Annotated in this window: 52 protein-coding genes and 2 tRNA genes (2 of these 54 only partly in view); 31 read left to right on the top strand and 23 right to left on the bottom strand. The window is 63.5% G+C overall.

Annotated features, from left to right (window positions below; translation table 11 throughout):
• Nucleotides 1-890: the 3' portion of an esterase-like activity of phytase family protein gene (locus RGQ15_RS01565; protein ID WP_311158454.1), read on the top strand. Its footprint begins 451 nt before the window's first position; the window shows 890 of its 1,341 coding nt (coding positions 452-1,341); the start codon falls outside the window, past its left edge; it ends in the stop codon at nt 888-890.
• Nucleotides 891-952: 62 nt separating this feature from the next.
• On the opposite strand, the gene RGQ15_RS01560 is transcribed toward RGQ15_RS01565, so the two are convergent.
• Nucleotides 953-1,399 carry a hypothetical protein gene (locus RGQ15_RS01560; RefSeq protein ID WP_311158453.1) on the bottom strand — a complete coding sequence of 149 codons (447 nt, stop codon included), beginning with the start codon at nt 1,397-1,399 and terminating at the stop codon, nt 953-955.
• A gap of 133 nt (nt 1,400-1,532) precedes the next feature.
• On the opposite strand from RGQ15_RS01560, the gene rimO reads away from it, so the two are divergent.
• The 4 genes from rimO to RGQ15_RS01540 all read left to right on the top strand — a co-directional run bounded on the left by rimO (nt 1,533) and on the right by RGQ15_RS01540 (nt 7,638).
• Entirely contained in the window at nt 1,533-2,900 is a 1,368-nt protein-coding gene (rimO, locus tag RGQ15_RS01555; RefSeq protein ID WP_311158451.1) for a 30S ribosomal protein S12 methylthiotransferase RimO, read from the top strand.
• A gap of 89 nt (nt 2,901-2,989) precedes the next feature.
• Nucleotides 2,990-3,847, top strand: a complete 858-nt coding sequence (locus tag RGQ15_RS01550) for a sulfotransferase family protein (RefSeq protein WP_311158450.1) — start codon at nt 2,990-2,992, stop codon at nt 3,845-3,847.
• 79 nt (nt 3,848-3,926) lie between these two features.
• A complete protein-coding gene (gene ettA, locus RGQ15_RS01545) occupies nt 3,927-5,582 on the top strand; it encodes an energy-dependent translational throttle protein EttA (protein WP_311158449.1) in 1,656 nt (551 codons plus the stop codon).
• A 298-nt stretch (nt 5,583-5,880) separates the two neighbouring features.
• Nucleotides 5,881-7,638 (top strand): hypothetical protein, encoded by a 1,758-nt coding sequence (locus RGQ15_RS01540; protein ID WP_311158448.1) that lies wholly within the window; start codon nt 5,881-5,883, stop codon nt 7,636-7,638.
• 16 nt (nt 7,639-7,654) lie between these two features.
• Here the strand turns inward: RGQ15_RS01540 and RGQ15_RS01535 are convergent, their stop codons facing one another.
• The 3 genes from RGQ15_RS01535 to RGQ15_RS01525 all read right to left on the bottom strand — a co-directional run bounded on the left by RGQ15_RS01535 (nt 7,655) and on the right by RGQ15_RS01525 (nt 11,486).
• The gene (locus RGQ15_RS01535) at nt 7,655-8,788 is read right to left on the bottom strand and encodes a hypothetical protein (RefSeq protein WP_311158447.1); all 1,134 of its coding nucleotides are present in this window, start codon (nt 8,786-8,788) and stop codon (nt 7,655-7,657) included.
• Between the two features lie 84 nt (nt 8,789-8,872).
• A complete protein-coding gene (locus tag RGQ15_RS01530) occupies nt 8,873-10,759 on the bottom strand; it encodes an acyl-CoA synthetase (RefSeq protein WP_311158446.1) in 1,887 nt (628 codons plus the stop codon).
• Nucleotides 10,760-10,883: 124 nt separating this feature from the next.
• The gene (locus tag RGQ15_RS01525) at nt 10,884-11,486 is read right to left on the bottom strand and encodes a LysM and BON domain-containing protein (protein ID WP_311158445.1); all 603 of its coding nucleotides are present in this window, start codon (nt 11,484-11,486) and stop codon (nt 10,884-10,886) included.
• 102 nt (nt 11,487-11,588) lie between these two features.
• Between RGQ15_RS01525 and RGQ15_RS01520 the strand changes: the two genes are divergently transcribed.
• Nucleotides 11,589-12,101 carry a CAP domain-containing protein gene (locus tag RGQ15_RS01520; RefSeq protein WP_311158444.1) on the top strand — a complete coding sequence of 171 codons (513 nt, stop codon included), beginning with the start codon at nt 11,589-11,591 and terminating at the stop codon, nt 12,099-12,101.
• Here RGQ15_RS01520 and RGQ15_RS01515 read toward each other — a convergent pair.
• The 5 genes from RGQ15_RS01515 to tsaD are packed head-to-tail and all read right to left on the bottom strand — an operon-like array spanning nt 12,098 to nt 16,652.
• Nucleotides 12,098-13,894, bottom strand: a complete 1,797-nt coding sequence (locus tag RGQ15_RS01515; protein WP_311158443.1) for an ABC transporter transmembrane domain-containing protein — start codon at nt 13,892-13,894, stop codon at nt 12,098-12,100. The two genes, RGQ15_RS01520 and RGQ15_RS01515, sit on opposite strands and share 4 nt — an antisense overlap.
• A gap of 49 nt (nt 13,895-13,943) precedes the next feature.
• Complete coding sequence (locus RGQ15_RS01510; RefSeq protein ID WP_311158442.1) at nt 13,944-14,369, bottom strand: EVE domain-containing protein; 426 nt, start codon at nt 14,367-14,369, stop codon at nt 13,944-13,946.
• The gene (locus RGQ15_RS01505; RefSeq protein WP_311158441.1) at nt 14,369-14,644 is read right to left on the bottom strand and encodes a YciI family protein; all 276 of its coding nucleotides are present in this window, start codon (nt 14,642-14,644) and stop codon (nt 14,369-14,371) included. Before RGQ15_RS01505 ends, RGQ15_RS01510 begins: the two co-directional genes overlap by 1 nt.
• Nucleotides 14,641-15,585 carry an NAD(P)H-dependent glycerol-3-phosphate dehydrogenase gene (locus tag RGQ15_RS01500; protein WP_311158440.1) on the bottom strand — a complete coding sequence of 315 codons (945 nt, stop codon included), beginning with the start codon at nt 15,583-15,585 and terminating at the stop codon, nt 14,641-14,643. Before RGQ15_RS01500 ends, RGQ15_RS01505 begins: the two co-directional genes overlap by 4 nt.
• On the bottom strand, nt 15,582-16,652 hold the full coding sequence (gene tsaD / locus RGQ15_RS01495; RefSeq protein ID WP_311158439.1) for a tRNA (adenosine(37)-N6)-threonylcarbamoyltransferase complex transferase subunit TsaD: 1,071 nt from the start codon (nt 16,650-16,652) through the stop codon (nt 15,582-15,584). Before tsaD ends, RGQ15_RS01500 begins: the two co-directional genes overlap by 4 nt.
• A gap of 63 nt (nt 16,653-16,715) precedes the next feature.
• Between tsaD and RGQ15_RS01490 the strand changes: the two genes are divergently transcribed.
• The 4 genes from RGQ15_RS01490 to RGQ15_RS01475 all read left to right on the top strand — a co-directional run bounded on the left by RGQ15_RS01490 (nt 16,716) and on the right by RGQ15_RS01475 (nt 20,847).
• Complete coding sequence (locus RGQ15_RS01490) at nt 16,716-17,411, top strand: uroporphyrinogen-III synthase (protein ID WP_311158438.1); 696 nt, start codon at nt 16,716-16,718, stop codon at nt 17,409-17,411.
• Between the two features lie 131 nt (nt 17,412-17,542).
• Nucleotides 17,543-18,958 carry a hypothetical protein gene (locus RGQ15_RS01485; RefSeq protein ID WP_311158437.1) on the top strand — a complete coding sequence of 472 codons (1,416 nt, stop codon included), beginning with the start codon at nt 17,543-17,545 and terminating at the stop codon, nt 18,956-18,958.
• A 10-nt stretch (nt 18,959-18,968) separates the two neighbouring features.
• Nucleotides 18,969-20,717 (top strand): heme biosynthesis protein HemY, encoded by a 1,749-nt coding sequence (locus tag RGQ15_RS01480; protein ID WP_311158436.1) that lies wholly within the window; start codon nt 18,969-18,971, stop codon nt 20,715-20,717.
• A gap of 54 nt (nt 20,718-20,771) precedes the next feature.
• Nucleotides 20,772-20,847: transfer RNA gene (locus RGQ15_RS01475), tRNA-Thr, on the top strand.
• 320 nt (nt 20,848-21,167) lie between these two features.
• On the opposite strand, the gene RGQ15_RS01470 is transcribed toward RGQ15_RS01475, so the two are convergent.
• Nucleotides 21,168-22,085: a LysR family transcriptional regulator gene (locus RGQ15_RS01470; RefSeq protein WP_311158435.1), complete on the bottom strand. Its 918-nt coding sequence runs from the start codon at nt 22,083-22,085 to the stop codon at nt 21,168-21,170.
• 116 nt (nt 22,086-22,201) lie between these two features.
• Here RGQ15_RS01470 and RGQ15_RS01465 point away from each other — a divergent pair, with 116 nt between their 5' ends.
• Nucleotides 22,202-23,071, top strand: a complete 870-nt coding sequence (locus tag RGQ15_RS01465) for a shikimate dehydrogenase family protein (protein ID WP_311158434.1) — start codon at nt 22,202-22,204, stop codon at nt 23,069-23,071.
• Between the two features lie 45 nt (nt 23,072-23,116).
• Here RGQ15_RS01465 and RGQ15_RS01460 read toward each other — a convergent pair whose 3' ends face one another.
• On the bottom strand, nt 23,117-23,332 hold the full coding sequence (locus RGQ15_RS01460) for a hypothetical protein (RefSeq protein WP_311158432.1): 216 nt from the start codon (nt 23,330-23,332) through the stop codon (nt 23,117-23,119).
• A gap of 74 nt (nt 23,333-23,406) precedes the next feature.
• Complete coding sequence (locus RGQ15_RS01455; protein ID WP_311158431.1) at nt 23,407-23,763, bottom strand: hypothetical protein; 357 nt, start codon at nt 23,761-23,763, stop codon at nt 23,407-23,409.
• Between the two features lie 138 nt (nt 23,764-23,901).
• On the opposite strand from RGQ15_RS01455, the gene RGQ15_RS01450 reads away from it, so the two are divergent.
• Both RGQ15_RS01450 and zapE read left to right on the top strand, forming a co-directional pair.
• Nucleotides 23,902-25,215, top strand: coding sequence for an MFS transporter (locus RGQ15_RS01450; protein WP_311158430.1), 1,314 nt, complete (start codon nt 23,902-23,904; stop codon nt 25,213-25,215).
• A gap of 63 nt (nt 25,216-25,278) precedes the next feature.
• The gene (gene zapE, locus RGQ15_RS01445; RefSeq protein ID WP_311158429.1) at nt 25,279-26,385 is read left to right on the top strand and encodes a cell division protein ZapE; all 1,107 of its coding nucleotides are present in this window, start codon (nt 25,279-25,281) and stop codon (nt 26,383-26,385) included.
• A 9-nt stretch (nt 26,386-26,394) separates the two neighbouring features.
• On the opposite strand, the gene RGQ15_RS01440 is transcribed toward zapE, so the two are convergent.
• On the bottom strand, nt 26,395-27,669 hold the full coding sequence (locus RGQ15_RS01440) for a bifunctional folylpolyglutamate synthase/dihydrofolate synthase (protein ID WP_311158428.1): 1,275 nt from the start codon (nt 27,667-27,669) through the stop codon (nt 26,395-26,397).
• 13 nt (nt 27,670-27,682) lie between these two features.
• Entirely contained in the window at nt 27,683-28,651 is a 969-nt protein-coding gene (accD, locus tag RGQ15_RS01435) for an acetyl-CoA carboxylase, carboxyltransferase subunit beta (RefSeq protein WP_311158427.1), read from the bottom strand.
• Between the two features lie 102 nt (nt 28,652-28,753).
• Here accD and cls point away from each other — a divergent pair, with 102 nt between their 5' ends.
• The 5 genes from cls to RGQ15_RS01410 all read left to right on the top strand — a co-directional run bounded on the left by cls (nt 28,754) and on the right by RGQ15_RS01410 (nt 33,522).
• Nucleotides 28,754-30,169, top strand: coding sequence for a cardiolipin synthase (cls, locus tag RGQ15_RS01430; protein WP_311158426.1), 1,416 nt, complete (start codon nt 28,754-28,756; stop codon nt 30,167-30,169).
• A gap of 12 nt (nt 30,170-30,181) precedes the next feature.
• Nucleotides 30,182-30,505, top strand: a complete 324-nt coding sequence (locus tag RGQ15_RS01425) for a 4a-hydroxytetrahydrobiopterin dehydratase (protein WP_311158425.1) — start codon at nt 30,182-30,184, stop codon at nt 30,503-30,505.
• Nucleotides 30,506-30,596: 91 nt separating this feature from the next.
• Nucleotides 30,597-32,330, top strand: a complete 1,734-nt coding sequence (gene ilvD, locus RGQ15_RS01420) for a dihydroxy-acid dehydratase (protein ID WP_311158424.1) — start codon at nt 30,597-30,599, stop codon at nt 32,328-32,330.
• Nucleotides 32,331-32,342: 12 nt separating this feature from the next.
• Nucleotides 32,343-33,131 (top strand): DUF6478 family protein, encoded by a 789-nt coding sequence (locus RGQ15_RS01415; RefSeq protein WP_311158423.1) that lies wholly within the window; start codon nt 32,343-32,345, stop codon nt 33,129-33,131.
• A 10-nt stretch (nt 33,132-33,141) separates the two neighbouring features.
• Nucleotides 33,142-33,522 carry a hypothetical protein gene (locus RGQ15_RS01410; protein WP_311158422.1) on the top strand — a complete coding sequence of 127 codons (381 nt, stop codon included), beginning with the start codon at nt 33,142-33,144 and terminating at the stop codon, nt 33,520-33,522.
• A 4-nt stretch (nt 33,523-33,526) separates the two neighbouring features.
• Here the strand turns inward: RGQ15_RS01410 and RGQ15_RS01405 are convergent, their stop codons facing one another.
• Both RGQ15_RS01405 and RGQ15_RS01400 read right to left on the bottom strand, forming a co-directional pair.
• Nucleotides 33,527-34,246, bottom strand: a complete 720-nt coding sequence (locus RGQ15_RS01405; RefSeq protein ID WP_311158421.1) for a GNAT family N-acetyltransferase — start codon at nt 34,244-34,246, stop codon at nt 33,527-33,529.
• The gene (locus RGQ15_RS01400) at nt 34,243-34,983 is read right to left on the bottom strand and encodes a competence/damage-inducible protein A (RefSeq protein ID WP_311158420.1); all 741 of its coding nucleotides are present in this window, start codon (nt 34,981-34,983) and stop codon (nt 34,243-34,245) included. The genes RGQ15_RS01405 and RGQ15_RS01400 overlap by 4 nt, the downstream gene beginning before the upstream one ends.
• 111 nt (nt 34,984-35,094) lie before the next feature.
• Here RGQ15_RS01400 and map point away from each other — a divergent pair, with 111 nt between their 5' ends.
• Nucleotides 35,095-35,898: a type I methionyl aminopeptidase gene (map, locus tag RGQ15_RS01395; protein ID WP_311158419.1), complete on the top strand. Its 804-nt coding sequence runs from the start codon at nt 35,095-35,097 to the stop codon at nt 35,896-35,898.
• 59 nt (nt 35,899-35,957) lie between these two features.
• Here map and RGQ15_RS01390 read toward each other — a convergent pair whose 3' ends face one another.
• Nucleotides 35,958-36,977 (bottom strand): LacI family DNA-binding transcriptional regulator, encoded by a 1,020-nt coding sequence (locus tag RGQ15_RS01390; protein ID WP_311158418.1) that lies wholly within the window; start codon nt 36,975-36,977, stop codon nt 35,958-35,960.
• 96 nt (nt 36,978-37,073) lie between these two features.
• Between RGQ15_RS01390 and RGQ15_RS01385 the strand changes: the two genes are divergently transcribed.
• Nucleotides 37,074-37,150: transfer RNA gene (locus tag RGQ15_RS01385), tRNA-Arg, on the top strand.
• 115 nt (nt 37,151-37,265) lie between these two features.
• Here RGQ15_RS01385 and RGQ15_RS01380 read toward each other — a convergent pair.
• From RGQ15_RS01380 to iscR, 6 genes are all read right to left on the bottom strand, one after another.
• Nucleotides 37,266-37,730, bottom strand: a complete 465-nt coding sequence (locus tag RGQ15_RS01380; protein WP_311158417.1) for a hypothetical protein — start codon at nt 37,728-37,730, stop codon at nt 37,266-37,268.
• 131 nt (nt 37,731-37,861) lie between these two features.
• Nucleotides 37,862-38,911, bottom strand: coding sequence for a GlxA family transcriptional regulator (locus RGQ15_RS01375; RefSeq protein WP_409201293.1), 1,050 nt, complete (start codon nt 38,909-38,911; stop codon nt 37,862-37,864).
• Nucleotides 38,912-38,959: 48 nt separating this feature from the next.
• Complete coding sequence (locus RGQ15_RS01370) at nt 38,960-40,300, bottom strand: AI-2E family transporter (RefSeq protein ID WP_311158416.1); 1,341 nt, start codon at nt 40,298-40,300, stop codon at nt 38,960-38,962.
• 134 nt (nt 40,301-40,434) lie between these two features.
• Entirely contained in the window at nt 40,435-41,658 is a 1,224-nt protein-coding gene (locus RGQ15_RS01365) for a saccharopine dehydrogenase family protein (RefSeq protein ID WP_311158414.1), read from the bottom strand.
• A gap of 62 nt (nt 41,659-41,720) precedes the next feature.
• Nucleotides 41,721-42,827 carry a carboxynorspermidine decarboxylase gene (gene nspC, locus RGQ15_RS01360; protein ID WP_311161010.1) on the bottom strand — a complete coding sequence of 369 codons (1,107 nt, stop codon included), beginning with the start codon at nt 42,825-42,827 and terminating at the stop codon, nt 41,721-41,723.
• A 122-nt stretch (nt 42,828-42,949) separates the two neighbouring features.
• Complete coding sequence (iscR, locus tag RGQ15_RS01355; RefSeq protein ID WP_311158413.1) at nt 42,950-43,408, bottom strand: Fe-S cluster assembly transcriptional regulator IscR; 459 nt, start codon at nt 43,406-43,408, stop codon at nt 42,950-42,952.
• A gap of 161 nt (nt 43,409-43,569) precedes the next feature.
• On the opposite strand from iscR, the gene RGQ15_RS01350 reads away from it, so the two are divergent.
• From RGQ15_RS01350 to rpsI, 11 genes are all read left to right on the top strand, one after another.
• The gene (locus tag RGQ15_RS01350) at nt 43,570-44,229 is read left to right on the top strand and encodes an alpha/beta hydrolase (protein WP_311158412.1); all 660 of its coding nucleotides are present in this window, start codon (nt 43,570-43,572) and stop codon (nt 44,227-44,229) included.
• A 100-nt stretch (nt 44,230-44,329) separates the two neighbouring features.
• Nucleotides 44,330-45,454 (top strand): HD domain-containing protein, encoded by a 1,125-nt coding sequence (locus RGQ15_RS01345; RefSeq protein ID WP_311158411.1) that lies wholly within the window; start codon nt 44,330-44,332, stop codon nt 45,452-45,454.
• A 115-nt stretch (nt 45,455-45,569) separates the two neighbouring features.
• Nucleotides 45,570-46,784, top strand: coding sequence for an NADP-dependent isocitrate dehydrogenase (locus RGQ15_RS01340; RefSeq protein ID WP_311158410.1), 1,215 nt, complete (start codon nt 45,570-45,572; stop codon nt 46,782-46,784).
• Nucleotides 46,785-46,935: 151 nt separating this feature from the next.
• Nucleotides 46,936-47,604, top strand: a complete 669-nt coding sequence (gene purQ / locus RGQ15_RS01335) for a phosphoribosylformylglycinamidine synthase subunit PurQ (protein WP_311158409.1) — start codon at nt 46,936-46,938, stop codon at nt 47,602-47,604.
• A gap of 65 nt (nt 47,605-47,669) precedes the next feature.
• A complete protein-coding gene (locus RGQ15_RS01330; RefSeq protein ID WP_409201292.1) occupies nt 47,670-49,466 on the top strand; it encodes a sensor histidine kinase in 1,797 nt (598 codons plus the stop codon).
• Between the two features lie 21 nt (nt 49,467-49,487).
• Nucleotides 49,488-50,813: a sigma-54-dependent transcriptional regulator gene (locus RGQ15_RS01325; protein ID WP_311158408.1), complete on the top strand. Its 1,326-nt coding sequence runs from the start codon at nt 49,488-49,490 to the stop codon at nt 50,811-50,813.
• Between the two features lie 485 nt (nt 50,814-51,298).
• Nucleotides 51,299-53,962 carry an Rne/Rng family ribonuclease gene (locus RGQ15_RS01320; RefSeq protein ID WP_311158407.1) on the top strand — a complete coding sequence of 888 codons (2,664 nt, stop codon included), beginning with the start codon at nt 51,299-51,301 and terminating at the stop codon, nt 53,960-53,962.
• 76 nt (nt 53,963-54,038) lie between these two features.
• Nucleotides 54,039-54,782, top strand: a complete 744-nt coding sequence (locus tag RGQ15_RS01315; RefSeq protein ID WP_311158406.1) for a cytochrome c biogenesis CcdA family protein — start codon at nt 54,039-54,041, stop codon at nt 54,780-54,782.
• Nucleotides 54,783-54,860: 78 nt separating this feature from the next.
• The gene (locus RGQ15_RS01310) at nt 54,861-55,274 is read left to right on the top strand and encodes a PaaI family thioesterase (protein WP_311161008.1); all 414 of its coding nucleotides are present in this window, start codon (nt 54,861-54,863) and stop codon (nt 55,272-55,274) included.
• Nucleotides 55,275-55,419: 145 nt separating this feature from the next.
• On the top strand, nt 55,420-55,884 hold the full coding sequence (rplM, locus tag RGQ15_RS01305; protein WP_311158405.1) for a 50S ribosomal protein L13: 465 nt from the start codon (nt 55,420-55,422) through the stop codon (nt 55,882-55,884).
• 2 nt (nt 55,885-55,886) lie between these two features.
• Nucleotides 55,887-56,214 carry the 5' portion of a 30S ribosomal protein S9 gene (rpsI, locus tag RGQ15_RS01300; protein ID WP_311158404.1) on the top strand. It continues 152 nt past the right edge of the window, so 328 of the gene's 480 nt are visible here — the first part of the coding sequence; its start codon is at nt 55,887-55,889; its stop codon lies beyond the right edge, outside the window.

The following is a 56,214-nucleotide window of genomic DNA, read 5'->3' as shown; positions in this document are numbered from 1 at the left end:
ATCACAAGGTACCATTCCGCATTGCCAATGAGGGCACCGAAAGTCGCTATCTGACGGGCTCGGATTTCGACACGGAAAGCATCCAGTATCTGGATGGCGAAATCTGGATCGGCGACGAATTCGGCCCCTATATCCTGCGTGTTGCACGCGATGGCCGGGTGCTGGACGTGTTCGCGACCCGACTTGACGGCGAAGTTCTGACCGGGCCGGATACCGCGGGAACCATCGTTCCCGCCGCTCCGGGCAAGGATTTCCGCGTTCAACGGTCGGGCGGATATGAAGGGATGGCCTTGCAGCCGGGCTCGAACCTGCTTTGGGCGATGCTTGAAAAGCCCCTGCTGGTCGAAGGCGGCGAGACCGAGGGAGATTTCCTGCGCGTGCTGGTCTTCGATCCGGCCAGGGCGGATTGGACCGGGGACAGCTATCGCTTCAAGCTTTCTGAAGGTGCGACGGCGATCGGGGATTTCAACTTCATCGACGACACCCGCGCGCTGGTGATCGAGCGGGACAATGGCGAGGGCGATGCCGCCAAGGCATGTGCCGAGGGCGCCGACGCGGCAAGCTGCTATCCGCTGCCCGCCAAGGTCAAGAACATCGTTCTGGTCGACACTGCGAGCCGCGACGATCAGGGCTATATCCGCCGCATCGGCCATGTGAACCTGATGGATATCGCCGATCCGGAGGGCAAGGCGCTGGCAGGGCTCAAGCCCGCCGAAGGGAATTTCAGCTTTCCCTTCTTCACGATCGAGAACGTGGCCCGCGTCGACGAGACCCATATCCTTGTCGCCAATGACAACAACCTGCCCTTCTCGGGCGGGCGTGAAATCGGCCGCGCCGCCGAGAACGAATTCATCCTGCTGTCAGTGCCGGAGCTGCTGGCCGCCAAGTAATCAAACGAACAGGCCCGCGCCGCCCTTTGGTGGCGCGGGAATTGCCCGCAGGTGGACAGGGGTCACTTGGGACAGAGCTTCGTCTGCGGGTCCAGCTTGACGTATTGCTTGGCCGAGATCTTGTGCATCGACAGCGACTTTTTCCATTCGGCATTCCATTTCTGCAGAATGCCGTTGCGATAGTAGCGTGCCATGATCTGGTCGACGATCGGCGGAATGATCTGCGTTCCGGGAATGCGCGGGGCATGAAAGCCCACGGTCGCGTTGGGTCCCAGACAGGCATTCGGCATGGTGATGTAGATCGTGCAGGCCGAACGGCAATAGCCCCGGACCTGGACCGGACGGCCGCTCCGCGCAAGCTTCTCGCGCTCATTGACTGCCTGCAACACGTTGCCGCCCTTGTTGTTCAGGATGATGATGGGCTCTGCGCTGGCACGTGCATGGGCTGCGGGGACCGTCGAAAGGGCCAGCGTCAGCGAAAGGGCGAGAAAGCCTGCGATACGGTTCATGGGCAAAGTCATCCTGATCATCATCCCCCTTGATATGCCGAAACGAACGCGAAAGGCGAAATGACGTTCCGGTGTGCGGGCAAAGCGCTGCTTAGCGCTTAACAAGCGCAGCGCGCCGCATTATATGCCCGCCATGAGCCAGAACCCGCCCCTGTTGCGCCCCGATCTAGCCCCCAGCCCGATCTTCGACACCACGCGTCGAGAGGGTCAACCGACGATTGGGATGGTCAGCCTTGGCTGTCCCAAGGCGCTTGTCGACAGCGAACGCATCCTGACGCGCCTGCGCGCCGAAGGTTATGCGATCAGCCCCGACTACAAGGGCGCGGGCGCGGTCATCGTGAACACCTGCGGCTTCCTCGACAGCGCCAAGGCGGAAAGCCTGCAGGCCATCGGCGAGGCGCTGGCCGAGAACGGCAAGGTCATTGTCACCGGCTGCCTTGGCGCAGAGCCCGAATACATCACCGGCGCGCATCCCTCGGTGCTGGCCGTGACCGGCCCGCAGCAATACGAGCAGGTGCTGGACGCGGTGCATGGCGCCGTGCCGCCCTCGCCCCATCCCTTCATCGACCTGCTGCCGGCCTCGGGCGTCAGCCTGACGCCGCGCCATTACAGCTATCTGAAGATCTCGGAAGGCTGCAATCACGCCTGCAAGTTCTGCATCATCCCCGATATGCGCGGCAAGCTGGTCAGCCGCCCGGCCCATGCCGTCATCCGCGAGGCCGAGAAACTGGTCGAGGCCGGGGTGCGCGAGCTGCTGGTCATTTCGCAGGACACCTCGGCCTACGGGCTCGACCGCAAGTTCGCGACCGAGCGCGGCCATCGCGCCCATATCACCGACCTTGCCCGCGATCTGGGCAGCCTCGGCGCTTGGGTGCGGCTGCATTACGTCTATCCCTATCCGCATGTCCGCGACCTCATACCGCTGATGGCCGAGGGGCTGGTGCTGCCCTATCTCGACATCCCCTTCCAGCACGCCCATCCCGATGTGCTGAAGCGCATGGCCCGCCCGGCGGCAGCCGCGAAGACGCTCGACGAGATCCAGGCCTGGCGCTCGGCCTGCCCGGACATCACCCTGCGCTCGACCTTCATCGTCGGCTATCCCGGCGAAACCGAGGACGAGTTCCAGACCCTGCTCGACTGGCTCGACGAGGCGCAACTGGACCGCGTCGGCTGCTTCCAATACGAAAACGTCAAGGGCGCGCGTGCCAATGACCTGCCGGACCATGTCCCCGACGAGGTCAAGCAGGACCGCTGGAACCGCTTCATGGAAAAGGCGCAGGCGATTTCCGAGGCGAAGCTCGCGGCCAAGGTCGGCCAACGCATCGACGTGATCGTGGACAGCGTGGATAATGACGGCGCGACCTGCCGCACCAAGGCCGACGCGCCCGAAATCGACGGCAACCTCTTCATCGACGAGGGTTTCGAGACGCTGAAACCCGGCGATATCGTCAGCGTGACGGTGGATGAGGCAGGTGAATACGATCTTTGGGGCAAGCTCTGAGCAATCGGCCCCTTGGGGCGATTGACGTCTTTCCCCTTTCATGGACCTGTCCTAACACTGTCTCGCAAAAGCGAGACAGAGGCAGGTGCATGAACTGGAACCCGAACGGCAAGCCGCGCAAACCGGATTTCCTGGGTATCGGAGCGCAGAAGGCGGGGACCACCTGGCTGTCGCAGATGCTGTCGCAGCATCCCGAGATATGGACGCCTCCGTTCAAGGAGGTCCAGTTCTTCAACCATCGCTTCGTCGAAGAGCATCGCCAATGGCTACCCTGGCATTACAGGCGCGCCAAGGTGAACATCCAGAAACGCTGGGAATCGAAGGGCGAGGAAGTGCCCGTCGAGGTGCGGCGCTATCTCAACCGCGTCACGCGCGAGCCGATGTTCACGAACCATTGGTACAAGATGGTCTTCTCTCCGGCGCCGGAAAACACGCAGGCGCTGGACATCACGCCCGAATATTCGACCCTGCCGCCGGAAGGCGTCGATTTCATCGCCAAGTTCCTGCCCGAGGCGAAATTCATCTACATCATTCGCCATCCGGTGGACCGCGCGGTTTCCCAGCTCAAGATGAACCTGACTCGTGCCAGACGGAAGCCGGGCTCGCCCGAGGAATGGCTGAAGGAAGTCGAAGACCCGGTCTTGATGGACCGGGGCGACTACATGACCTATGTACCGCGCTGGAATGCGCATTTCGGCCCCGATCGGTTGCTTTACATGCCCTTCGGCATGATCGCGACCGACCCTATGGGTTTCCTGCGCAAGGTCGAAACATTCCTGGGTCTCAGCCCTTTCGACTATCGTGACGCGAGCCGAAAGGTGTTTGCCTCGGATAATTCGCTCTCGGTGCCCGACATGGCGCGCAGGCGGCTGCGCGAGAAGCTGGAGCCGCAATTCGGCTTCCTCGACGAGACCTTCGGCAAGGATTTCACCGCGCAGTTCCGCTAGGCCCGGCCTTCCCCTTTCGCCGCCTCTGCACTAAATAGCGGCCAAGCCCAGACAGATTTCATTTGAACGAGGAAAGATCATGGCCTCCTACCAATATGTCTATCACATGGACGGGGTGTCCAAGACCTATCCCGGTGGCAAGAAGACATTCGAGAACATCCGGCTGAATTTCCTGCCCGGCGTCAAGATCGGCGTCGTCGGCGTGAACGGCGCGGGTAAGTCGACGCTGCTGCGCATCATGGCCGGCATCGACAAGGATTTCTCGGGAGAGGCATGGGCCGCCAAGGGCGCGACCGTCGGCTATCTGCCGCAGGAGCCCCAGCTTGACCCGGCGCTGAACGTGCGCGGCAACGTCATGGAGGGGGTCAAGGCCAAGCAGGCCAAGCTCGACCGCTACAACGAACTTGCCATGAACTACTCGGACGAAACCGCCGAGGAAATGGCAAAGCTTCAGGACGAGATCGACGCCGAGAACCTGTGGGATCTCGACAGCCAGATCGACGTCGCGATGGAAGCCCTGCGCTGTCCGCCGGATGATGCCGATGTCGAAAGCCTTTCGGGTGGCGAGCGTCGCCGCGTGGCTTTGTGCAAGCTGCTGCTCGAAGCGCCCGACATGCTGCTTCTGGACGAACCGACCAACCACCTCGACGCCGAGACGATCGCCTGGCTGCAAAAGCACCTGATCGAATATCCCGGCACCATCCTGTGCGTCACCCACGACCGCTATTTCCTTGACGACATCACCGGCTGGATTCTCGAACTCGACCGTGGTCGGGGCATCCCCTACGAGGGCAACTATTCAGCCTGGCTGGAACAGAAGGCCAAGCGGCTTGAGCAGGAAGCCCGCGAGGACAAGGCCAAGCAGAAGACGCTGGAGCGGGAACTCGAATGGATCCGCGCCGGCGCGAAAGCCCGTCAGGCCAAGCAGAAGGCGCGTATCAACGCCTATAACGAGCTGGCCGGCCAGTCCGAGCGCGAGAAGCTGACGAACGCGCAGATCATCATCCCGAATGGCGAGCGTCTGGGCAACAAGGTCATCGAGATCGAGGGCCTGAAGAAGGCCATGGGCGACAAGCTTCTGGTCGAAGACCTGACCTTCTCGCTGCCGCCGGGCGGCATCGTCGGCGTCATCGGCCCGAACGGCGCGGGCAAGTCGACGCTGTTCCGCATGCTGACCGGCAACGAGCAGCCCGACGAGGGCTCGATCACGCTGGGCGACACCGTGAAGCTTTCCTATGTCGACCAGTCGCGCGACGCGCTCGACCCCAACAAGACCGTCTGGGAAGAGATTTCGGGTGGCGCGGAACAAATCGCGCTGGGTGATGCCACGATGAACAGCCGCGCCTATTGCTCGGCCTTCAACTTCAAGGGCGGTGACCAGCAGAAAAAGGTGGGCTTGCTTTCGGGCGGTGAACGCAACCGCGTCCATATGGCGAAACTGCTGAAATCGGGCGGCAACGTTCTGCTGCTCGACGAACCGACCAACGACCTCGACGTGGAAACGCTGCAGGCTCTGGAAGCGGCGCTTGAAGATTTCGCGGGCTGCGCGGTGATCATCTCGCACGACCGCTTCTTCCTCGACCGTCTGTGCACCCACATCCTCGCCTTCGAGGGCGACGCCCATGTCGAGTGGTTCGAGGGCAACTTCGAGGATTACGAGGCCGACAAGGTTCGCCGGCTTGGCCCGGATTCGATCGAACCGAAGCGCGTGAAATACAAGAAGTTCACCCGCTGACCTGACACGATGGTGGCCTTGTTCCCGTTGGGGGCAGGGCCACATATCCTGGCACTGACGTATGCAAGGCGCCTGCGCCACGGGTTTTCGCCCCTTCTTCGGGATCGGTCAGGAACGGCTGCCAATTGCCCGGTGAATGCGCCGCCGCCCCGCATTTTTTGTTTGCCGCAAGGCTTTCCAATTCCATTCCAAAAATGCGTTTACCAGATTTCCGGGAAAATCTTTGCCCTGGAATGCAACTCAAGGTAGTGTATTCGGTAGTCAACTCTCCCAATGGTCATTTCAGGCAGAGGGCACCGTGAGCGACGACCGTTTCAAGGAAGTGAAGAACGAGATCAAGCTGGTCATCTGGGACCTTGATGAAACCTTCTGGCAGGGGACGCTTTCGGAAGGGGGCGCCACCCCGGTAAAGGCCCATCTCGAGATGATCAGGGTGCTGGTCGACCGGGGGATCATGGTGTCGGTCTGTTCGAAAAACGATCATGCCGCCGCGCGTGCCCGCCTTGTCGAACTGGGAGTCTGGGATCTTTTCGTCTTTCCCCATATCGAGTGGACGCCCAAGGGGGCGGCGATCAAGTCGATGGTCGAGCGCATGGGATTGCGCCCCGCAAACGTGGTTTTTCTGGATGACAATCACCTGAACCTGCAGGAGGTCGCCTTTTTCTGCCCGGACATGGCCTGCATCGATGCCGCCGGTGCGACGGACGGAACCTCGGAAGATCTGACGGCGCTTCTTGACCTGCCCGAATGCCGTGGCAAGGACGACCGGAGCCACAAGCGACTGCAGCAATACAAGGTGATGGAACGGCGCGAGGTCGAGCAGCAGTCGACTGGCCTTTCGAACGAGGATTTCCTGCGCCAGTCGGGGATCGAACTGCGCATCGTCACCGAACTGGATCAGCGGATGGACAGGGTCCATGAGCTGATCAACCGGACCAATCAACTGAACTTCACCAAGCAGCGTGTCCATACCGAGGCCGAGAAGGACGAACTGACCGCATTGTTGCGGGTGCCTGGCGTTCACGCCGGACTGATCGAGGTGCGCGACCGCTACGGCGATTACGGTATCGTCGGCTTTTTCTGCATACGCCGGCGGTTCAGCGGCACGACCGTGCATCATTTTGCCTTCTCTTGCCGCACCCTGAACATGGGGGTCGAGCAATGGGTCTGGCATCATCTCGGCCGCCCCGAGATCGAGATCGTGAAGCCGATCGCGAACGGCTTGCAGGAGCCGGCAATGGTCGACTGGATCACGCAGGTGGAAGATTTCGGTGCCCCCGCCGAGGCGGCCATGACACGCAGCGTCGCGCTGGTCGGCGGCTGCGATCTGCAGCAGGTCTCGTTCTATTGCGGCGCCAGGCGCACCGAATTCGTGAACAGGCAGGACGACCAGGGCGTTATCGTGCGCTATGACGATGCGGGTTTCCTGCTGAACCCGCGCGATGCGTCGCTCGCACAGAACTGGGTCCTGCGTCGGGTTGCAGGGCATTCCCTGGCCGAAATGCAGGCTGCAGATGAAAGCTTCGCGCAATCCGACACGATCATCGTTTCGCTTTTCTTCGCGTTCCGCAGCGACAACCTGTTTGCCCATGAAGGGCAGGGGCAGCCCGATCGCTACCTTGTCACAATCCCCCCCAAGCGGCTTGCGGCGCTGAGCCGCGACCCGCGCATTGCGGTGCGGATGCTCCGATCGCTGCGACATCTGAAACTGCCGGTGGAAAAGCGGCTCGACATCATGCGCGCAGCCCTGTCACGGGTCCACGGCCTGAAGCGCAGCGATGCGCATCTTTTTGTTCTGGGCACATCTCTGAGGGGCGGGCCGGCCGGCCGAATGATGGAAGAACGCAAGGCGTTCAACAGGATGTGCCGCGATTTCTGCGCAACCCACCATGGCGCCGTCTTCATCGATATCGATACCGTCGTCCCCCAGAAGGAATTCGTCGACAGCGATCACTACACCCGCAAGGGCTATCACCGGATTGCCGAAGCGATCAACGCCGCCGCGCCCACCATGCCCCCTGAAGATGAGCCTGAGGCGCTGCAGCCTGCCGTCTGACCCGCTGCAGCCCTTCTCAGATCGAGGGCGCCTGTTTTTCCTGCCAGGGACGTAAAGCTTCGCTGTCGTGACCGCGTTGTTCGACCGGTAGGTCGGCCGCGCGGGATTTTTCTGCATGGATCGGCAGATCGTGCTGGGTCTTCTTTGCCTTGCGCTTCCCCTGTCCCTTGGGCGCTTTCAGAAGGCCGGCATCGGCCGCGCGCTTCTCGATGTTGCGGGCCTGTCCGCGAAGTTCGGCATTGCGGAGCCATTCGATCAGTCTGGCCAGCAGCCGACCATTTCCGCGTTCCATCAACTGCTCCGCCAGGCCATTCACATACCAGGGCAGCTTGCGGCCTTCGCGGCAGGATCGGAAAAAGCTCGTGGGGGTCAGTTCGTCCTGGATGGCCTCGCGCATGATGGTGGACAGGACACCGGCACGGCGCAGGAACAGCGCGGATTTATGCCCGGCATGGCGCGCTGGGAGGCGGATCGTGTTCGCCGCCTTGAACCGGTCGACATGGCTGACATCGGGTTCGAAATGCGGGTCGTAGACCAGCCAGACCTTGCTGGCTGCTGCGCATTCCGAAGGCGCATCGACGAAGCGCCCCGACCAGTCCGCCTTGCGGCCCGAGGAAAAGCGACGCTCCCACGGGACAAGATCCTTCATCAGGGTCGATTGGGGCGAAAAGGCGATCACCCTGCAGCCCGGCACGAGCGATGCGAAGGCACATGCCGCGTAGCCACCCATCGAGGTCCCGGTCAGCGTGACCGAGCGGAAACGCCGAAAGAAGCCGCTTTCGGCAAGGCGGTGCAGCTCGTCGAACAGCGCCTCGTCCCTGAACCATCCGGGAACGAATGCCATGACGCCAAGCTGCGACCAACCGTTCTTCGCGACGAAGCTGTAGCCCCAAGGGTCCCTGCCCAGCGTATCGTCGCGGGCCGAGGACAGGTTGTCGAAGCTGACCAGAAGATGTTCGCTGTCGCGATCGGCGAAAACCAGGGCGTAATCGCCGAGCGAGTGATAGAAACCCTTTCCGTTCGAACCGCGCAGATCGGCCAGCCATCTGGGCGCTGCCCCGACCTCAGCCGTTGCGGGCGGATCGGTGACGTCTATTTCGAGCAGGCTTTCGTCGTCGTCTTCGATGGCTTCGCGAACATCAAGATTCATTTCCAGCACTCCCAGGGTGTCGCCAAAGGCTAACATCCTGGGGTTGTGTAACGCAACTGATGGTTGTCAGGTATGGCTGCGCGCTTACTTCCATTCCCAGGGGCGGGTGAATTGGCCGAGGCAGTCGGCAAGACGCTCTTCGTCCAGATCGCCCTTGCGGGCGAGATGGGCGACAAGGCCGCGCTTCCTGTCGTCGACCACCTCGCAGACTTCGGCAGCCAGCCCGGCCCTTGTGATCGCCTCGTCATAGACCCGCTTGATGGCGAGCTTGCGCAGGTCGGGCTTGAAGATCTTGCCCACCGCTGTCTTCGGCAATTCGGGCAGGATCTCGACATGCTTCGGGATCGCGGCACGTTCCGGGATGTGATCCCTGGCGTGGGCCATCAGTTCGCTGACATCGGCCGTTGCCCCGGCAACCAGTTCCACATAGGCACAGGGCAGTTCGCCGGCAAAGCTGTCTGGCTGACCGATCGCGCCGACGAAGGCGACCTGGGGATGCGACAGCAGTGCATCCTCGATCATGGCTGGGTCGATATTATGACCGCCGCGGATGATAAGATCCTTGGCGCGGCCGGTGATCCACAGATAGCCATCGGGGTCGATCCGACCCAGATCGCCGGTGCGCAGGAAGCGATCTTCGGCGAAAAGCTCGTGGTTCTTGTCGGCTTCCGTATAGGTCGAGCCTTCGAAGACACCGGGGCTTGCGACGCAGATCTCACCAATCTCATCGGTTGCGCATTCGTGGAATCCTTCGGGCGTGCGACGCAGGATGCGCACATGCGAGTAGGGCAGGGGCAAGCCTACCGAACCGACCTTCTTCATGCCGTCGACCGGGTTGCATGACACAAGGCACGTCGCCTCGGTCAGGCCGTAGCCTTCCGAAATCTCGACGCCGGTCGCGGCGCGGAAGCGATTGTAAAGTTCGACCGGCAGCGGGGCCGAGCCCGAGATCGCGGTGCGCAGCGAAGACACATCCGCATCGACCGGGCGCTGCATCAATGCGGCGATGGCGGTGGGAACCGTGATCAGGAAGGTGGCCTGCCAACGCTCGAGCAATTTCCAGAAATTGTCGAAAACGCCCTCTCCGCGATAGCCTGCCGGGGTTGGCATGACCAGTTGCGCGCCCGAGGCCACGCAGGACATCAGCACGGGATAAGCGGCAAAGACATGGAACATCGGCAGCGGGCACATCAGCACGTCCCGATGGGTGAAAAGCATTTCGGAGCCCAGCCAGCCGTTATAGATCATCCCTGATTGCTTGTGCTGGGCGACCTTGGGCGTGCCGGTCGTACCGCCGGTATGGAAATAGGCGGCGACCCTGTCGCCCTCGGGTTCGTCGAAGGTCAGGCGGTTGTGCCGCTGGGCGCTCGCCGCAGCCTCGAAATCCAGATACTTGGCCTGGTTCGTCGTCGTCATCTTTGGACGCAGGAACGGGATCGCGAGCCGTTTCAGGCCCGACAGGTATCCGCGCAGATCGACCTGCAGCACCGTTTTCACGCCCGGGGCCTGGGCCACCGCTTCGGCCGCCTTCTGGGCGATGTCGGATTTCGGAAAGGGCTTCAGCGTGACGAGCACCTTCGCCCCTGTTTCACGCAGGATGCTCGCGATCTGTTCGGGCTCGAGAAGCGGGTTGATCGGATTGACGATGCCCGCCGTTGCCCCGGCCAGCAGCACGACCGGAGTTTCCGCCGTGTTCGGCAGCAGATAGGCCACGACGTCCTTGGGCCCGACACCAAGGCTGCGAAACAGGTTCGCCGTCTCGGTAACCCGCTCATGCAGGTCGTTCCAAGTCAGCGTGCGTGCCTTGGATCGCGGATCGGACAGAAGCTGGAAACTGATCGCGGGCCGGTCGGCATGGCGTTCGCGGGTGCGGGTGAGCAACTTGTAGATCGTGTCCGGCACATCCCTCTGCTCATAGGGCATTTCCGCCTCGACCGCATCGCGGTCGGCGGTTGTTGCGAATTTGGCCATGACACTCCTCCCAGTCGTCATTCGGGTGAACCCCTACAGAGCCGGAGAATGTGCCGAAATCCGGGTGACGGGCAAGACACCAGCCCCGCCCGTCAGCCGCACTACGCAGCGTCAGGACGTTAGGTCATTCCTGCGGGATGCGCAGCATCTGGCCCGGGTAGATCTTGTCGGGGTCGCTCAGCATCGGCTTGTTTGCTTCGAAGATCTCGGGATATCGACTGGCCTTGCCAAGATATTCCTGGGCAATCGCCGAGAGTGTCTCACCCTTCTGGACGGTATGGAACACGGGCTCGCGGAATTCGGCGGGCGCTGAAGCGGGCACGGCGGCAGGCTCCGGCGTGGTCTGGGTCGGGGTCATCTCGGCCCCGCCCGGAGGCGCCGAGGGCGGTGGGGCGGCATGCGCTGCTCCGAACCCCGCCGACTTGCCTGGGTCCTCGGCCAGTTCGACATGGGCAATCCCCTTGATGTTGCCCACGGCAAGGATCAGCTTTTCCATGGTTTCCTGATCGCGTGCCTGGCCCGAGATCACCACGGTGTCACCGCCGCGCAGCGTCAGATGCACGTCCTTGGACGTAAGGCCCAGTTCGGTCAGTTCCTGCTTCAGGGCGGCGACCTTGCGGTCTGTCTCGCTCTGCTCCGTCTCGGCGGCCGTGGGCGCCTCGGCGGCCTTTGCTTCCGAGCCGAAGATTGATTTGCCTGCATCCTTCACGAAGTCCCAGATAGCCATGTCCTGTCCTTTCCGCGTTGGTTCGATCTCGAAACAATCAGGCCCCCCGGACGGTTCCTTGGTGGTGAGGCCGGAATGGCTGGAAAATCAGGATTGTCGAAAATGGCACAAACGGGTTCGATCGCGGTGGTCTTGAGTTTCCTCCTGGGGGCCTGCGTGGGCGGGGGCGATGCAAGCTCGGGTCCGCAGGTCACCGGGACAAGCGCGCCGCGCTGCGAGACGACATCGGGAAGGACGAATGCCGAGGCAGCAAGCGCGACCAACGCGATCCGCGGGGCAAACGGGCTGAATGCGCTTCGGGCCGATCCGCGCCTTGCGCAGGCGGCAGCGCGCCAGGCTTGCGACATGGCGAAACGGGGGCGAATGACGCATCGCGGTGCAACCAGCGGGCCGATGCAGCGCGTCAAGGCGCAGGGCTATGCCCCCAGGATCGTGGCCGAAAACATCGCCGCAGGCCCCTTCACGATGCAAAGCGCGCTGCAGGTTTGGTCCGGATCGCGCGGGCATGCCGCCAATATCCTGAACCCCCAGATGCGCGATTTCGGTATTGGGCGCGCGGTCGGCGCGGACGGCAAGACGGTGTTCTGGTCTGCCGTCTATGCCGCACCGCGCTAGCCCACCGCCTGCAGCTCGGCGCCTTCGGTGAATTGCAATCGGGCGAGCCGCGCGTAAAGCCCGCCTTGGGCCACAAGTTCTTCATGGCTGCCCTGCGCGACGATTTGACCGTGATCGAATACAATGATGCGGTCGGCCTTCTTCACGGTGGCAAGCCGGTGGGCCACGATGATCGTGGTGCGGTCGCGCGAAAGCTTGTCGACTGCCGCCTGAACAAAGCGTTCGGATTCGGCGTCCAACGCGCTTGTTGCCTCGTCCAGCAACAGGATCGGCGTATCCCGCAGCATGGCGCGCGCGATGGCGATACGCTGCTTTTGCCCGCCCGACAGCATCACGCCGCGTTCGCCGACATAGCTGTCATATCCGTCGGGCAGGGCCGACAGGAATTCGTGGGCATGGGCCGCACGGGCCGCTGCCTCGACCTCGGCATCGGACGCGCCGGGACGGCCGAAGCGGATGTTCTCGCGCGCAGTCGTGGCGAAGATAACCGGGTCCTGCGGCACCAGCGCCATGGCCTGACGGAAATCCGCCCGCGCCATGTCGCGCAGGTCGATCCCGTCAAGCCGGACGCGACCCGAGGCCGGGTCCCAGAACCGCAGCAGCAATTGCACCACGGTCGTTTTGCCCGCGCCCGAAGGGCCAACCAGCGCGACCGTCTCGCCCGGGGCGATCTCAAGCGAAACGCCTTCAAGCGCCGAGACGTCCGGTCGCGAAGGATAGTGGAACGTCACATTCTCGAAGCTGATGCTGCCCTTGGCAGGCAAGGGCAAGGGGGCAGGCTGGACCGGATCGGTCAGCGTATCCTCGGCACTCAGAAGCTCGGTAAGCCTTTCGGTGGCGCCGGCGGCGCGCTGCAGTTCTCCCCAGATCTCGGAAAGGGCGCCAACCGCGCCCGCGACCATGACGGCGTAGATCACGAACTGGACAAGCTCGCCCACGGTCATGACTTCGGTGCGGACATCGCGTGCACCGATCCACAGCACCCCAAGCACGCCCGAGAAGATCAGGAAGATGACGATCACCGTCATCATCGTGCGCGTGCTCACGCGGCGCATGGCGGCACCGTAGGATTTCTCGGTCACGTCGCGGAAACGGCGGCGCGTCGGCTCTTCATGGGTGAAGGCTTGCACGGTCTGCGCAGATAGCAGGCTTTCCGAGGCAGCCCCGGAACTTTGCGCGATCCAGTCCTGGTTTTCGCGGGACAGCGCGCGCAGCCTTCGGCCAAGGACGATGATCGGCACGATTACCAGCGGCACGAGCAACAGGACCAGTCCCGAGAGCTTGGAAGATGTCCAGATCAGCATGAACATCCCGCCAAGCAGGATCATGAAATTGCGAAGCGCGATCGATACGGACGAGCCGATCACCGACTGGATCAGGGTCGTATCCGTCGTGATCCGGCTGATGATTTCGCCGGTCAGGACACGTTCATAGAAGGCGGGGCTAAGGGTGATGACCCGATCGAAGACCGCTGCACGCATATCGGCCACGACCCGTTCACCCAGCCGGGTGACGAGATAGTAGCGCAGCCCCGTCCCGATCGCGAGCAGGGCGACAATGCCAAGGGCCGCGCCGAAATACTGGTCCAGAAGATGCGCCCCGGCGTCGAAACCATCCACGACGCGGCGCACGGCCAGGGGCAGGACAAGGCTGATGCCAGCCGTGACTGCCAGTGCCAGCATGGCTGCGGCAAGCAGCCCGCGATATGGCCGGATGAACGGCCAGAGCGCGCGCAGCGCGCCGATGCGTTTCGTTGTCGGACGGTCGGCGATGATCTTTGGGCCGCGTGCCATTTTTCCTCCCTGGGTGGCCGGCGCCGCCAGGCCCCGGCTGCCTCATTCCTCAGAGCTCTTGCGTTCCGCCCGCAAGTTCCAGGATCACCTCCCACTCGTCATCGGCGACCGGCTGGACCGAAAGACGCGAATTGTTCACCAGCACCATCTTCGACAGACGCGGCTCGACCTTGGCGTCATCAAGGGTCACGGGGCGGTTCACGCGTGCCAAGGCCTTGATGTCGACGCATTCCCATTTCGGATCGTCAGCGGTCGAATCCGGATGGGCCGGGGCGACGACCTCGCAAATGCCGACAACCTCCTTGCCGATATTCGAATGATAGAACAGTCCCCGTTCACCCACCTGCATCGCGCGCATGTTGTTGCGCGCCTGGTAGTTGCGGACACCATCCCACTGCTCGCCCTTTTCTCCCTTCGCGATCAGGTCGTCGAAGCTGAAGACATCGGGTTCGGACTTGAAAAGCCAGAATGCCATCAGCCGATCACCTTCTTCCATTCGACGACCTCGACCGAGGCGAAGAGCCCGGCGATGTTATAGGGGTCCTTCTCGGCCCAGTTGCTTGCGCTGCCCAGATCGGCGGCCTCGACGATCAGAAGCGAGCCGACCGGAGAGCCGTTCTCGACAAAGGGGCCAGCAAGCTGCAGGCCGGGATTTTCGCCCAGGAAGGCGAGGTGCTTTTCACGGGTGTCGAGACGGGTCTGCAGGTGGCCGGGTTTGTCGCGGCAGATCACGGCGAAAAGGGGCATCATTCCTCCTTCAGGGGGCGGTTGAGCAAAATGTCGAGCGCATGTTCCATGGCGATGCGGCCCTCGGCAAGACCCGCCACCAGTTGCGAAATCGGCAGTTCGACGCCAAGGCGCGGCGCAAGGGCCGCGACGGCGCGAGCGGTGGCGGCGCCTTCGACGGTCGTTCCCGCCGCGAAGTCATCCCCGGCACCCAGGGCAAGCCCGTAGCGGAAGTTGCGCGACTGGTCCGAGGTGCAGGTCAGGACCAGATCGCCAAGGCCGGAAAGCCCGGTCAGCGTTTCCGGGCGGGCGCCAAGAGCTGCGGCGAGCCGGGTCATCTCGGCGAAGCCACGGGTGACGATACTCGCGCGGGCACTGTCGCCGAAGCCCGCACCGATCGCGGCACCCGCGGCGATCGCGATGACGTTTTTCAACGCGCCGCCCAGTTCGGCACCAGCCACATCGGTGGTGCGGTAAAGCCGCAGCGAAGCCGTCGAGAGGTCGCGCTGCAGATGCTCGGCGGTGGCCGCGTCGGCGCATGCCAGCGTCAGTGCCGTCGGCAGGCCACGCGCGATGTCGGCAGCAAAGCTCGGGCCGGTCAGGACGGCGACATTCGACCGTGGGCAGGCCTGGGCGATCAGTGCAGAAGGTCCGTTCAGGGTGACGAGATCAATTCCCTTGGCGCAACTGACAAGGTCGCGACCGTCGAAGCGCGCGGCATGGTCGGCCAGGAAGCCGCCCAAGGTCTGGGCCGGCAGCGCGAGCAGGATGGTCCTGGCCCCGATCTTGTCGAGGCGATCGGTCACCTGCAAGGACCGGGGCAGGGCTATGCCCGGCAGTCGGGGGTTTTCTCGCCTTTCCGCCCAGGCTGTATCCCGGCCCCAAAGCGTGACATCCGTCTTGCCGGCCAGGCTCAGGGCAAGCGCGGTTCCGAAGGCGCCCGCGCCGATCACCGCGATGCTCATGCCTTGGCCCCGCGTTTGCCTGCGCCAAGCATTGGTGCCGAATTGCGGTCGAGCGGCCATCGCGGCCGGGCCGCCAGATCCATGCCATCGCGCTGACCCGCGTTGAACGCCTCGATCCCTGCCCAGGCGATCATCGCGGCATTGTCGGTGCACAGACGCAGCGGCGGGGCGATGAATTCGGCCCCGGCCTTGGCCGCGACGGCCTTGAGGGCCGCGCGCAGGGTCTGGTTGGCGGCCACGCCTCCGGCTACTGCGAGCACAGGCGCCGGGGCCGCGGCCAGCGCGCGGCGGGTCTTTTCGGCCAGCACATCGGCGACGGCCGCCTGGAAACCCGCGCAGATATCGTCGCGATCCTGTTCGTGAAGCCCGCCCTGTGCCGCGACCAGTTCATCGCGCTGGCGCAAGACTGCGGTCTTGAGACCCGAAAAGCTCATGTCGCAGCCGGGGCGATCCAGAAGCGGGCGAGGCAAGGCGAAACGCTTCGGGTTGCCCCGGCGGGCGGCGTCTTCGACAGCGGGGCCACCGGGTTGCGGCAGCCCCAGAAGCTTTGCGACCTTGTCGAATGCCTCGCCGGGGGCATCGTCGATCGTGCCACCAAGCCTTGTGAAATCCTCGGGGCCCCTGACCGACAGGAACTGGCAATGCCCGCCCGAAACCAGAAGCATCAGGTAGGGGTATTCGACGTGATCGGTCAGACGCGGCGTCAGGGCATGGCCAGCAAGGTGGTTTACTCCGACCAGCGGCAGGCCGGTCCCGACCGCAAGCCCCTTGGCCAGCATGACGCCAGACAGGACGCCGCCAATGAGACCGGGTCCGGCGGTGACGGCAATCCCGTCCAGTTCGGACAGCGACAGCCCGGCATCGCTCAGCGCCCGTTCGACGCAGATATCCAGCTTTTCGGCATGGGCGCGCGCCGCGATCTCGGGGACGACGCCGCCGAAATCTGCGTGCAGCTCGGTCTGCCCCGCCACGACCGAAGAAAGGATCGTACCGTCATCGCGCACGACGGCGGCGGCCGTGTCGTCGCAACTGCTTTCGATACCCAGAAATGTCAGTGACATGCTCATCCTTGTTTCGGCGCGGCCAAGGGCCTAGGCATATCCAACTAGCACCAGCACCGGCCAATTGCCATGCCGCCAACCCTTCTGCTGACCCGCCCCGAGGATGCCTCGCGACGCTTTGCCGCAGGGCTGGCCGAGCTGGGGCTTGACCTGCTCATCTCGCCGGTGCTGCACATCGTGCCCGTCGCGCATGATCCCGCGCCCCTGCAGGCAGCAAAGGGTCTGGTCTTCACGTCGGTACATGCCGTTCCCCATGGGGGTGAGGGACGGGGCCGGCCGGCGATCTGCGTTGGCCCGGCGACGGCGCTTGCCGCGCGCGAGGCAGGATTTTCCGTGACCGAAGGGCCGGGCGACGCGGCGCGCATGATGCCGCTGCTGGACGATCTGGGCGCGGGTTGGATGCATCCCCATGGCGCGCATGTCGCACGTGCGCTGCCGGTTCCGGGCGTCGTTGTCTATGATCAGCTGCCGCAGGGCGCGAGTTCCGCCGCCGCGGACCTGCTGGCGCGGCCCGGTCAGGTGATCGTGCCGGTTTTCTCGCCGCGATCGTCGCGGCTGGTATCGGACTGGGCGCAGGGGGCCAAGGCCAACTTATATGTCGCTGCGATCAGCCGGGCCGCCCTTGCCGAATGGCGGGCCGGTTTTGCTGCATTCCGCATCGCCCAGACGCCGGATGCGGCGGGGATGCGATCTGCGGTTGCAGCTCTTGTCCGAGAGGAACTTACATATCTACGGCGGGTTGAGGCGCCGAAAGGTGCCGACTAGACTGCTTGCGAAGGTGTGTCAGGCTGCGCCAGATCAAGGCGGGGACGAGGCCGCGGCCCAGCGGGCGTCAAGCTGAAAAGGAACGGGGAAGCACAGTGAAAAAGCCAGAAAACAAACCAAGCGAAGCTGCCGTGAGCCCCGAAAAGAGCACAGCGAAGAAACCCGCAGCCGAAACGGCGGTCGAATCAAGCCCCGTCAAGGCGGGCGAGCCGGGTGGCGAAGCTGTCTCCGAGCCCAAGCAGCAGATCGAGTCCTCGCTGGTGGGCGCGGGGGCCTCGACCCCTGCCGCCAGCAAGCGGACGTCCGGGCCAGCCGGTTCGACCCTCGCGCCCGAGGCGGCCGCCGCAAGCCCGGTGCCGCCGGTCAGCCGCCCGGACCCCAAGCAGGATGTCGCGCCTGCCTCTGCGACCGAGGCCGCGAAAAAGGCTGCGGTCGAAACCGCGCCTCCGCCGCGCACGGAAACGAAGGTCGAAGTGCGCAAGGTCGGCTTCTTCCCGACCTTCCTCGGCGGGGTCGTCGCCGCAGGGCTCGGCGCGGCCGCAACCTATTGGGCGATCCCACATCTGCCCCCTTCGCTTCAACCGCTTCAGGTCGAGGCCGCCGACCCGGAGGCGCAGATCGAGGCTGCCCGGCAAGCCGCCAGCGAAACCGCGCGCAGTGAAATCGAAGCGCGGATGGACGATCTGACGTCGCGCTCGGCCGATGCAGGAGCCGATGCGGCGCGCCAGCTGCTTGCGGACACGGCCCCCCCCGAACAGCCCGCTGCCGCGCCTCTGGAAATTCCGGCCGAGATCACCGACAAGATTGCCGCGCTGGAAAAGTCCCTTGCGGATCTGGCCAGCAGGCCGGCAGCGCCGACCGAGGGGCAGGCCCCGGCGGCCCCCGTCCAGACCACGCCGGCCGTCTCGCAAGCCGAATTGGATGAGCTGGCCGACAGGGTGAATGCCCAGCAGGCCCGAATCGACGAACTTGCGGCCCGCCCGACAGTCGATCCCGCCACCGCCGAGCAGGTACAGAACCTCGCCAAGCAGGCCGAGGAACTGCAGCAAAGTTCGGCGGATGCAAACCGCCGCGCCCAGGCCGCCACGGCCGCCAGCGCGCTGCAGGCCGCGATCGAAGCAGGCGCTGCCCGAGACCAGGCCCTGGACGAGCTTTCTGCCGCAGGGGTCGAGGTTCCTTCTGTCCTGACAGGTGACATCCCCCGGCTCGAGCAGTTGCGCAGCGAGTTCCCCGCCGCCGCGCGCGCCGGCCTGCGCGCCTCGCTGGATGCCGAGGCGGATTCAGGAGGTGCGATGGACATGATCAGCAATTTCCTGCGGGTGCAGACCGGGGCGAGATCGGTTCAACCGCGCGAGGGCAGCGACCCCGACGCGATCCTGTCGCGGGCCGATGCCGCGATCGAGGCCGGCGATGTCAAGGGCGCGCTGGACGAAGTCGCAGCCCTGCCGCAGGCGGGCCAGCAGGCCATGTCCGATTGGATCGGCCGGGCGAAGATCTGGGTCGAGGCGAATGCGGCCATGGCGGCGCTGGTCGCCGGCAGCCGGTGAGGGACAGGACATGATTCTATCTGCTCTGAAAATCCTGATTTTCTTCGCGGTCGTCCTGGCGATCACGCTGGGCGCCGTCCATCTTTCCGAAACTGGCCACGCCCTGCGCGTGGTCTATGGTGGCGTCGAGTATTCGCTGGGTCCCGTTCAGGCCCTGATCGGACTGGTTCTTCTTCTGCTGGTCGGCTGGCTCGTGGTGAAGGTGATCGGCATCCTGCTGGCCTTCCTCCGCTTCCTGCTGGGCGATGAGACGGCCGTGAACCGCTATTTCGCCCGGTCGCGCGAGCGCAAGGGATATGAGGCCCTGTCAGAGGGCATGCTGGCCGTCGCCTCTGGCGAAGGTCGACTGGCGCAGGACAAGGCGGTGAAGGCCGCGAAATTCCTCAACAAACCGCATCTGACGGATCTGCTGGCCGCTCAGGCCGCCGAGGTTGCCGGTGATCGGCGCAAGGCGGGCGAAGTTTATCGTCGGCTGCTTTCCGATGATCGGACACGGTTCGTGGGCATTCGCGGCCTGATGCGGCAAAAGCTGGATGCGGGCGAAACCGAAACCGCGCTGAAATTGGCCGAAAAGGCCTATGCGCTGAAACCCAAGCATGCCGAGATCCAGGATACGCTCTTGCAGCTGCAGACCCGTCAGGGTGACTGGAAAGGCGCGCGCTCGGTCCTCAAGGACAAGCGCAAGCAAGGGCAGCTGCCGCAGGATGTGCATATTCGGCGCGACGCCGTTCTGGCCCTGAAGGAAGCTTCCGAAGTTCTGGCCGAGGGCAATTCGATCAGCGCGCGCGAGGCCGCGATTTCGGCCAACCGCGCCAGCCCCGACCTGATCCCGGCCGCGGTCCTGGCCGCGCGCAGCTACATCGCGCAGAACGATGCCCGAAACGCGAGCCGTGTGCTGCAAAAGACCTGGAGCGTGCGGCCACACCCCTCGGTCGCCGCAACCTATGCCGAAATCGTCCCTGACGAGACCCCGGCCGCCCGGCTGCGCCGCTTCGAAACCCTCATCAAGCAGAATCCCGGCGATGAGGAAAGCAAGCTGCTGAAGGCGGAATTGCTGCTTGCGGCAGAGGATTTCCCCGGCGCGCGCCGGTCGCTCGGCGATCTGGCGCAGAAGCACCCGACAGTGCGTTCGCTTTCCATTCTTGCCGCGGTCGAGCGGGGGGAAGGGTCGGACGATTCGGTCGTTCGCGGAATTCTCGCCAAGGCCCTGGTGGCAAGCCGCGGGCCGCAATGGGTCTGCGACAAATGCCACAATGTGATGGCCGATTGGTCGCCTGTCTGTGACAGTTGCGGCGGGTTCGATACCCTGACCTGGCGCGAGCCCGACAGCGCGACCGCCGGGGCGGGGATTGTCCCGAACGGCGTCGAAATGCTGCCGCTGCTGGTCGGCAAGCCCGCCGAGCCGGTCGTTGCGCCGGCGGAATCCATCGCCGATGCCCCGCCTGCCAAGGATCTTGGCCCGGCCTCAGATGGGCGGGCCAAGCCGCAAGGGGCCGTGGACGAGATCGCGGTGGTTGCACCCGGCATGGTCCCGCGCGAATCGGATTACCGCAAGGTCGCGACCGTGCGAGCAGAGGCAGAGCCCGCGATGACGGTCACAGACCCCGAACCCGAGGTTGTCGCACCCAAGCCGACACCTGTTGCAGCCCCGGCCGAGCCTGTCCGTTCGGGTCTTTCGGCATCTTCGGACATCTTGCCGGTGCGACCGGATGTCGAGCCGCCGGAAGAAGATGAGCGGGTTGTCGGTAAAAAATACTGACACCCCCTTTTCGGCTGCGGCGGAACCTGCTATCCGGCGCGGCACAAGGAAAGTGCCGGTGTAGCTCAGCTGGTAGAGCACGTCATTCGTAATGATGGGGTCGGGGGTTCGAGTCCCTTCACCGGCACCACTTCCTTGAAAGAAAAACCCGCGTGACCTCTGATGGTGACGCGGGTTCTTTCTTTTCTGCGAAGGCCATTTTCCTGTCGGTTTGAGACTGCGGTCATGTCTGGGTAACGATCTGGGCAGCGCCTGTGATAGCCGATGGCTCTGCCGGTGCCGCGACTTCAATCCTGATGTAGGTCCGGATAGCACTCTCGTTCTGCCAATCCATCAGGGCTTGGGTTCTTTCCATCCCGAGAGGAATTGCTTCAACCCCCGCCATGCAGGCGCGTCAGGTTGATATCCTCGAAACTTCCGCATCTATTCCGGATGTCGTGATTGCGGCGATCAGTGATCCCAATCCTGCCTGGAGATCGCAGCAGCCATCTCGCGACGGAAATTCTCGATCGTCAGCTCGGCATAGCTCGACAGGGGGCGGCCCTTGCGCGTGACGACCCATGCGGTGATTCCGGCTTCCTCGACCAGTGGCCTGCGCGTCAGGCCGGGCATGTAGACTTCGGCGACCGAAAATTCGTCGATCAGCGCGACGCCAAGTCCGTGGCGGACAAGGCTGACCACCGTCTGGGCGAAGCGGCCGCGCATCGTGAAGCTGGGAGTCACGCCCGCCTCGACAAAGGGCCGGGCCAGCGCCGCGCCATAGGGGTCGTCAGGATCGACGCCGATGAAATCCTCCCCCTCGAGGTCATGGACCGAGATCGCCGCCTTCTGGGCCAGTCGGTGGCCGTCGGGCACGATGACCATCAGCCGGCCCGTCGCAAGGGGCACGCTGCTGAGCGCGGGATTGGCGACGGCCGAGCTCATGACGACGAATTCTCCGCGGTCGAGCAGAAGATAATCGGTCGTTTCCTCGATCTTGAGGATGTTGAGGTCGATGAAAAGATCGGGAAAGCGCGAGCGGACGCGACGGATCACCCGTGCGGCGATGAACTGCGCGATTGAAGGGGCAGAGGCGAAGGACAGCCGGACATCCTCGCCCTTGCGCAGGGCCTTCACGGCGTTGTTCAGGTTGTCCATCTGGCGATGGACCTGGTGGATCATCTCGAAGATCGCCGCGGCTTCGGCAGAGGGGACGAAAAGCCCCCCCTTGCGATCGAAGAGGCGAAGGCCCAGCGACTCCTCGGAATATTTCACAAGCCGCGAGATGCCGGGTGCAGAAACGTTCAACAGTGCGGCCGCGCCCTGAATGGTGCCGGCCATCATGACCGCACGGATCACTTCGACCTGGCGGATCGTCAACTGGCTCATTGCCTGGCCTCCCTCCTGCGATCCATGCGAGTTAACACGATGTTACGTTGGGGTGGAGAATGATATTTGACGTAACGCGCCCTGCCTGCGAAGGCTGCAGCACGGTGTGAACTGCCATGTCGCGCCGGGGTTTGCAGAACTGGGGGCAGGACATGATCCGCGGCACGACGAAACTGATTGCGCATCTGGGCTATCCGACGAGCACCTTCAAGGCGCCCATGATCTACAATCCCTGGTTCGAGCATCGCGGCATCGACGCGGTGGTCGTTCCGATGGGATGCAAGCCAGCCGATTATGCGGCATTCCTGCCGCTTCTGTTCCGGCTTTCGAATATTCATGGCGCACTGATCACCATGCCGCACAAGGTCGCCACGGTCGAGCTTGCCGATCGCGTGTCGGTCACCGCGCAGATCGCGGGCTCTGCGAATGCTTTGCGATTGGCCGAGGATGGTCGGCTTGAAGCCGACATGTTCGACGGCGAGGGTTTCGTCGCGGGCGTTCTTGGCAAGGGACAGCAATTGGCCGGGCGCTCGGCCCTGGTGGTGGGCTGCGGCGGGGTCGGCTCGGCCATCGCGGCCTCGCTGGCCAAGGCCGGCATCGCCCGGTTGGCGCTGTTCGATCCCAGCGCGGCAAGTGCCGATGCTCTGGCTGGCCGGTTGCGGTCCGCCTATGCCGAACTGGTCGTGACGACCGGCGCGAAGGACCCCGCCGGGTTCGACCTCGTGGTCAATGCCTCGCCCCTTGGGATGAATGCCGATGACCCGCTGCCCATGGATGTCGAGCGGATCGACCCCTCGGCCTTCGTGGGTGAAGTGGTGATGAAATCGGAAATGACCCCGTTTCTCGCGGCGGCCGCGGCACGCGGCTGCCGCTACCAGGTCGGGACCGACATGCTTTTCGAACAGATACCGGCCTATCTCGAATTTTTCGGCTTCGGTCGTCCCCCGGTCGAGGAACTGAGGGAACATGCGGCGATCAGCTATTGATCGAATATCAGGGCGGCCCCTTCGGCCGCCCTTCGCATTGCGCTGCTAGCTCAGCCAGCGCCCGATCAGGGTGATGGCGGCACAGCCTCCCAGCATCAGCAACCAGTGAAGCAGCACCGATTTCGGTGAACGCTGCTCGGTCGTGGTCCGGCGTGGCAGCTCGGGCGCCTGTGGCCGCTGCGGCGGTGGCGGGACGAAATGGGGCTGGCGATCATGTTCGATCGTCCGGCTCGGGGCCGGGTCGCGGAATTCGATGGTCATGGGGATGTCCTATTGAACGCATGAGTTGGCGCCCCGCGTTTCCACGTGAAACGCAGGACAACGAATGTGCGAACTCAGGACAACGGGGGTGCGCGGGCGCGGGCAGTCGGCGGGCTGCGCGAGGCGGGAAGGACAAGTTCCACCCCGGCCAAAAGCAGCGTAGCGGGCGCAGAAGGCGCAACCGGCACGATACAGGGCGGCTTCGTCGCGGCGGGCAGCGGCCTGAGCTGTACGGCCTCGTGCCGAAGGACCACCGCACCCGCCTGTTGCGTCACCAGCGCCGGCTCGATCCGGGCGAGCGAGAAATGGCTGGGAAGACCGCTGCGCTCGGGCGCGACCGGTCCCGGCAGGGCAGCCATCAGCAGGACCGCAAGCGTTCCGAGCCACAGGCGGAGCGCGCGGGCAATCCTTTCGTCTGGCTGGGGCCGCATCCTGATCATTCCGGCGACTTCGCCCATTTGCGCGGCAGAGCGCAAGGCTTGGCTTGGCCATTGCCCTCCCATGGTGGCATTGCCCGCGAAGTTGTGAACATATGACGCCAAATTTCCGAGTCGGGATTGGGGAAGATCATGGACATGACCGTCGACGAGGCGCTGACGCACGGCGGGGCAGGGCGTTTCCAGCAGCGTCTGCTGGGAATTTTCGGCCTGGTCTGGGCTGCCGATGCGATGCAGGTCCTGGCGATCGGTTTCACGGCGGCCTCGATCGCGACCAGCTTCGGGCTGACCGTGCCGCAGGCGCTGCAGACAGGAACGCTGTTCTTCCTGGGCATGTTTGCCGGAGCCACCCTGTTCGGTCGGATCGCAGACCGGATCGGGCGCAGGAACGTGCTGCTGCTGACAGTGCTCTGCGATGCCCTCTTCGGCCTGGCTTCTGCCTTTGCGCAGGATTTCACGATGCTTCTGGCGTTGCGCTTCCTGACCGGCATGGCGGTCGGAGGCACCTTGCCCGTCGATTACGCGCTGATGGCAGAATTCCTGCCGCCGAGGAATCGCGGGCGCTGGCTGGTCTGGCTTGAAGGCTTTTGGGCCGTCGGCACCATCGTGATCGCCTTGACGGCCTGGATCGCCCATCTGGCAGGTGCCGCCGAGGCCTGGCGCTGGATCTTCGGCGTCGCCGCCCTGCCGGCGGTGATCGGTGTCGTCATGCGGCTCTGGGTTCCGGAATCGCCGATGTTCCTTCTGCGGCACGGGAAAGAGGAAAAGGCCCGCGCCGTCGTCAACCGCGTCCTTGCGGGCAATGGCGCGCGCCATCTGGGCCCGGAAACCCGCCTTGTGGCGCCAGCCGCGCCCGAGGTCGGCCAAGGCATCTTCGGGCCCGAGTTGCGTCGACGCAGCCTTGCCATCTTCGCCACGTGGTTTCTTGTGTCGGTGTCCTATTACGGCGTGTTCGTCTGGCTTCCCTCTCAGCTGGTTTCCGGCGGAGCCGGTTTCGTGAAAAGCTATGGTTTCCTTGTTCTGCTGGCTCTCGCCCAGATCCCCGGCTATGCGCTCGCCGCTTTCGGGGTCGAGGCCTGGGGACGCAAGCTGACGCTTCAGCTTTTCCTTGTCCTCAGCGCAGCTGGCTGCTTCCTTTTCACGCTGGCCACGACACCGCTGATGGGCGGGCTTGCGCTGTTGCTGATGAGCTTTGCCCTGCTGGGAACCTGGGGCGCGCTCTATGCGATCACGCCCGAACTTTACCCGACCGGACTGCGGGCCACCGGCATGGGCACCGCAAGCGCGGTCGCGCGGGTAGGCGGGTTGCTGGCCCCATCACTGCTGGGTCTGGTCGTGGCCCAGGGCTTCGGGATCGCGATCGGCGCCTTTGCCGCGCTGCTTGTTCTGGCGGCGGTGACCACGCTGATGATCGGCCCCGAAACGCGGGACCGTGCGATCGGCTGAAACTGCGGCGATTGGCCGGCACCGGCCCTTGCGGGCCGGTGCTTTCTTTGGCAGGGGGCACATATGGCGACTGTTTCCGAACTCTACGAGGCCCGCGTCAAGGCAGGCCAGCTTGCTCCCGATGACGCGCAGCGCGGCGTGCTGCCCGCCCTTGACCGCCTGGTTCGCGATCTGGCCGCGCGGCCCGCGCCACAGGCCCAGAAATCGGGCTGGCTGTCGCGGTTGATGAAGCCCGGCAACGGTGCCGCGGACACGCCCCCCGTCAAGGGGATCTACCTTTGGGGCGGGGTCGGTCGCGGCAAGTCCATGCTGATGGACCTGGTGATGGATGCCGCACCGCTCGATCAGAAGCGCCGCGTGCATTTCCATGAATTCATGCAGGAAGTGCAGGGCGCTCTGGAAGCCGTGCGCAAGACCGGACAGCAGGATGTGGTCCGACCGGTGGCAAGATCCATTGCGGAAAAGGTGAAGCTTCTCTGCTTCGATGAGATGCAGATCACCGATATCGCGGATGCCATGATCGTGGGACGCCTGTTCCAGATCCTGTTCGAAGAAGGGGTGACGGTGGTCACCACCTCGAACCGCGTGCCCGAGGATCTGTACAAGAACGGGCTGAACCGCCAGCTTTTCCTGCCCTTCATCGCGCTGCTGCGCGAGCGGCTCGAGGTGATCGAACTGGCCAGTGCCACGGATCATCGACAGAACCGTGACGAAGGCGGGCAGGTCTGGTTCACGCCCGCCGACAGCATTGCCCGCAGCCATATGGACCTGCTTTGGCGCGAGGAAACTGCAGGCGCGCCAGCCCAGCCGCTGATGCTCGAGGTCAAGGGTCGCAAGGTCGAAATCCCCGAACATGTCGGGCGGATCGGCCGCGCAAGCTTCTGGGAGCTTTGCGGCAAGCCGCTTGGCCCGGCCGACTACCTTGCCATGGCCGAGGCGCTGGATCTGTTGTTCATCGATTCGATTCCGCGGCTGAGCCAGTCGAACTACAACGAGGCCAAGCGCTTCGTGACCCTGATCGATGCACTTTACGAAGCCAAGGTGCGCCTGATCGCCAGTGCGGCAGACAATCCGGAACGGCTTTACGCCGAGGGCGAAGGCGCATTCGAGTTCGAACGCACCGCCAGCCGTCTGCACGAGATGCGCGATGCCGATTGGGGCAGGGGCTGAGGCTGCGTCTTAGCCGTTATCCCTCAGAACCTCGCCGGCGAGATAAAGCGAGCCACAGATCAAGATCCTCGCCCCCGGTTCCTCGAGCGAGATGCGGCGGACCGCGTCCAGCGTGTCCGGCGCCGTCGTCGCGGCGATGCCGCAATTCATCGCGGCGCATTCGGTTGCCTCTGCCGGCAGCGTGGCCTCGGCGCCAGGGATCGGTACTGCGATCAGGCTGCGGACATGCTGGGCAAGCGGGCGCATGTAGCCCTCGACATCCTTGGTGTTCAGCATGCCGCAGATCAGATGGGTGGGACGGCCGGGCATGGATGCCAACGTCGCCGCGACGGCCTCGCCCCCGGCGGGATTGTGGCCGCCATCCAGCCACAGTTCGCAATCCCCCGCAGCCTCAACCAGCGGGCCGCGTGCCAGGCGCTGCATCCGGGCGGGCCATTCGGCGCGCGTCACGGCGGCCTCGGCTTCGGTGTTTGCGTAACCCAGTTCGCGCAGAGCCGCGATGGCAGTCCCCGCATTGATGATCTGATGTGGGCCGGGCAGGTTCGGAAGCGGCAAGTCAAGAAGACCGCGTTCGTCGAAATAGACCAGCCGCCCATGTTCGCTGTAGCTGTCCCAGTCCTGTCGCGCGATGCGCAGGGGGGCGGCCAGCGCCTCGGCCCGCGCCTCGATGACCTCGCGGCCCTCGGGTTCCTGCGGCGCGACGATGCAGGGCACGCCACGCTTGATGATCCCGGCCTTTTCGCCGGCGATTTCGGTCAGCGTCTCACCCAGGAATTGGGTATGGTCGATGCTGACCGGGGTGATGACGGTCAGAACGGGCTGATCGACGACATTGGTCGCATCCAGCCGTCCGCCAAGCCCGACTTCCAGAAGCGTGTAGTCTGCCTCGATGCGCGAGAATGCGAGGAATGCCGCCGCGGTCGTGATCTCGAAATAGGTGATCGGCTCGCCGCCATTCGCCGTCTCGCATTCCTCGAGTGTCGCGGCGAGGTCGGGTTCGCTGATCAACTCTCCTGCGAGCCGGATGCGTTCGTGAAAATGCGCGAGATGCGGTGAGGTATAGGCGTGGACTTTCTTCCCCGCCGCCTCGAGCCCGGCGCGGATCATGGCCTGGGTCGAGCCCTTGCCATTGGTGCCCGCGACGTGAATGACCGGCGGGATGCGGCGTTCCGGATTTCCCAGCGCGGCCAGGATGCGCTCCATCCGGTCCAGGGACAGGTCGATGACTTTCGGATGCAATTGCATCAGCCGGGCTAGGATGGCATCGGAATTGGTCATCGACATGTCGTGCCCCGGATCAGGATGATTTCGTTTCGGCCGGCGCGGCGGGCGGAGCCTCGGGCGCGGCTTCCGACTCGGTTTCGGGCAGAGCCATGGCGATGCTGCCCGGCGCGGGCAGGTCGGCCGCGATCGGCGCGGGTTGGCGCATCACGATGCGCAGGATCGAGATCAGCTCTTCGCGCATCTTCTTGCGATGGGTCACGCGGTCGAGCATGCCATGCTCCAGCAGATATTCGGCGCGCTGGAAGCCCTCGGGCAGTTTCTCGCGGATGGTCTGTTCGATGACGCGGGGACCGGCGAAGCAGATCAGGGCATTCGGCTCGGCGATCTGGATATCGCCCAGCATCGCATAGCTCGCCGTGACGCCGCCGGTCGTCGGATGTGTCAGCACGACGATATAAGGCAGCTTGGCTTCCTTGAGCATCTGCACCGCGACCGTGGTGCGCGGCATCTGCATCAGGGACAGGATGCCTTCCTGCATCCGCGCGCCGCCCGCGGCCGAGAACAGCACCAGCGGGCGCTTGAGCTTCACCGCACGCTCGGCAGCGGCGATGATCGCATTGCCGACATACATGCCCATCGAGCCGCCCATGAAGGAAAAGTCCTGGGCGGCGGCCACGATCGGGGTGCGACCCATCTCGCCCTCGGCGACCAGCATGGCGTCTTTCTCACCGGTCGATTTCTGCGCGGCCTTCATCCGGTCGGGATATTTCTTCTGGTCGCGGAACTGCAGCGGGTCCGCGACCGGCTCGGGCACCTTCACCTCATTGAAGGCGCCGCCATCGAACAATGCGGCAAAGCGCGCGCGGGGCGTGATCGCAAGATGATGGTCGCAGTTCGTGCAAACATTCAGGTTGTCGGCAAGTTCCCGGTGGAAAAGCATATTTCCGCATTCCGGGCATTTGGTCCACAGGTTCTCGGGCACTTCGCGGCGCGAGAACAGCGAATTGATGCGCGGACGCACGTAGTTGGTGATCCAGTTCATCCGAGAAGCCCCTTGCGCTGCATTCAGCCGACCACTTAGGCAAACGGAGGCGGAATTGCAATTCCGCGCGGGTCGGGCTTTGATGCCGCAATGTGGACCCAGATGTTTGTGTTCATTCACTATGCAATTGCGCTCGCCGTGTCCGTGCGGGTGCTTTTGCGTCCCCGATTGGAACCGACGGTCCGGCTATCCTGGATCCTCGTGATCGAGCTCGTGCCGCTTGTCGGCATCCTTGCCTATGTGCTTTTCGGCGAGATTCGCATGCGCGGGGCCGAGGTCGAGCACATGGTGAATGTACGCAGCAGGCTTTCGGGGCTTTGGCGGCCAAGCCCTGCGCAGGTCAGGCAGCCGCCCGAATTCGCGGCCCCGATCATCGCCGCGAATCGGGCGACCACGGGTTTTGGCGCGGTCACGGGCAATCGCGCCGAGCTTCTGGCCGAGGATGACGGGGCAATCGCCGATCTGGTCAGCGCGATCGATGAGGCGCGCGACCACGTCCATATCCTGTTCTACATCTGGCTTGATGACCCTTCGGGCCGTTCGGTTGCCGAGGCCGCGATCCGCGCCGCAGTTCGCGGGGTCAAGGTTCGCGCGGTGATCGATGCCTTCGGTTCGCGCGCCTTCGGCCGATCCGAGGCCTGGTCGAAGATGCGCGAGGCGGGTGTCGTCTGTGTCGAGGCTCTGCCGCTGGGCCTTCCGGTCATCGGCAGCCTGTTTCGCCGGATGGATCTGCGCAATCACCGCAAGATCGTCGTCATCGACCATGAGCTGGGCTTTACCGGCAGCCGCAACTGCGCCGATCGGGCCTTTGCGATCAAACCGCGTTACGCCCCCTGGATCGACGTCTTCCTGCGGATCGAAGGCCCTGTCGTGCGCCAGATGCAGGCGGTCTTCCTGCAGGACTGGATGAGCTATTCGGGCGAGGATCTGGGCGAGATGCTGGAATACGCGCCCCCCGACCTTCGGACCAAGGCGATCGCCCAGGTCGTCGCGACCGGACCGGATGACCGACAGGGTTCGCTTTCGGACTGCATGGTGACGATGATCCACGCGGCGCGTGAAAGACTGGTCATCACCACCCCCTATTACGTCCCGGACAGTTCGCTTGATGCGGCGATCAGGACGGCCGCGCGGCGTGGGGTGGAGGTCACGATGATCCTTCCGGCCCGCAACGATTCCCTGGTGGTACAGGCTACGTCGGAAGGCTTCTACTATGGGCTCGTCTCGGCCGGGGTGAAGCTGATGCTCTATCACGGCGGATTGCTGCACTCGAAGATACTGACCGCCGATGGGCGCATGGTCATGCTGGGCAGCGCCAACATGGATCGGCGCAGCTTCGAGCTGAACTATGAAATGAACATGCTCTTCGTCGATTCCGACCTGACCCGCCAGCTTGATGATCGGCAGAAGGGTTACATGGCCGAGGCCGAACTGATCACCATCAGCGAGCTTCGCGGCTGGTCCCTGTGGCGGCGGCTGAGAAACAACCTGCTGGCGCTAGCCGCGCCGATCTTGTGAGGAGAGGATGAAATGGCCGGATTGGCGGATGAAACGATCATCGACGGTGCGTCCGTGATCGGAGAGGAGGAAATACGGCAGCAGCTCGAGACGCTTCCTGGATGGAACCTCGTTGCCGATGGCAACGCGATCGAGCGCGAATGGCATTTCAAGACATTCCGCCAGGCCGCCCAACTGGCCAATCTCGCGGCATGGCAGGCCGAGGAGGCGCGGCATCATCCCGATATCGCCTTTGGCTGGGGCTGGGCGCGAATCACGTTCACCACGCATTCGGCCAAAGGCGTGACGCTGAATGATCTGATCATGGCGGCAAGGCTGAGCCAGGCCGTGGACTGAAAGGCGAAAGGCAAGGTTCGAAGGATTCCCGCACGGCCCTTGCCCCCTTGGCCCTGCAGGCCCTACCAATGTGCTGTCGGAGGAGAGAGCCTTGAAGAACGATCGTTTCGACAAGTCGCGACTTCCCAGTCGCCATGTGACCGAAGGTCCGTCGCGCGCGCCGCACCGCTCCTATTTCTACGCAATGGGCATCTCCGAGGCCGAGATCCATTCGCCCTGGGTCGGTGTCGCGACCTGCTGGAACGAGGCTGCGCCTTGCAACATCGCGCTGGCCCGTCAGGCGCAATCGGTCAAGCAGGGCGTCAAGAAGGGGGGCGGCTGTCCGCGCGAATTCACCACGATCACGGTGACCGACGGGATCGCGATGGGACATGAGGGGATGCGCAGTTCGCTCGCCTCGCGGGACTGGATCGCGGATACGGTCGAGTTGACGATGCGCGGCCATTGCTACGACGCGCTGGTGGGACTGGCCGGTTGCGACAAGTCCCTGCCCGGCATGATGATGGCAATGGTGCGGCTCAATGTGCCTTCGGTCTTCATCTACGGCGGTTCGATTCTGCCGGGCAAGCTGAACGGCAAGGACGTCGTCGTGCAGGATGTCTTCGAGGCGGTCGGTCAGCATGCGGCGGGCAACATGTCCGACGCCGAGCTGGAGATCCTCGAGCGCGTCGCATGCCCGTCTGCGGGTGCCTGTGGCGGGCAATATACCGCTAACACGATGGCGTGCGTCTCGGAGGCGATCGGGCTGGCGCTGATGAACAGTTCGGGCGCGCCCGCGCCCTATGAAAGCCGCGACCAATACGGGCTTGCGTCGGGCGAGGCCGTGATGACCCTGATCGAGCGAAACATCCGCGCCCGGGACGTGGTCACGCTGAAGTCGCTGGAAAACGCCGCCCGCGTCGTGGCCTGCACCGGCGGGTCGACCAATGCCGGGCTGCATCTGCCCGCGATCGCGCATGAGGCGGGGCTGACCTTCGACCTGTTTGATGTCTGCGACATCTTCCGCGACACGCCCTATTTCGTGAACCTTCGGCCGGGCGGGGATTACGTCGCGAAGGATCTTTTCGAGGCGGGGGGCGTGCCGGTCGTGATGCGCGAGTTGCGAAAGGCCGGGTTGATTCATGAAGAGTGCATCACCGCGTCGGGACGCACGATCGGAGAAGAGCTGGATCTGGTCGATCGCGAGATCGACGGCAAGGTGATCCATTCCGTCGCGAACCCGCTTTCGAAGACCGGCGGCGTGGTGGGGCTGAAGGGCAACCTCGCGCCTGACGGCGCCATTGTGAAGGTCGCGGGCATGCCGCCCGAAGCGCAGGTGTTCACCGGCCCGGCGCGGGTTTTCGAATGCGAAGAGGACGCCTTCGCAGCCGTGACCCGTCGCGACTACCGCGAGGGGGATGTCATCGTCATTCGCAACGAAGGCCCGGCGGGCGGTCCCGGGATGCGCGAGATGCTGGCCACCACAGCGGCGCTGTCGGGGCAGGGCATGGGCAAGAAGGTTGCGCTGATCACCGATGGGCGCTTTTCGGGCGCGACGCGTGGGTTCTGCGTCGGACATGTCGGACCCGAAGCGGCGCATGGCGGCCCGATCGCCTTTCTGCGTGATGGCGATATGATCACCATCGATGCCCCGAAAGGCGAAATTTCCGTGGCGCTTCCCGAAGATGAGCTTGCCCGTCGCCGTGCCGACTGGACGGGACCGCGCATGACGGATTATGCCTCGGGGGCATTGTGGAAATATTCGAAACTCGTCGGCAAGGCGCGTTTTGGCGCCGTCACCCATCCCGGAGCCGCCGAGGAAACGCATGTTTATATGGATCAATAAGAACGGGGCAGCATGATGGCGGTCCGACCCAGCAAATGGCTCGATCGTAAGACCAGGCAAAGGGCACTTCGCCAATGGGCTGAAATCGCCGAAGAAGTCGAGTTCATGGCTCCGCCACGGATTCGCAGGCTGACGCAGGAGGCCCATCTGCTGCGCGCGAGCCTGAACAGGTTCTTCATGCGCGGCGATCGCAAGGCGGCGGTGTCGCGCGTGGCGCTTGATGCGCTGCATTTGCCGGGCGGCACCGATTGGCGCTGGCGACCGGGCTTCATGGCTGGCCAGATCTCTCCGCGCGGGATCGCCGCGCCCGCTCCGGGCACCCGGTTGGGGGATCGCGCCGCGCTTTGGCACGATTGCCCCGAACCGAGCATGGTTCTTGAACAACTTCCCAGCCCCCGCGCCACGGATCTGTCACCCTATTGCATGCGGCTCGAGGTCTTCAGCTTTGCGGGGAACTTCCTTTCGGTTTCGATCGACCTTCCGACCGAGGCACTGGACGGGCTGACGCGGAACCACATCCTGCGCCTTGAAGTATCGGCCCTGATCGAGCGGCCGATGAAAATCTACTCGCGGCTGAATATCGGGCATGGACCGAATACCGATGAATTGGTGAAGGAGTTCGGGACGATCGAACCCGGTCTTGCCAGCCAGCAGGTCATCGAGTTCGACCTTGCCTATACCGAGATGAACGAGAAACGGCTGGAAAAGATCTGGCTCGACCTGATCTTCGATTCACCTGCCATGAATGCGGTCGAGATCCGCGAACTGTTTATTTCCCGCCACCTGCGGGCCGAATTCTAGGAAGGCCGTGATGTCTGACTTCGAATCCCTGGGACTGAAAAGCGGGATCTGGCAGGGAGTTCTGACCCGCGAAGCCGCGCCGACGCGCCTTGTGCTGGTTCATTCCGGTGCGCGTGTAGGGGACGCGCGGGTGACCCGAGGGGATCGCGGCACGTGGCGCGTCGCCGTAGCCATCCCGCCCGAGAAGCTCTCGGACGGTGTCCAGAGCTTCCTGCTTATCGAAGATGCCGGCAAGGATGGAGAAGCCCTGCAACCGGGCGCCGTGCACCTGGCAAGCCTCAACCTTGCGGCGGGAACGCTGGTGGACGAGGATCTGCGGGCCGAGCTTCATCTGATGCGGAGCGAATTGGAGCTTCTCAAGAAGGAACTCCGCAGGCTCGCGACAGGCTGAGCGTCTAGTCCCGCGCCCAATAGGCGTAGCTGCCCAATTCGTGAAAGCCCAAACGGTCATAGACCGCACGTGCACCGGCATTGCTGCGGCTGACCGCCAGTCCCAGGCGGGTGGCGCCGTTTTCCTGCGCCCATCGGGCGGCCTTGCGGATCATCCAGCCCGCGAGCCCGCGGCGTCGGAATTGCGACGCAACCTCGATCCCGTGGATCATCGCGACCGAGCCTGCAAGCGCCACGAAAGCCGCTCCCGCGGCGCGATCGTCGATGCGGCCGATGATCGAGGTCCTGGGGCCGGGCACGCGATCCATGACGGCCTGGCGTGCCGGGCCGATATTGCCGGCAGCCCAAAGGTCGCGCTGGATCGCAAGTGGCGGCCAGACGGCGATCGCCGTCATCTCGGGAAGGTCGGCGACCAGCGCAGCGCATTCGGCCGCCAGGATCGCGGTCGGCGTTTCGCGCTGATAACCACGCCGCATCAGGGCCCCGCGCAGGTCCTCGTCGCAGTCGGGCAGCCGGAACATCGGGCGCTGTCCCCAGCGTCGATGGACATCCTCGGCCGCCCCGATCTGGGCTTCGTCCCAGTCGGGGCGCAAGGCGATGCTCGAACTGACGCGCCCTCCGGCACCCAGGCCGCGCCCGCTTCGAAGGGCGCCCGTGTCAACGGTTTCCGCCGCCGGCCAGGTCGCCTCGAAGGCGAAGGAAAGCGCGACGTCAGAAGGGATCAAAGATCGAGCCTCTGCTTCAGCGCGGCCATCGCCTCGGTCACCCGAACCATGTCGAGTCCGCGGACAACAAGGTTGGTGCCCCAGCCCGTCGGGTCCTGGAACGGATAGGAGCCCAGCGACAGATCCGGGAAATCCTCGGCCACGGCCTTGAGTTCTTCGGCCACGTCGCTTTCGCCGCGACGCACCTCGATCGTGTCCGACTTGACCGGCCGCCCACCGGGAAGCTGCGGAACTAGCCAGGCGACCATGCCGCGAAACACCTCGGGCACGCCCGCCATGACATGGGTATTGCCGATCGAGAAACCGGGTGCCCCCGAGACGGCATTGTCGATCAACTTGGCGCCAACCGGGACACGCGCCATGCGCAGGCGATTCTCGGTCAGTTCGGTTCCCATCCGCTCGCAGCGGGCCTGAAGAATGGCGCGCGCCTCGGGGTGGATTTCGACCGTCGTTCCATGTGCCTCGGCCACGGCATCGGCGGTGATGTCGTCATGGGTCGGTCCGATCCCGCCCGAGGTGAACAGCAGGTCGTAGGCGCCACCCAGGCTTTTGTCCAAGGCGCGGATCGCCGCCACGATCTGCGCATTGTCGTCGGACACGACGCGGATTTCGCGCAGATCGAATCCGGTCGCGGAGAGCACGCCCGCAAGGTGATGGGCATTGCCCTCGCGCGTGCGGCCGGAAAGTATCTCGTCGCCAATGACGAGAATGGCGGCGGTGGGATTGTCGGAATGCATGGGACGCTCCTGCGGCGTTCATTTTCTCGGATCAATCTATAGGTCCGGCTGCGGGACTGGAACAAGTGGCCGCACGGGACTATCTGTTGATCAAGCAAGCATGAGGACAAGATGAACGACGCACGCCAGACCCGCGAGGGTATCCGTATCCATGAGCCTCAGGACTTCGAGGGCATGCGCGCGGCCGGACGACTGGCGGCGCAGATCCTGGACGAGGTGGGGCCGCTTGTCCAACCCGGTGCCACGACGGGGGCGCTGGATGATTTCATCCGCAACCGGGTCGAGGAGCTTGGCTGCACAAGCGCCACCATCGGCTATCGCGGCTATCAGCACGCAAGCTGCATCAGCGTGAACCATGTCGTCTGCCACGGCATTCCCGGCGAGAAGCTGCTGTCGGAAGGCGACATCCTGAACATCGACGTGACGGTGATTCAGGATGGATGGTTTGGCGACAGCTCGCGCATGTATGTCGCGGGCAGGCCCAGCGTGAAATCAAAGCGGCTGATCCAGGTTACCCATGACAGCCTGATGAAGGGCATCGAAGCGGTTCGGCCCGGCGCCACTTTCGGCGATATCGGCCACGCCATCCAGAGCTATGTCGAGGCGAATCGCATGTCGGTGGTGCGCGATTTCTGCGGCCACGGGCTGGGCCGGGTGTTCCACGCGCCGCCGAACGTGCTGCATTTCGGGCGTCCGGGCAAAGGCCCGGTTCTGGAAGAGGGCATGTTCTTCACTATCGAGCCAATGGTGAACCTCGGTCGTCCCGAGACCAAGATCCTGGCCGATGACTGGACCGCAGTTACGCGCGACAAATCGCTTTCGGCCCAGTTCGAACATTCGATCGGCGTGACGGCCGATGGCTGCGAGATTTTCACGCTTTCGCCCGGAGGCCTTTTCTATCCCGATTTCGACTGAGCGTCGTTGCGGTTGCTCATCAGCACTCGGGCGTGCCGCGAGGCGCGCCCTTATCCGTTTCACAGCTTGCGGATGGTGTCGCCGGATCTGAAGGTCGGGGTAAGGGCGACGATGCCGTTTTCGGGTGCCGCTTCCTTTCCCGCAACGATTCGGGCAGCGCGGCGGCCGATCTCGATCCGGCGGGCATCCGTGGTGGCAAGGCGCATCGGCAGACCATCCAGCAGGTCGACGGCGTTGAAACCTGCAAGACCCAGCTTGCCGGGGATGTCATAGCCCTGCTCGAGGCACCAAAGCAGTCCGCCCGCCCCGATCATGTCATTCGAGAAATACAGGAAATCCAGCTCGGGTTCGCGTGTCAGGATCCGCTCGGTCAGCTCGCGACCCTTCTGCAGCGATGATCCGCCCTGGTAATATTCCCGCGCCGAGAGCGAAAGGCCCGCTTCCGCTAGGTGGTCCTCGAAGCCGGCAAGGCGCTTTCTTGCGCGGTGGTCTTCGGGCATGTGCGTGCCGATGAATCCGATGCGGCGATAACCCGCCTTCAGGATCTCGGCAGCCATGTCGGCCCCGGCGCGCCGATGCGATATGCCGACCGCCGTGTCGATCGGATCGCCGTCGATATCCATGATCTCGACCACCGGCAGCCCGGCATTGTCAAGCATGGCGCGAGCGACCTTGCTGTGCTCGAGCCCGGCCAGGATGACGCCCGAGGGCCGCCATGACAGCATGTCGTAAAGCACCGCATCCTCGCGTGAGGGGCTGTAATGCGTGACGCCGATCACGGGCTGCAGGCCGGTGTCGTCAAGCTCGGCCGAAATGCCGCCAAGCACGTCGGGAAAGACCATGTTCGACAGCGAAGGGATGACGACCGCGACAAGGTTCACGCGCTGGCTGGCCAGGCCGCCGGCGATCTTGTTGGGAACATATCCCAGCGTCCGCGCGGCGGTCAGCACCTTTTCGCGGGTCGCGGCCGAGACATCGCCCCGGTTGCGCAGCACGCGGCTGACCGTCATTTCCGAAACGCCGGATGCTTCCGACACGTCACGCAAGGTGAGAGGACGACGGGGTCTTTTCGTGTTCATGAGAGTTCCAGGCCGCAATCTTGTTACCGTTATCGCGTCTGCCATTCAGCGGCAAGCTTGCAAGTCCCCGAGGCTTTGGGCAAAAGGATCACCGGCGGCCCCGTGGCTCAACTGGATAGAGCAGCCCCCTCCTAAGGGGCAGGTTACAGGTTCAAGTCCTGTCGGGGTCACCAGATATTTTCCCCAAAGATGTGCGACGGCCGGATGGGGGCGGTTTGCGGCATGCAAACCCGGAATAAAAATGGGCGGACCGAAGTCCGCCCTGCAGTTGCTCTTACGAGAGAGTCCCTACCGGTTCATCATCTGCATCAGGCTGATGACGGACATGATCTTCTGGGTCTTCGAATCGACCTGATAGACCTGGTTGTCGTTGCTGTAATAGCTCCACGCGCTATTGTTCGTGCCCAGATCGTAGCGGCCCGGGTTCTGGATCCGGTAATAGTCCCGAGCATCGAAGCGATCGCCGATCCGCTGGGCGCGGTACTTGCGGGCCTGTCCCGGCGGCACGCAGCTTGGCCCCTTCCAGACCAGGCCGGGCGGACAGTGGACCACTTTCGCCGAGCGGTGCCTGTCTTTCGAATCGTGCCGGTGGTGATCGCGGTCGTGACGGTCATCGTGCCGCCGATCGCCGCGATGATGGTCATGATTGCGATGGTTGTCGTGGCGCCAATCTTTCCAATGGGATTCGGCGCTGGCTGCGGTGGCAGCAAGAGCCGAAATCATCAGGGCGAGGCCGATCTGGCGAAAGTTCATATTTGTCTATCCGAAAGGGGATGTGTCATCTTGGCTGGCTGATTGCAGCCATGCAGTCAGAACAGCAAGAGCCGATCCGCTGCCCGCATGAGCGATGGCAGGTTCTTGCCGCAACCGGCGGAAAGCCTTGGCTAAATCTGGGCGACTTCCTGCCCGGCATGCTCCTGCCGCCAAAGATCCGGGGTAGTGCCCATGTTTTCCCGGAAGACGCGGATCAGGTGCGAGGCGTCGCAGAAACCGGTTTCCTCGGCGATGCGGGTGACGGTCCGTTCGCTGCGCGACAACAGCATCTTGGCTTGGGCGAGCCTTATCCGGATCGAGGCATCAGCCGGAGGGACGCCGATATCGGCGCTGAAATGCCGCTCGAGCTTGCGACGTCCGATTCCCAGATCCTTTGCGATGCGCGCGACCGAAAGCGGCGCATGGAGGTTCTGCTGCATGGCAAGGAGAGCGCGACGCACGATCGGATCGCGCGCATTCAGTTCCAGCGGCAATCCGGGTTGCGGCCGGTCGCCCTCCATCGGTTCGTCGATCATCAGGATCGAGAGACTCTTTCTTGCGGCGGCACGGCCGAGGTGGCGATCGACGAGAAAGGCCGCGAGATGTGCGGCGCTGACCCCGCCCGAGCAGCTGAGCCGATCGCGATCCACCACGAATATCTGGTCCGACACGGGATGCATCAGTTCGAATTCCGCGAGAAAGTCCTGATGGTGAAACCAGCTTACGCAGCAACGATAGCCGTCCATCAGCCCAAGACGGGCCATGGCGAAGACACCCGTGCACAGTCCGGCTAGAGCGACCTTCTGCGCCGCCGCCTTGCGCAGGAACGCGCCATGTTCGGGCGAAAGGCCCGGGCTGCCCTCGATGAGCCCTCCGACGGTGACGATGTAATCGAATTGGCCGGGGTCACCCAAACGTTCGTCCGGCTCGATGCGCACGCCACATGACGATTGGATCGGCGCCATGTCGGGGGAAAGCACCGACCAGCGGCAGCGGATCGGTCGGGAACCGTCACCATCGTCGGCGGCAAGCCGCAGCACGTCCACGAACGTCGCGAAGGCCGAAAGGGTGAAACGTGGCGCCAGCAGAAAGCCGATGCGCAATCTGGGTGCGGCGGGGCCGGATGAGGGATCAGCTTGACGTGGCATATGACGCGAATCGACAATGGTTTGTGTCGTCATCATGACACATCTGGCCCCCGGGTGCAGCAGTAAGGGGCTGCTACAAGACTATCGGCCGGTCGTCGAGAATTGTTGTGTTGCTGCCTTCGCTTCTTCCAGGTTGTCCGTTTCCTCTGCGGCATCGACCAGTTCGCGGGCCTCTTCCTCGTCTTCGTCCGCAAGGGCCGGGGGGTGTTCACCCGCCAGGAAGTTCCCGAATTTCTCGAGCCCCGGAATATGATCGGCGAGAACGCGGATCACCACCAGCAAGGGCACGGCGACGATCATCCCGAGGACCGACCAGAGCCAGGCCCAAAGCGCGACGGTCAGGAAGACGACGACGGTGTTGAGTTGCAGCTTGCGCGAAACGAAATACGGCGTGACCAGTTGGCCTTCGATCGCCGTCAGCGCGAGATAGGTGGCGGCTACCATCAGGGGCGTGAAGAGGTCGTCGAAGACGAAGAGCCCCACGACCGAGGCAATGGCGACGCCGCAAACCGCCCCGATATAGGGGATGAAGTTCAGAAGAAAGCCGATCAAGCCGAAAAGCACCGGCGAAGGCATGCCCCAGGCCCACATGGCAAGTCCGATGGCAACGCCAAGGCCAGCATTGATCAAGGTGATCGAACCAAGATAAGCGCCCAGCCTGTCTTCGATCTCGCGCAGCGCGAGATAGGCGGCGCGCTTGTCGCGCATCCTGTCGAAGCTCTGGACGATCTTGAGATAGAGCAGGTCACCCGACGAGATCATGAAGAACAGCAGGAACAGCGTGAAGATGATCTGGCTCAGCACGGCGGGGCCAAGATCCATCAGGCTGCCGAGCGTCGATGAGGCCGGGGCGGGGGTGACCTCGACCTGTATGTGCTGATCGGGCGGCTGAGGTGTGCCGGGGGCAGGCACGCTGGTCACGGTTCCCGTCACCGTGCTCATCACGTCCGAAACCGGGGACGCGGGCCGCGAGCGCGCGGAATCCGCATTGGCCGGGTCATCGTCCGGCGCGGTCTTTCCGCCTCCGGTGATCTCGTCGATCTTCTTGGCCGCGCGCTCGATGCCTGCGAAGTTCTGGCGGATCTCGCTCATGCGGTACTCGAGCCGCGCACCGATCTGCGGCGCATTGTCGATCAGACGGCTGACCGGGCCAGAGACCAGCAGCCCGATGACCGCAAGGGCGATCACAAGCCCCAGCGAGACGATGGTGGCGGTCAGTCCCGCACCAAGGCCCCAGCGTTCCATCAGGCGGCGGAAGGGAACGAAAACGAAGAACAGCAGAAGGGCCAGTGTGACCGGCATGAGAAAATCACGCGCCTGGGCGACGAAGCTGAAGAGCAGGACGACAAAGATCCCGATCACCGCCCAGTTCGCCACTTTCGGGACCTTGGTGTCTGGCGAGCGTGGCAGGCTCGGAAACATGTGAGGGGCGTTCTCGGGAGGCGTCACTTTTCTGGCTTTCCCCTGTAGGACAGTCGCGCCGAAGGAAAACGCAAACCCCGCGGCCAGGTTCCTGACCGCGGGGCTGATCGTCGTGAAGGCTGCCGCTCGAAGGCTTACAGCGGGTGATCGCCCGTCGCGTCGATGACGCGGGTCGGCAGGCCCAGATCACCCAGAAGCTCAAGGAAGGGCCGCGCCGGAAGATCCTCGACATTGGCCATCTTCTTGACGTCCCAAGTCCCGCGCGCGACGAGGATCGCCGCCGCGACCGGCGGCACGCCGGCGGTGTAGCTGATGCCCTGGCTGCCGACCTCTTCGAAGGCTTCCTTGTGATCGGCGACATTGTAGATGAAGACCTCGCCGGGCTTGCCGTCCAGCGTGCCCTTGACCAGGTCGCCGATGCAGGTCTTGCCGACATAATCGGGCGCGAGGCTGGCCGGGTCGGGCAGCACGGCCTTGACCAGTTTCAGCGGCACGACCTCGAGGCCCTCGGCGGTCGTGACCGGCTGCTCGCTGAGCAGGCCGAGGTTCTGCAGCACGGTGAAGACATTGATGTAATGCGCGCCAAAGCCCATCCAGAAACGCACATCCGCATCCTTGTAGCGGGCGGAAAGGCTGTGGACCTCGTCATGGCCCGACAGGTAGGCAGTCTGCTTGCCGACGACGGGCAGGTCCCATTCGCGACCGACCTCGAACATCTTGTTTTCCTGCCAGGCGCCCTTCTGCCAGGAATAGACCGTGCCGGTGAATTCGCGGAAATTGATCTCGGGGTCGAAATTCGTCGCGAACCAGCGGCCGTGGCTGCCGGCATTGATGTCGACGATGTCGATCGACTCGACCTTGTCGAAATACTCGTCCTCGGCGAGGCGGGCATAGGCGTTCACCACGCCCGGATCGAAGCCCGCGCCCAGGATGGCGGTGACGCCGGCGGCCTCGCAGGCCTCGCGGCGCTTCCATTCGTAATTGCCGTACCACGGCGGGGTCTCGCAGACCTTGGCGGGGTCCTCGTGGATCGCGGTGTCGATATAGGCCGCGCCAGTGTCGATGCAGCCTTGCAGCACGGTCATGTTCACGAAGGCCGAGCCCACGTTGACGACGATGCTGGCGTCGATCTTGCGGATCAGTTCGGCCACGGCATTGCTGTCCATGGCGTCAAGCGGATGGGCGGTGAATTCGACCGAATGGCCTTTCTCACGAATGCTCTCGATGATCTTGTCGGCCTTGGCGACGGTTCGGCTGGCGATATGCAGCGTCCCGAATTCCTGAGCATTCTGCGCAATCTTGTGCGCGACCACCTGGGCGACGCCACCGGCGCCGATAATGAGCACGTTTCTTGCCAATTCAGTCTCCTTTTGAGGGCAAAGAAAGGGGGAGGACCTCGCTTTCGCCTGAGCGTCAGGGCTCAGGACAGGCTGGATTTATAGTCGTCATAGGTAAACCGGCGGATTTCGCGGATCGTTCCGTCCTCGGCCTTGATCGCGATCGAGGGCATGCCCACGCCGTTGAACCAGTTCTTCTTGACCATGGTATAACCCGCGGCATCCGCGATGCTGATGCGGTCGCCGATCTGCAGCGGCGCCGGGAAGCGGCCCTCGCCGAAGATGTCGCCGGCGAGGCAGGTCTTGCCCGCGATCTGGTAGGGATGCTCGCCATCCTGCGGCAGCTTCGCGGTTTCGCGATAGATCAGCAGGTCCAGCATATGCGCCTCGATCGAGCTGTCCACGATCGCCACGTCCTTGCCGTGATGGATGACGTCAAGGACGGTCACTTCCAGCGAGGTCGATTTGGTGATGCTGGCCTCGCCCGGTTCAAGGAAAAGCTGGACGCCGAATTTCTGCTGGAAGGCTTTCAGCCGCGCGGCGAGCTTGTCCAGCGGATAGCCTTCGCCGGTGAAATGGATGCCGCCGCCCAGCGATACCCAGTCGAGCTTTTCGAGGAAGCCGCCGAACTCGGCCTCGATCCGCGAGAGCTGCGCGTCGAAAAGGTCGAAATCGGCGTTCTCGCAATTGTAATGGATCATCACGCCCGAAATGCGGTCAAGCGCGCTTTCCAGCCGCGGCAGGTCCCATTCCCCAAGCCGCGAGAAGGGCCGGGCCGGGTCGGCCAGATCGAAGCCCGAGGTCGAGAACCGCGGGTTCAGGCGCAGGCCCATGGTAATGCCGCGCTCGGCCGCCTTGGCGCCGAAACGGTTGAGCTGGCCCAGCGAGTTGAAGATGATCTTGTCCGAGTAACCCAGCGCCTCGTCGATCTCGTGATCGGCCCAGCCGACGGAATAGGCATGGGTCTCCTTGCCGAATTCCTCATGGCCCAGCCGCAGCTCGAAGAGCGAGGACGAGGTCGTGCCATCCATGAAGGGGCGCATGAAATCAAAGGCCGACCAGGTGGCGAAGCATTTCAGCGCCAGCAGGCATTTCGCGCCCGATTGCTCTCGCAGATACTGGATGCGCTCCATGTTGACCCGCAGCTTGGCAAGGTCGATCAGGTAGTAAGGCGTCTGCAATTCGGACATGGCGCTGATCCCCTGTGGCTGACCCGGTCGAATGAAGTGGCTCATTTAGGGCCACTTGCACCGTTTCGCAAGGAATGGTGACTTGTCCATGACGCGAGAACAGATGCCCCGCGTCGAAATGATCAATCGTCGACGATCGAAAGGATCTTCGGAAGCGCGGGGCAGGGCAGAAGCTGGTTCTTGGCCACGTCCGCCAGCGTATGATTGTGCAAGAAGACATAGACATGCGCCGAAAGGCTTTCCCAAAGCCGGTTCGACAGCGTCTGCGCGCGAGACCCCGAAATGCCGCCCGAAGCGCCCGCGCCGACATGCATCGCGCTGACTGTTTCGTCCACGGCCTCGAGTATGTCGGCGACGCGAATGGTCTCGGGGGCCTTGGCAAGGCGGTAGCCGCCGCCCGGGCCGCGCACGGAATCGACAAGCCCCGCCCGGCGCAGACGAACAAAGAGCTGTTCCAGATAGGGCAGCGAAATGTCCTGCCGTTTCGAAATCTCGGCAAGCGATGTCAGATCATCGCCTTTGGCGATCGCCAGATCGACCAGTGCGACCATGGCATAGCGTCCCTTCGTGGACAGTTTCATCTCGACCTCCTGTGCCATTGCATTGACGCAATGCGATCTTTCGGGCTAATCCGCTCTGCCGTCTTTGATTGCGTCTTGCCTATGCAGGGCGCGCTTCCCAGATTGACGATCTAGAGCCGCGCCGCCACAGGGTCAAGAAACCCGAGTCTCAAAGGAAGCCCATGCCCGAACTGATTTTCCCCGGTCCCGAAGGTCGTCTCGAGGGGCGCTATCACGCGCAGCCCAATCCCGACGCTCCGATCGCCATCGTCCTGCACCCGCATCCGCAATATGGCGGGACGATGAACAACCGGGTTGTCTACAACCTTCACTATGCTTTCCACCGTATGGGCTTCACGGTCATGCGGTTCAACTTCCGCGGGGTTGGCCGCAGCCAGGGCGAGTTCGATCAGGGCATCGGCGAGTTGTCGGATGCCGCCTCGGCGCTTGACTACCTGCAAGCCATGAACCCGAACAGCAAGCATTGCTGGGTCGCGGGCTTCAGCTTTGGCGCCTGGATCGGCATGCAGCTTCTGATGCGCCGCCCCGAGATCACCGGCTTCATCTCGGTCGCCCCGCCGGCGAACATGTACGACTTCAGCTTCCTCGCGCCGTGCCCGTCGTCTGGGCTGATCATCAATGGCTCCGCCGACCGCGTTGCGCCGCCCAAGGACACGAATACGCTGGTCGGCAAGCTGCGCGAGCAGAAGGGCATCACCATCACCCATGAGGAAATCGAAGGCGCGGACCACTTCTTCCGCGACGACGAGGTTCACATGAAGCCGATGATCGACAAGGTTCAGACATATGTGCGCCGCCGACTGACGGAAAGCACCCGCTGATCCGTTCTCGCGCCCCGGCCCGTGCCGGGGCGTTCTCATTGCGGCTGGCAATTCCCCCGCGTTTCGGGCTAAGGCGAAGGCGAAACGAAGGAGCCGCACCATGAGCGATCTGACCGCCCGTTTCAGTTTCCTGAACGAAGCAGACCGGTTGAAGTCCATCGACCGGGCAAATGTGCTGATGGACCTGTCCCGCGCCGAAAACAGTGCCGAGCACAGTTGGCACGTCGCGCTTTTTGCCCTGATCTTTGGCGCGAGCGACCGCGCGATCGCGATGATCCTGCTGCATGACCTGGTCGAGATCGACTGCGGTGATCACCCGATCCATATTGCTCATGATTTCGCAGCCGTCGAAGCTGCCGAACTGGCCGCCGCGCAACGGCTGTTCGGCATTCTGCCCGAGGGGCACGAGATGCTGGCCCTGTGGCAAGAGTTCGAGGCCGCCGCCAGCGATGATGCCCGTTTGGCCAAGCGGATGGATCATGTCCAGCCGCTGTTTCAGGTGCTGAACGCGCCGGTTCCACTGCCCGACCATCTGCAGATCGTCGCGGATAACATGACCACCGGCCGGGCGGCCCGTCTGTGGCAAGAATGGCCCGAGGCGATGGAAGCGGCACAGGCGCTGCGCGACGGAAGCCCCGTCGCGGGCGATCTGGCCGGCAGGCTTGCCTTTCTTGCCGAGGCCGACCGGTTGAAATCCGTCTACCGGGCCAGCACCCTTTGTGACGCTTCGCGGCGCGAGAACAGCGCCGAGCATAGTTGGCATCTGGCCCTTTACGCCTTGGTCATGGCTCCGCTGGCCGGTGAGGGGGTCGATATCGGCCGTGTCATCCGAATGCTGATCCTGCATGATCTGGTCGAGATCGATACCGGGGACGTTCCAATTCATTCCCAGAACGGTGCCGCGCATCACAGTGCTGCCCAGATGGCGGCCGAGGATGCGGCGGCCGACCGTCTGTTCGGAATGTTGCCCGCCGAGCAGGGGCGCGAATTGCGCGCGCTTTGGACCGAGTTCGAGGCGAATGAAACGCGCGACGCCGTCTTCGCCAAATCGCTCGACCGGGCCCAGCCGGTCATGCAGAACATCGTCTCGGGCGGTGGCAGCTGGGTCGAGTATGACGTCACCTACGATCAGCTGGTCGAACGGGTCGGCTCGCGTATCCAGAGGGGGGCACCCGAGATCTGGGACTGGCTTTCAGAAAGCTCGCGGGTCTATTTCGCGCGCTGAAACCGAGTGCGCAAACGGGGGGTGGCTGCGGTATGCAATGGCATACCGGCCTTTCCTTCGGTGCCGATTATGTCTATAGGGCGGTCAGCCGCATCCTAATCCAAAGGGACCACTTATGTCGAAGATCAAGGTAGAGAACCCGCTTGTCGAACTCGACGGCGATGAGATGACCCGGATCATCTGGGACTTCATCAAGCAAAAGCTGATCCTTCCCTATCTGGACATCGACCTGAAATATTACGATCTCGGCATCGAGGAGCGCGACCGCACCGACGACCAGATCACCATCGACGCCGCCAACGCGATCAAGCAGTATGGCGCCGGCGTCAAATGCGCCACGATCACGCCCGATGAGCAGCGCGTCGAGGAATTCGGCCTGAAGAAGATGTGGCGTTCGCCCAACGGGACGATCCGCAACATCCTTGGTGGCGTGATCTTCCGCGAGCCGATCATCTGCAAGAACGTGCCGCGCCTGGTCCCGCATTGGACCCAGCCGGTGATCGTCGGCCGTCATGCGTTTGGCGACCAGTACAAGGCCACCGATTTCCGCTTCCCCGGCAAGGGCAAGCTGACGATCAAGTTCGTCGGCGAAGATGGTGAGACCATCGAGCACGAGGTGTTCCAGGCGCCGTCCTCGGGCGTGGCCATGGCGATGTACAACCTCGACGACTCGATCATCGACTTTGCGCGCGCTTCCATGAACTATGGCCTGCTGCGCGGCTTCCCGGTTTACCTGTCGACCAAGAACACCATCCTGAAAGCCTATGACGGCCGCTTCAAGGACCTGTTCCAGAAGGTCTATGAGGAAGAGTTCGAAGACAAGTTCAAGAAGGCAGGCATTCATTACGAACACCGCCTGATCGACGACATGGTGGCCTCGAACCTGAAATGGTCGGGCGGCTATGTCTGGGCCTGTAAGAACTATGACGGCGACGTGCAGTCCGATACCGTCGCGCAGGGCTTCGGCTCGCTCGGGCTGATGACCTCGGTCCTGATGACGCCCGACGGCAAGACCGTCGAGGCCGAGGCCGCCCACGGCACGGTGACGCGTCACTACCGCGAGCACCAGAAGGGCAACCAGACCTCGACCAACTCGATCGCGTCGATCTTTGCCTGGACCGGCGGCCTGAAGCACCGTGCGAAACTCGACAGCAACGAGGCGCTGATGAACTTCGCCGAGACGCTGGAAAAGGTGACCGTCCAAGCCGTCGAGGATGGCTTCATGACCAAGGACCTCGCGCTGCTCGTCGGCCCCGACCAGAAATGGCTGACCACCATGGGCTACCTGGAAAAGGTCGACGAATACCTGAACAAGGCGCTGGCCGGCTGATCTGCCACGCGACGTAGAAGAAAGGGCCGGGACATTCCCCGGCCCTTTTTCGTGGCTGCATGGCAGGAATGTCGGGCCGGATGCGCGAAGCCGCTTAACAGTTCGGTCACATTGCAGTATGGGACGCGCAGCAAAACCCGGAGTGCCCGTCATGAAAGCTGCCGTCATCACCTTCCCCGGATCGAACTGCGACCGCGACCTCGCCGTCGCCCTGACGCAGGCAGGGGCCGAGGTGACGCGGGTCTGGCACAAGGACAGCGCGCTGCCCGAGGGCACCGACCTGGTCGCGGTTCCGGGCGGCTTTTCCTTCGGGGACTACCTGCGTTGCGGCGCGATCGCCGCGCATTCGCCAATCGCCAATGCGGTGCGCGATCACGCGACCAAGGGCGGCTATGTCCTTGGCATCTGCAACGGCTTCCAGATCCTGACCGAACTGAACCTGCTGCCGGGCGCCCTGATGCGCAATTCGGGCCTGACCTTCGTCTGCCGCGAGGTTGCCCTGAAGGTCGCGACCGCCGCCAGCCCCTTCACTGCAGGCTTCACGGTGGGGCAGGAAATTCGTGTTCCGGTCGCGCATCACGACGGCAATTACCAGATCGACGCCGAGGGGCTTGCCGTGCTCAGGGATCAGGACCGTATCGCCTTCACCTATGCACCGGGCATCAACGGCTCGGTCGAGGATATCGCGGGCGTGCTGTCCGAGAACCGCCGGGTGCTTGGCATGATGCCGCACCCCGAGCGAGCCGCCGAACCCAGCCATGGCGGAACCGATGGCGCCAGGCTTTTCAGCGCGCTCGTGCAAGAGCTTGTCACCGCCTGACTTGAGCGGATGAGCCGGGCGCACTAGATTGTCTTGTCCCATCTAGCGGGGCAAGCCGGAGGTGCATGCATAAACAGGATCTATCGACCGGGTATCCGGATGGCGGCAGGGCAGCGCTCGCCAGCCGCTGGGGCATGCGTGGCGTCATCGCCATGCTGCTGCTGCTTGGCGTCGGTACGATATGGTTCACGAACGGCTGGCTGACCGCACGGTTTTCCGAAACCACGCGGGTTCGGACCGAATTGCGCTCGGCGCTTTACACGGGAAACCTGCTGTCGGAACTGCAGCGCACATCGGTCGTGCCACAGCTTCTGGCGCGCGACCCCGCGCTGATCTCGGCGCTGATCGCAAATGACTTCTCGGGAACCTCGGCACGGCTGATCTCGGCGCAGAAGGAAATCGGAGCATCGTCGATTCGGCTGCTGGATGCATCGGGCAGGACGGTGGGCTCGACGGATCGCAACCTGATCGGCACGAATTACGTCCAGGAACCCTTCTATGTCGAATCGCTGCGGTCCAAGGATACGGTCTTTACCGTCTCGCCTTCACCGCAAGGGGCCTATGAATTCGCTTATTCCCGCGCCGTGGTGGCCGAGGGGCGTACGCTGGGGGTGGTGGTCGTCGGTGCCGACCTGACCCGGCTCGTGCGGTCCTGGGCCGGAATCTCGGATGCGATCGCGGTCACGGACAGTTCGGGGCAGATCATCCTTTCGACCGAGCCGCGCTGGCGTGGGCTGACGCTGCCCGAAGCGCTTGCGGTTCGCTCGGCGCCATCGGCGATTGCGCGCGCCTTTCAGGTGACCGCCGACTGGACTTCGCCGCCCGCCGACGCATACGTCCAGGGCAAGGCGGTGATGCAGGCGGAAACGCGCATTCCCTTCCGCGGCTGGAAGATGATCGCTTTCACGACCTATGATTCCGTACGCGAGCGGGTGAACGCGGTTCTCGCGATGGTCATCATGGGATTCGCGATTCTTCTGGCGGCCGTCTTCTACCTGCTTTCGCGGCGTGCCCGCGTCGAATCGGCGGCCTATATGCGCGAATCGGCCGATCTGCGAGCGCTGAACCTGCGCCTGACCCGTGAAATAGCCGAGCGCGAGCGCGTCCAGCGCGAATTGCGCGTGGCCGAGCAGACCGTCCAGCAAAGCTCCAAGCTGGCTGCGCTGGGTGAAATGTCTGCCGGCGTCAGCCATGAGCTGAACCAGCCCCTGGCGGCGATGAAGACCTATCTCGCCGGGGCAAGGCTGCTTTTGCAACGAGGGCGCCCGGAAGAGGCGCTGTCGAGTTTCCATCGCATCGACGATCTCGTCGAGCGCATGGGAGCGATCACACGCCAGCTCAAATCCTATGCCCGGAAGGGCGGCGAGGCGTTCGAGCCGGTCGATCTTCGCGCGGCGCTCTCAAGCGCTCTCGTCATGATGGAGCCGCAATTGCGCAACCGGACGATCCGGTTGCAACGCAGCATCCCGCGCTATCCCGTCATGGTCTATTGCGACCGGATCCGGCTTGAGCAGATCATCATCAACCTGCTCAGGAACGCGATCGACGCGATCAAGGCGGTGCGTGACCCGACGATCGAGATCACCGTAACCTCCGGTTCTCACGCTTTCTTGTCCATTCGCGACAACGGTCCGGGCGTTTCCGATCTGGAAAAACTCTTCGAACCCTTCTTTACCACCAAGAAACCCGGCGAGGGGACAGGGCTGGGCCTTGCCATCTCATCGGGGATTGCAGCCGATTTCGGTGGCCGTCTGACAGCCCATAATGCCCAGGACGAGGGCGGGCGGGGGGCCGTATTCGAACTTGAACTTCCGCTCTATGATCCGGGCCGTACGTCCGGAACGCAGCTTGCGGCAGAATGAAGACAGAAAGGTGAAACGCGCATGAGCCGTACGATGAAGATTGCAGTCGTCGATGATGAACCGGACATGCGCGAGTCGATCCGCCAATGGCTTGCGCTTTCAGGGTTCGATACCGAGACCTTTGCCAGCGCGGAAGAGGCGCTGAAGGTCATCACGGCAGATTGGCCGGGGGTCATCATCTCGGATATCAGGATGCCCGGTATTGATGGCATGGCTTTCCTGAAGCGGCTGATGGGGATCGATTCGGGCTTGCCCGTGATCATGATCACCGGCCATGGCGACGTGCCCATGGCGGTCGAGGCGATGCGGATCGGCGCCATGGACTTCATGGAAAAGCCCTTCAATCCCGAACGTCTGACCGAGCTGGTCAAGAAGGCGGGCCAGGCACGACGCATGACCCTGGACAACCGCGCGCTTCGCCGCGACCTTTCCGAAGGTCAGCAGGTCATGTCCAAGCTGATTGGCGCGAGCCCGGTCATGGACCGTCTGCGCGAGGATATTCTCGATCTCGGCCAGGCCGACGGCCATGTCCTGATCGATGGTGAGACGGGAACCGGCAAGACGCTTGTCGCCCACGCGCTGCATGCGGTCGGCCCGCGCGCTACCAAGAAATTCGTCCCGATTTCCTGTGCGGCCTATAATGACGAAGTCTTGTCGGCGAAGCTTTTCGGGCCGGTCGAGAACGGACTTCCCGCCGTTGAGGAAGCGCGCGGCGGCACGCTTTGCCTCGAGGATATCGAGGCGCTTTCCGATCCCCTGCAGGCGCGGCTTCTGGCCTTCATCGCCGAGCAAGGCACCCCGGCCGAGACCCGGATCATCGCGATTTCCAACGCCCGCGGCGAAGGCCGCAAGGCCGAGGACTCCCTGCGGCCTGACCTGTTCTACCGGCTGACCGCGCTCAAGATCACGCTGCCGCCGCTGCGTTCGCGGGGCGAGGATATCCTGTCGCTCTTCACCCGGATGACCGAGCAGTTCTCCGAGGAATACGGCTGCGAGCCGCCCCAAGTCACCGCGCAGGAAGCCGCGCAGCTGCTGCAGGCGCCCTGGCCGGGCAATGTCCGCCAGCTGATCAACGTGGCCGAGCGCGCCGTGCTGCAAAACCGTCGGGGTTCGGGCTCGATCGCATCGCTGCTGATGGCCGATGGCGAGGAAACCCGCGAGGCGACCACGACCGAAGGCAAGCCGCTCAAGGAATATGTCGAGAGCTTCGAGAAGATGCTGATCGACAATACCATGCGCCGCCACAAGGGAAGCATCGCCGCCGTCATGGACGAGCTTTGCCTGCCAAGGCGGACGCTGAACGAGAAGATGGCAAAATATGGCTTGAGCCGCGGCGACTACCTTTGATCGTCACGGTTTGAAGCTGCCATTGTCTCGGACATTGGCGAGAATTTCGCGGGCAGGTCGGGCCAGACATATCAGCTCTGGTGAAAAACCCATTGTAACAGCGCGGCCTTCCCCGTTATCTTGCCCATAAGGGGCGGTTATCGCAACCGACGGTTGCTCGTCCCCACAAGTTTCGCAGCGCGTTTCGCCAGCCGCGACGCCTGAAAAGGGCCGGTGGCACCACGCGCGGAAAATCTTGTCCATGCCCCGATGGGGCCTCTGGGCTTCCGTGTTCGCAGCTTCCGTCCGCCAAGGCGGCGGGGGCCAAGAAAGGTAAACAGACGCGATGGATCGCGCCGAGCAGCTTGATCGACAACGGTATCGGGGCAATGCCTCCGATGCCGCGATTGCTGCTGTCTGCACCTCCCTTCGCGCTCTCCCAATGAACGGCTGCTTCCTCTCGCCCCCTTTGCGCGCAGGGAAGAGGCCGCCCGAAAGTCGGAAAAATGTCAAAGAAAATGCTGATCGACGCCACGCATGCCGAGGAAACTCGGGTTGTCGTGGTGGATGGGACCAAGGTCGAGGAGTTTGACTTCGAGACCGTCAACAAGCGGCAGCTTGCTGGCAATATCTACCTGGCCAAGGTGACGCGGGTCGAACCCTCGCTGCAGGCCGCATTCGTGGATTACGGCGGAAACCGTCATGGTTTCCTGGCCTTCGCGGAAATCCACCCGGATTACTACCAGATCCCCGCCGCCGACCGTAAGGCGCTGATCGAGGAAGAACGGCAGGCCGCCGCCGCGGAAAGCGACGAGGCAGAAAAGCCCAAGCGCAGCTCATCGCGGTCGCGCCAGTCGGCAAAGCCCGCCGCTGCCGATGCCGGTGATGTCGTCGTCTCCGAAGAGATCGCCGGGATGGCGGTTCTTGATCCTTCGGAAGGTGAGGGCAATGTCGCGCAACTCGCCGATGGCTCAGCGCCCGCCGTCGCGGATGACGAAAACACCGAGGACCAGATCGAAGAAGACGCGATCGAGTCTGTTGCGGACGAGGATGTCGCCGAAGAAATCGCGCCACCGAAGAAGCCCCGCGCCCGCCGCTATAAAATCCAGGAAGTGATCAAGGTCCGGCAGATCATGCTGGTTCAGGTCGTCAAGGAAGAGCGCGGCAACAAGGGCGCTGCGCTGACGACCTACCTGTCGCTCGCGGGCCGCTATTGTGTGCTCATGCCGAATACGGCGCGGGGCGGCGGCATCTCGCGCAAGATCACCAACGCTGCCGATCGCAAGAAGCTGAAGGAAATCGCGGCTGAGCTCGAGGTCCCGGAAGGCGCCGGCCTGATCATCCGCACGGCGGGCAGCCAGCGCACGCGGACCGAGATTCGCCGCGACTACGAATACCTCATGCGGCTTTGGGAACAGATCCGCGAGCTGACCTTCAAGTCGATCGCGCCCGCACCGATCTACGAGGAAGGCGACCTCATCAAGCGCACGATCCGCGATCTTTATTCCAAGGAGATCGACGAGGTTCTGGTCGAGGGCGAGCGCGGCTATCGCACCGCCAAGGACTTCATGAAGATGATCATGCCGTCCCATTCGAAGAACGTGAAGCATTACAGCGACTCGATGCCGCTTTATGCGCGCTATCAGGTCGAAAGCTATCTGGGTGGCATGTTCAACCCGGTCGTCCAACTGAAATCGGGCGGCTATATCGTCATCGGCGTCACCGAGGCGCTGGTCGCCATCGACGTGAACTCGGGCCGGGCCACCAAGGAAGGCTCGATCGAGGACACGGCGCTGAAGACGAACCTTGAAGCGGCCGAAGAGATCGCACGCCAGTTGCGCCTGCGTGACCTTGCCGGCCTGATCGTGATCGACTTCATCGACATGGAAGAGCGCAAGAACAACGCCTCGGTCGAGAAGCGCTTCAAGGACAAGCTCAAGACCGACCGTGCCCGCATCCAGGTCGGGCGCATCTCGGGCTTCGGCCTTCTTGAGATGTCGCGACAGCGTCTGCGTCCGGGCATGCTGGAATCGACCACGCAGCCCTGCGCGCATTGCCATGGCACCGGCCTGATCCGTTCGGATGACAGCCTTGCGCTGACCATCCTGCGTGCGATCGAGGAAGAGGGCACACGCAAGCGTTCCCGCGAAGTGCTGGTGAAGGCGCCCGTCGCGGTGGCGAACTTCCTGATGAACGCCAAGCGTGAGCACATCGCGGGGATCGAGGCGCGCTACGGCATGGCGGTACGCGTCGAGGCGGACCCTTCGCTGATCTCGCCCGATTACGCGATCGAGAAGTTCAAGACCGCCACGCGCAATGTGCCCGAGATCGCAAGCCCCGTGGTTTCGGTCGACGCCAGGCTGATGGCCCAGATCGATGACGAGGATCTGAGCGAGGACGAGGTGGAACTTGAAGAGGACGAGGCCGTCGAGGACGCGCAGTCGGCCGAAGCTTCGCGTTCCGAAGGTGCCGAGAATGGCGATGGCAGCAGCAAGTCCCGTCGCCGCCGCCGTCGCCGTCGTCGCAATGGCAAGAACGGCGATGACCAGGGCCGGTCCGACGAAAACGGAACGGACGAGGCAGACGGCCAGGAGCAACCGATAGAAGAGGATGCCCCCAGCGAGCCGGTGGCCGAAGTCGAAGCCGTCGAAGCGTTGTCCGCACCGAACGAGCCCGTGACCGAGCCCGTGACCGAGGTGGTCGCCAGCGAAACGCCGGAAACGGCGGACAAAGGCGTCACAGAGGCCGCCGAGGCCGAAGAGGCAAAGCCGCGTCGCCGCCGCTCGCGCCGTCGCAAGACGGATGAGGTCGCAGAGGAGGCGGTTCAGGTCGAATCGGAGGTCGTGGAGCCTGTCGCCTCTGAACCTGCCGAGGTGCCTGCCGAGACAGCGGAGCCGGTCGAGCCGGAACCTGCGGTGGCCGCCGCCGATACGCCCGCCGAAGCGGAATCGACCGAGCCTGTCGCTGAGCAACTCGCCGAGCCGCAGCCCGAGGAGGCGGACGCCGAGGACGTGGTTCAGGAATCCGTGGTGTCGTCGGAAGTCGTCGAGCTTGCGACCGAAACCGGAGTTTCCCCCGCCGCGGTTCCTGCCCCGGAAGCCGAGCCGGCAATGGCCGCGGATGAGGAAGCATCCCGTCCGAAGCGTCGTGGTTGGTGGTCGATGGGCTAAGCCCTAGGGTCACATGACGGAAGTTTGAGAGGCGCGGGACTTTCCCGCGCCTTTTTCATCGCGCAATCTGCCGGCTATGTTGGGAATCGAACTTGCAGATGCTGCCTTCCTGCCCGCCGCGACAGTCGCGTTGCTGGCGGGTATCCTGTCTTTCCTGTCGCCCTGTGTCCTGCCGATCGTGCCGCCTTACCTGGCCTATATGACCGGCGTCGGGGTCGGGGGGCTGAAATCGGGCGAGCGCAGTGCCATAGTCCCTGCATTGTTCTTCGTGCTTGGCCTCTCCACGGTCTTCCTGTTGATGGGCATGGCGGCATCGGCCTTCGGACGGTTGTTCCTGCAATGGCAGGACTGGCTGTCGCGCGGGGCAGGGGCCGTCGTCATCATTCTGGGTCTGCATTTCCTTCATGTGATCCGAATTCCCATCCTTGATCAGGAGGCGCGCCTTGAAACCGGCGACCGCGGGGGAAGCGCCTTTGGCGCCTATATCCTTGGCCTTGCCTTCGCCTTTGGCTGGACGCCCTGCATCGGACCGCAGCTCGGGATGATCCTGTCACTGGCCGCCACGGGGGGCGAGGCGAGCAGGGGCGCATCGCTTCTGGCAATCTACGCCCTGGGGCTTGGTATTCCGTTTCTGCTCTCTGCCGTCTTCATCAACCGCGCGATGGGTTTGATGAATCGCATCAAGCCGCATTTGCGTTTGATCGAGCGTCTCATGGGCGTGCTTCTGATCGTTGTCGGTATCGCGCTTCTGACAGGCGCGTTTCCGGCCTTTGCCTATTGGTTGCTGGAAACCTTCCCCTGGCTCGCATCTCTGGGCTGATGGCCGAACGCTTGCCAAGGGCTGGCTTACTCCGTCAGTCTGCGCGCAAACCACGGGGGGAAGCAGACAGTGCTGAAGATGGATGAGACGGGCCTGAACAGGTTTCTCGACCGCGAATTTCCGCAGATCGCAGGCCAGGTAAGGGTCGAATCTGTCGATCGGGACCTGCTGCGTTCGCGGATGATCGTTTCTCAAGAGCATCTCAGACCGGGGGGCACGCTCAGCGGGCCGGCAATGTTCGCCCTTGCCGACGCGACGGTCTATCTGGCCATCCTCGCACGGATCGGGGAGGTTGCGCTTGCCGTGACCACGAATGCCTCGATCGACTTCATGCGCAAGCCCGAGGCGGGGCGGGATCTTCTGGCCGAATGCCGCATCCTGAAGCTGGGTCGCGTGCTCGCCGTGGGCGATGTCCTGATCCGCTCGGAAGGGCAGGGCGAACCGGTGGCCCGTTGCTCGATGACCTATTCGATTCCACCAAAATCCCCCTGAATTGGGGGCTTAGTTTGCGGTAAATAGATACCTATTTTGCAAGGCATTGATTTAAGGCGATAATTTTGCGTTATCCCCACTTGATTCATGGGCGGGATTCGCCGATATACCCGCATCTCGAATTACACCCCAAAAGGGACGACCGATGAAAACCTACACCGCAAAACCGGCGGAGATCGAGAAGAAGTGGATCCTGATCGACGCCGAGGGCGTTGTTCTGGGCCGTCTTGCCACGATCGTTGCCATGCGTCTGCGTGGCAAGCACAAGCCGACCTTCACCCCGCACATGGACATGGGCGACAATGTCATCATCATCAACGCCGACAAGGTGCAGATGACCGGCGACAAGCGCGATGCCAAGAAATACTACTGGCACACCGGCCACCCGGGCGGCATCAAGCACCGCACTGCCCGCCAGGTGCTGGAAGGCGCTCACCCCGAGCGCGTCGTGATCAAGGCCGTTGAGCGCATGATCTCGCGCAACAAGCTGGGCCGCCAGCAGATGACCAACCTGCGCGTCTATGCCGGCGCCGAGCATCCGCATGAAGCTCAGCAGCCCGAAGTTCTGGACGTCAAGTCCATGAACGCCAAGAATACCCGGAGCGCATGATTATGGCCGAAGACATCAAAACCCTGGACGACCTGAAATCGGTCACCGCCGGCGCTGTTGCCGAGGCCCCCGTCCGTGAAGCTCAGCGTGACTCGCTGGGCCGTTCCTATGCGACCGGCAAGCGCAAAGACGCTGTCGCCCGCGTGTGGGTGAAGCCGGGTTCGGGCAAGGTCGTCGTGAACGGCAAGGACATCGCTCAGTACTTCGCGCGTCCTGTTCTGCAGATGATCCTGCGCCAGCCCTTCGAGGTTGCCGGCGTTTCGGGTCAATACGACGTCTATGCCACCGTCGCCGGTGGTGGTCTGTCGGGCCAGGCCGGTGCGGTCAAGC

Source organism: Paracoccus sp. MBLB3053 (assembly GCF_031822435.1).
In the GTDB taxonomy this organism is placed as follows: Bacteria; Pseudomonadota; Alphaproteobacteria; order Rhodobacterales; family Rhodobacteraceae; genus Paracoccus; species Paracoccus aurantius.
This window is presented reverse-complemented; position numbering and strand designations above follow the sequence as displayed.

Excerpts from the sequence above, each read along its gene's own strand:
- RGQ15_RS01550 (WP_311158450.1), top strand. The coding sequence starts at position 2,990 with ATGAACTGGAACCCGAACGGCAAGCCGCGCAAACCGGATTTCCTGGGT.
- map (WP_311158419.1), top strand. The coding sequence starts at position 35,095 with ATGAACGACGCACGCCAGACCCGCGAGGGTATCCGTATCCATGAGCCT.
- RGQ15_RS01350 (WP_311158412.1), top strand. The coding sequence starts at position 43,570 with ATGCCCGAACTGATTTTCCCCGGTCCCGAAGGTCGTCTCGAGGGGCGC.
- RGQ15_RS01470 (WP_311158435.1), bottom strand. The coding sequence starts at position 22,085 with ATGAGCCAGTTGACGATCCGCCAGGTCGAAGTGATCCGTGCGGTCATG.
- RGQ15_RS01525 (WP_311158445.1), bottom strand. The coding sequence starts at position 11,486 with ATGGCTATCTGGGACTTCGTGAAGGATGCAGGCAAATCAATCTTCGGC.
- RGQ15_RS01340 (WP_311158410.1), top strand. The coding sequence starts at position 45,570 with ATGTCGAAGATCAAGGTAGAGAACCCGCTTGTCGAACTCGACGGCGAT.
- RGQ15_RS01345 (WP_311158411.1), top strand. The coding sequence starts at position 44,330 with ATGAGCGATCTGACCGCCCGTTTCAGTTTCCTGAACGAAGCAGACCGG.
- RGQ15_RS01375 (WP_409201293.1), bottom strand. The coding sequence starts at position 38,911 with ATGACGACACAAACCATTGTCGATTCGCGTCATATGCCACGTCAAGCT.
- RGQ15_RS01455 (WP_311158431.1), bottom strand. The coding sequence starts at position 23,763 with ATGCGGCCCCAGCCAGACGAAAGGATTGCCCGCGCGCTCCGCCTGTGG.
- RGQ15_RS01415 (WP_311158423.1), top strand. The coding sequence starts at position 32,343 with ATGATGGCGGTCCGACCCAGCAAATGGCTCGATCGTAAGACCAGGCAA.
- RGQ15_RS01505 (WP_311158441.1), bottom strand. The coding sequence starts at position 14,644 with ATGATGCCCCTTTTCGCCGTGATCTGCCGCGACAAACCCGGCCACCTG.
- iscR (WP_311158413.1), bottom strand. The coding sequence starts at position 43,408 with ATGAAACTGTCCACGAAGGGACGCTATGCCATGGTCGCACTGGTCGAT.
- nspC (WP_311161010.1), bottom strand. The coding sequence starts at position 42,827 with ATGTCCGAATTGCAGACGCCTTACTACCTGATCGACCTTGCCAAGCTG.
- purQ (WP_311158409.1), top strand. The coding sequence starts at position 46,936 with ATGAAAGCTGCCGTCATCACCTTCCCCGGATCGAACTGCGACCGCGAC.
- ettA (WP_311158449.1), top strand. The coding sequence starts at position 3,927 with ATGGCCTCCTACCAATATGTCTATCACATGGACGGGGTGTCCAAGACC.
- RGQ15_RS01460 (WP_311158432.1), bottom strand. The coding sequence starts at position 23,332 with ATGACCATCGAATTCCGCGACCCGGCCCCGAGCCGGACGATCGAACAT.
- RGQ15_RS01330 (WP_409201292.1), top strand. The coding sequence starts at position 47,670 with ATGCATAAACAGGATCTATCGACCGGGTATCCGGATGGCGGCAGGGCA.
- RGQ15_RS01450 (WP_311158430.1), top strand. The coding sequence starts at position 23,902 with ATGGACATGACCGTCGACGAGGCGCTGACGCACGGCGGGGCAGGGCGT.
- cls (WP_311158426.1), top strand. The coding sequence starts at position 28,754 with ATGTTTGTGTTCATTCACTATGCAATTGCGCTCGCCGTGTCCGTGCGG.
- RGQ15_RS01465 (WP_311158434.1), top strand. The coding sequence starts at position 22,202 with ATGTCGCGCCGGGGTTTGCAGAACTGGGGGCAGGACATGATCCGCGGC.
- RGQ15_RS01560 (WP_311158453.1), bottom strand. The coding sequence starts at position 1,399 with ATGAACCGTATCGCAGGCTTTCTCGCCCTTTCGCTGACGCTGGCCCTT.
- RGQ15_RS01400 (WP_311158420.1), bottom strand. The coding sequence starts at position 34,983 with ATGCATTCCGACAATCCCACCGCCGCCATTCTCGTCATTGGCGACGAG.
- rimO (WP_311158451.1), top strand. The coding sequence starts at position 1,533 with ATGAGCCAGAACCCGCCCCTGTTGCGCCCCGATCTAGCCCCCAGCCCG.
- zapE (WP_311158429.1), top strand. The coding sequence starts at position 25,279 with ATGGCGACTGTTTCCGAACTCTACGAGGCCCGCGTCAAGGCAGGCCAG.
- rplM (WP_311158405.1), top strand. The coding sequence starts at position 55,420 with ATGAAAACCTACACCGCAAAACCGGCGGAGATCGAGAAGAAGTGGATC.
- RGQ15_RS01530 (WP_311158446.1), bottom strand. The coding sequence starts at position 10,759 with ATGGCCAAATTCGCAACAACCGCCGACCGCGATGCGGTCGAGGCGGAA.
- RGQ15_RS01500 (WP_311158440.1), bottom strand. The coding sequence starts at position 15,585 with ATGAGCATCGCGGTGATCGGCGCGGGCGCCTTCGGAACCGCGCTTGCC.
- RGQ15_RS01325 (WP_311158408.1), top strand. The coding sequence starts at position 49,488 with ATGAGCCGTACGATGAAGATTGCAGTCGTCGATGATGAACCGGACATG.
- RGQ15_RS01310 (WP_311161008.1), top strand. The coding sequence starts at position 54,861 with ATGGATGAGACGGGCCTGAACAGGTTTCTCGACCGCGAATTTCCGCAG.
- RGQ15_RS01315 (WP_311158406.1), top strand. The coding sequence starts at position 54,039 with ATGTTGGGAATCGAACTTGCAGATGCTGCCTTCCTGCCCGCCGCGACA.
- RGQ15_RS01520 (WP_311158444.1), top strand. The coding sequence starts at position 11,589 with ATGGCACAAACGGGTTCGATCGCGGTGGTCTTGAGTTTCCTCCTGGGG.
- accD (WP_311158427.1), bottom strand. The coding sequence starts at position 28,651 with ATGAACTGGATCACCAACTACGTGCGTCCGCGCATCAATTCGCTGTTC.
- RGQ15_RS01510 (WP_311158442.1), bottom strand. The coding sequence starts at position 14,369 with ATGGCATTCTGGCTTTTCAAGTCCGAACCCGATGTCTTCAGCTTCGAC.
- RGQ15_RS01425 (WP_311158425.1), top strand. The coding sequence starts at position 30,182 with ATGGCCGGATTGGCGGATGAAACGATCATCGACGGTGCGTCCGTGATC.
- tsaD (WP_311158439.1), bottom strand. The coding sequence starts at position 16,652 with ATGAGCATGTCACTGACATTTCTGGGTATCGAAAGCAGTTGCGACGAC.
- RGQ15_RS01320 (WP_311158407.1), top strand. The coding sequence starts at position 51,299 with ATGTCAAAGAAAATGCTGATCGACGCCACGCATGCCGAGGAAACTCGG.
- RGQ15_RS01535 (WP_311158447.1), bottom strand. The coding sequence starts at position 8,788 with ATGAATCTTGATGTTCGCGAAGCCATCGAAGACGACGACGAAAGCCTG.
- RGQ15_RS01480 (WP_311158436.1), top strand. The coding sequence starts at position 18,969 with ATGATTCTATCTGCTCTGAAAATCCTGATTTTCTTCGCGGTCGTCCTG.
- RGQ15_RS01390 (WP_311158418.1), bottom strand. The coding sequence starts at position 36,977 with ATGAACACGAAAAGACCCCGTCGTCCTCTCACCTTGCGTGACGTGTCG.
- RGQ15_RS01490 (WP_311158438.1), top strand. The coding sequence starts at position 16,716 with ATGCCGCCAACCCTTCTGCTGACCCGCCCCGAGGATGCCTCGCGACGC.
- RGQ15_RS01380 (WP_311158417.1), bottom strand. The coding sequence starts at position 37,730 with ATGAACTTTCGCCAGATCGGCCTCGCCCTGATGATTTCGGCTCTTGCT.
- RGQ15_RS01515 (WP_311158443.1), bottom strand. The coding sequence starts at position 13,894 with ATGGCACGCGGCCCAAAGATCATCGCCGACCGTCCGACAACGAAACGC.
- RGQ15_RS01410 (WP_311158422.1), top strand. The coding sequence starts at position 33,142 with ATGTCTGACTTCGAATCCCTGGGACTGAAAAGCGGGATCTGGCAGGGA.
- RGQ15_RS01370 (WP_311158416.1), bottom strand. The coding sequence starts at position 40,300 with ATGTTTCCGAGCCTGCCACGCTCGCCAGACACCAAGGTCCCGAAAGTG.
- RGQ15_RS01440 (WP_311158428.1), bottom strand. The coding sequence starts at position 27,669 with ATGTCGATGACCAATTCCGATGCCATCCTAGCCCGGCTGATGCAATTG.